We start from the raw sequence: 43,196 nt of genomic DNA, 5'->3' as shown, positions 1-43,196 counted from the left end.
TATTATACCCCCATAACAATAATGCACAATACGGAGTAATAGATCGTATATAATGCAATACATAATTTAGTCTATGTATTGAGATAGTGATTATTATGGATGTTAAAGTTTGTTCTGATACAAAGTTAGATTTATCTGAGTCTTGTTTACTCAATGAGATTCCAAATTTATCATTGAACAAAACCGTAACAGTGAATGGTGTTGGAGTATTTGATGATGATGGCAAGATCCTTCCTCTTGTTTCTGAGTATTTGTCGTATCGAACCAAACATCAAATAATCTCTTATAAATCAGCAGTTACTTATGGTAGAAACCTAAGCTACTTCTTAAGTTATATTCGTAGTCGTACAGATTACAATGACAGTGAATCTGATGAAGTATTTATTACAGTTCCAAAATACGTAATTCAAGAATACCTGACATTTTTAATCCGTGAAGACCATAAGAACTCATCTACTGTTAGAAGTCGAGATGAGACAATACATGCCTTCATCGAATACCTTTGTAGCCCTACAGAAGACCGTGATAAGCTTAGACAAGATAACCCATATAGCGATGGCTTGCTATCAAAACCACCAAAGCGCACACCGATTAGCTCTTGCACACTTGATGACCTTTTCATATTGATTGAATTTACTGATTCAGAACGAGAAAGAGCTTTACTCCAGTTTTTATACGACTCTGGCTTACGTCGTTCAGAACTACCTAGAGTTACTCTTCAAGACTTTAAAGATATTACTAGCCTTAATTCTGAAAAATATATTTCCCGCGATACTGACCTGCCTATTCATCCCGACTATGTATCTTTGAAAGTTAAAGGAAGTAAGGGCCGTGGTAATCAAATTAAGCCACGCTGGACTCTGCTTAGCTTAGTAACTATCAAACGTGTGGAAAAATACCATGCATCTCCCTTGTATAAAAAATACGCTCGTAAATATTTAAAGCCGTCTGAAACACCAGCATTCCTTAATGCTGAAGGCACTCCTTACACCCCAAATTCAATCAGTAAGCTATTTGAACGTATAAGTAAACGCGCAATCAAACACGGTCGACTCAATCGACTGATTTCTCCCCACAAGCTACGGCATGGCAGCGCTTATTCAATACTACAGTCAAAGGATTTAGGGCCTAACTATGTAGATCGGCTTGCTATTGTGCAGAAATGCTTAGGCCACAACCATCTTAGTACTACACAGATATACACTAATATCCCTCAAGATATCTACAAGAGCATGTGTGACGAGAATGGTGATACATTAACCAAAGCTGAGAAAATGAAGCGCTTATCTGAACAGACACAGTTAAGAATTGGCATTAAGGACATCAAATGAAAAACATTGGAATAACCATTGATGAGATTCATGAGGATTTTCCTGAGCCAGGAACTTTAGGTACAGACTTTAAGAACGTTGAAGAAAAACAACCGATTAAAGACGCCGAAGCAGCTGTTATAGAATGGGTATCGAAAACAGCTGGAGATAAAGAATCACTATGGGAAATACCAATTAGTAAAGCGGATAATACTTTAGGCTTCAGTGTAGCTGTTAAGCATATTCAGAGTGCTGTAGGTGTCTCATACTCTGTTGCACAAAAATATAGGGGTCTTACTACTCCTTTAATTGAAAGGATGATCGAAGAAGGTATTCTAGTAATACCAAGTGAAAGCTACGAAGCGGCTGGCATCGAAAACACTAGAAAACTTTTGAATTGGTACAGAAAGCTAACTGTAGAAAAAAAGCACACTTTACCTATTTTCGGCAACAAAATTTCGATAGGAAAAATGTCTCCAGAACAACTACCTATAAAAAAAGGATCCTTAGAATTTAATGTTGTTAAAGATGCTTGGGAATTTATTCACAAAGACTTAGAAAAAATTGGAATTATTGATGCGAATTATAAAAGCGTTGCTGAAAGAACAAGCGAAGCGAATGTCAATAGAAGAAATCATAGTGAAAGTCAGATAGAGCGTTTTCATAGACTCGCAGCAAGAGAGTTAAATGCAGCTGATGACTTCTTCCTTCCTTCAAAATTAGAACCGTTTATTCAGGTTGAGCAACTGTTTGCTTGTAGTAGTAAAACTGTCTCTTCAGAATCAGGCAAGAGTAATTATAGAATTGCGAGTAGTTTATTTATAGAGTTCTTATCCAAACTGTATGGAAATAAACCCTTTAGAATCGTAACAACTTTTGATGAACACCTATTATCTAGATATCGGAAATATTTAGAGGGCAAGGTAATAAATAAAGAAATATCAAGTCATCATGCAAATACAGTTTTGAGTTCAGTCCGTATAACATTGAATCGGCTGACTCAAGTACGCGATATAGAATATAGCTTTTTCAATATAAATGGATTTGCTACAACTAGAGAAACAGATGTTAAAAAGCCATTTACAATGAACGAGCGGCTTCGAATATTAGAGGCTATTGAAAAAGGATTGAGCGAATCTAGAAAAGCCCTCAAACCTTATAAGAAAACGGGTTTAGGCAGCAATCCTTTGGACGAAAAGGGTTCAGTCATTAGAGGCCTTTCGACACTAGAGAATGCGCGATGGCTCTTTGAAAACCGCTTAATGTGTAAGCCAGTTCATTACAATACAGCTAAATCACCTATTGAGAAGTCTTTCTTAAGAATTATTAATGATTCAGATAAGGGTTTGATAGAGGTATACAACGACTGGGGCATTACCCCAATGATAAATATGGATACACTAACGCCTTACGTTTTAAGGCTTGCTCAAATTACTGGTTTAAATGCAAATCCTTTACTTTCTCTTGATATAAACGATTATGTAGATTCCCATCCGGCAACATCGCGGCCTTGTCTTAGATATTGGAAAGAAAGGTCTGATGGTCATAAAGAATACCACCTCGATCTTTTTAATGCAGAACTGACATGGCTTACGTCATCTCAAGCTAAGTCTATAAAAATTATTTTTGAAGAATTAGTCCAATTGACGAGTAGTTTTCGACAAGATATTGAAGATGATGCCTTTAAAGATAGGTTGTTCATCTATCAGTCGAATAGTACAAAAAAGCACGGCAGAGTATCTCCACTATTAGGAAACAAAGAAAAAAATGCAAAAGCATTGGGAGCTAGTTTATCTAGATTCGTTAAGAAATATAATTTAAAAAATGATGCAGGAGATCCCCTAACTCTTACAATAAGTCGGTTTAGACCAACATTTGTTAGTGAGATGCTTAGAAATGGCGTAACTGTACGTGAAATTCAACTCATGTTGGGTCACTCCTCACTCCAAACAACTCTCGGTTATATAGATTCTCTAGATTTTAACTCCATGAGTAGAATGAAGATAAATGATGAATTAGAAGAGATACATCAATCGACTCTGGATAAAAAAGTTGAGAAAGTGCCAGAAGATATAGATTCCAAAAAAAATGATGAGTTGGTAACAACCTTTCATACTCCTCTAGCTGAATGCAGAAATATTTTTGACCCACCAGACTTTGTAAAAAATCTTTCATCCTACATACCTGGTACTCCATGCTCACAATATAACAAATGTTTGGGTTGTGACAATGTCATTATTACAGCTAAGAATCTGCCTGAAATTTTTGCAATGAAGCGTGACTATACGCTTTTGAAAGAGCACTCCCGTGTCATGGATACACCCTATGGGCATGTTATTTCAGAGAATTTAGAACTGATAAAAGGTATTACAGAACCTGAACTATCTAATTTTTCCTTAGAAGAATTAGAAAATGGACGGCGTTTAGCAGAATACATTGAAACGACCACACTAGTTGATGGAGTAATCTAATGGACTATGAAAAAAAGCTGAATGTATTAACAGGTTTTGCAGAACATCGTTTATATGTTTTAGATGCTCTAGACCATGCTACAGTTCAAAAGAAGAAGCACCTTCAAAATAATTACACAGATGACATAGAGTATGTGATGTACCTTATGGACAAACCTGTATCGAGATTATCAAAGTTTTCTGACATGTGTTGGAATTTTAATAACGACTATCCTAATGCTGCACAAAATGTCCAGGGAGCAAAGCTCCGCATTGATTTTTCAAAGTATACAGAGATCCCAATATTCGTTTTAACAGAAATTAAAGTTATATTGGAGTTGGCTCTGCTAAACAATTCGATTTTCAAGCCTCAGGAAAAAAAGGGGAAAAGCCGAATAAAAAAAGTCTTAAAAGCAAACTCTTTAATTACAATTTTTGAAAATGGATTAACGTTTATTAATGAAATATTTAAACAGGCATCTCATGAGCTAGGCTATGAGTTTGTTCAGGAAAAAATCAGAACACTCTCCGATATAACACCCGAACTGTATTCCAAAGCTGCTGAAAACTATGATCGCGTAAAAGGTGTAGAGCTAGATAAATTTTTCAAATATCTACGCAGCCCGGCTTCTGTCAAGTATGTATTTGAAAAGCCTGTTGCTTATGTAGAGTTAAATAGCCTGAAATGGAAGAGACTTGCTAATACTAATACTTCGAAAAAAGAACAAGTACTGCCAGATCTGGTATTTGAATCTCTATCGAAAATAGCTTCCTTTATCATAGTTGACTTTTTAAGTGCTATAGGAGCTAAAGAAAAAATATCTGATGTCCACTCTTTAGAGCGCTTCAATACAAGCGACTATTTGTCATGGGCTAAGCAAGAACAAGTCACTCATGAAATTCTAAATGGGTATATTGCTATGAGACTAGGAACTAAAGGCTATCCCTCAAGTTTCATTACAAATATAATTGAACCCCATGATTGGATGCTAAAAAAAGACTCTAGTGTCATGGGTGGACTAACTTTACGTAAAGCATTGAAAAAACGTGGTTATAAGTTAGATAATCTTAGAGAATACTTTAACCTCGTAGCGTATGCATGCACATATTTAGTAGGCCAGTATACAGGTATGAGACCATCTGAACTATCAGAAATAAGAGTTCAAGATTGTTCGTGCTTAGTTCAAGATGACGGCGTTTGGCTTATTGAAAGTACTGTCAAGAAACATAAAGATGAAATTAGTACAGGCTTGTTTGACGATAGATGGGTAGCTATACCGATTGTTAAAGATGCAATATTAGCAGCATCGTATATTTCAAAAATTAAAGTTTCACCTTACTTAATTTCTAATGTAGATACTGTTAAACCAGGTAGCTCCCCTCAGTCGATGGCTAGTAAGGGTATTACACATCAAATGAATAGTTTTATAGGCCAACTGTTAGGCAAAAACATTGCTGATGAACTGAAGTTTAATCCTTACATGCTAAGACACACATTAACATATCAATTGTTTAAGGCTGAAGTTGGATTGCCTCTTATATCGTTTCAATTGAAACATTTTGTAGAGAGCATCTCTAAGTACACATCTACTGGCGCTACCTCGTCAGTTACGTTAGGCTACGGTGATATAGGTGAGATGCTGTCAAAAGACGGTAACCGAAAAGGTGATACGAAATCACTGCGCCGAGCAGCTGAATTAGATGCTATTAAAACTGCCCATAATCCAAATGGTACATATTATGGTGGTAAAGCGAGTGAGCATAAAAAAGGTCTGATCAAGACGTTTAATGGATATATGGCTGAAGGATACACAGAGGATGAGATTTATGAGGCTATGGTAGATCAAGGGGTTGCCATGGTCTATATGGGACAAGGGCTTTGCTATGGTGGTAGAGCAGAAGAGTATGACTCAAGCCTACCATGTATTGGTTCGCTACGTTGTAACCCTGCTCGATGCAAACAAGCCGTTGTAACTACCAAGCATGCTCCTAAATGGCGTGAAGTTTACATGTTAAATAAGAACAACCTCAATAAACCAGAATATTTGGAGTCTCGTGAGCAAATTCTAGCAGCAATGAACGAGGCCAAAATGGTATTGGAAAATCTTGGTGAGGCAATCGAACTATGAGTAATGAAGCTTATGATCAAAAAAATAATGATGACTATGAAGCAATAACTTCTGCTCTAAATATTGCCCTAATAGATCTTCAAAATAATAAAAAACTAAAACCCACTATAGCGCAACTTTCGAAGATGACTGGTATTCATCGAAATACTATTACAAACCGTGGTTGGCCTGTCCAAAAGCTAAATCAGCTCAAAGATATCAGAAAAGCTGAAGAGAAATCGCGTAAAGAAAAAAAAGCTATAGATAACGCTGATGTTAAGAATGTGCTTGAAGCAAAGATGATTCAAGCACAAAATGAGGTTATCTACTGGTTTAATGAATATCAAGATATAAAAAGAGTCGCTCAACACTCAGATAAACGGTTACAAAAAATGAAAGAGTCACGAGATTATTATAAAAAACAATCTGATACAGATAAAAGGTCGTTATTAGAAGCTAGACAGGAGATTAAAAAACTGAGACAAATGTTAGCTTTAAAAGATGCAACACCGAACCAGCTGATGCACTAATCTATCGAGACCACCTTTGTTATAAAAGTATAAACTTAATTTCCTTGTACTTAAGAGCTAGCAAGAGCTTAGCCAACAAATATATACCTTATAGCATAAATCACATATATTAATACTTTTGCCTAGAGCCTTTCCTAAAAACTGTGTAACTGCCAGCCATTTGCTCGGCCAGTTTCTTGATGTCAGTTTGCTTAGTCATTGCTTATTCTCCTGTTATTGGATTATAAGCAGTTACACAAAGTTTGGGAAACTCTCTATGCCTAACAGGAATTTATCATCTTTCTAAAATTTTAATCTATATTTGTATCAAACTGAGAATGGATACGCGATAGACTCATGATACTGGTACCCTTCCACTTCAAAATCGTCCAATGTTACCCATGTCTCAATATCTTCGAGAGACTTAATTTCAGGATTAATGTGAAGTTTAGGGGCTGGATACGGTTCGCGTTTTAATTGCACATCACGCATTAACTCTAATTGGTCTTCATATATATGTGCATTTACAATCTTGTGATAAGCTTTTCCAGCCTCATGCCCCGTAATTTGAGCCATTAAAGCCAATAAAGTAAAAACCTGGACTTGATTGAAATTTTGACCTAATGGCACATCACAGGAACGTTGGGATGAAGTTAGATATAGCTTTCCTCCTAACAATGAAAACGTATGGGTATGCATACAAGGACGCAAACATCCCATATGAAACTCACCTGGATTATAGAAAGTTAGGATTTCACCTCGATCATCAATACCATTCCGTAAGTTATCATAAATCTTACGAAGCTGGTCAAACTCCTCTCCTACTGAATTACGCCACCTGCGGCCCTGTACACCATATACTCGGCCCATATCATCCTCACCTTTACGATAAGGATTAGCTAACCAAGCTTCATTTTCATTGGCATTGGCACTCCATGTATTGCATCCAATAGCTCGAAACTGAGCTGCGCTATCATAACCACGTAGATACCCCAATAACTCTGCTATAGCCGTTTTCCAATAGCTTTTTCGAGTAGTCACTAAAGGAAACTCATTAGCGCCTACGTTGTATTCTAAATCAGCATTAATAACGGTTAAGCAACGCTTTCCAGTCCGTTCATTTTCGACCCACACGCCTTCATCAACTATACGTTGACATAAATCTAGATATTGTTTCATTCAATAACCTTAATTGGACTGTATACTTTTCTCGTGAGGTAATTTCTTATTGCCCGTGATCACAACACGTTTTACCTCATGATTTAATTAAGCATTATAAAGTTTAAAGGCTTGAATGTACAAACCTGTTCGTACAGACTCACTGACTCAATAACCTATCAATAGACTATACCTAAAAAATAAAACCTCTAAACGATACTCTATCTATCATTAGACTTATTTCTATTATTAAATGATATTAATATCATGATATTATCAATGGACATTAATTTATAAGTCTAAATAATATAGGTGGCGTTATGACCGTTCGTATTTATGTGAGAGCCAGCACTAAGGATCAAGACGCTAAGAGAGCCTTGTCTGACTTGATTAGCTTTAGCCAAAGCTATAACGATAACCTTGTTGAGTACGTTGAGCATTTCAGTGGTACAAAGCTCGATAGGCCAGTATTAGCTAAGCTATTAAAGGACGCTGATCAAGGCGATATTCTGCTGGTTGAAAGCGTGGACAGATTAAGCAGGCTATCTCAAGATGATTTTGCAATTCTAAAGCAGCGCATCAAAGACAAGGGCTTGCGATTGGTGGTGGCTGATCTACCAACTACGCATACGGTAAGTAAAGGCATGACAGGTGAGATCCTAACAGTGATTAACCATATGCTGATCGACTTATTAGCAACGATGGCAAAGCTTGATAACGATAAGCGTAGAGAGCGTATTAAGCAGGGGTTGGCGAACAGTGGTTATAAGCCCACTGGTAAGAAGCCTAATACAACGAAACACAATCGTATTAAAGAATTAGCCAGTCAAAACAATATGACGAAAGAGGAGATTGCTAAGGCGGTTGGTGTTGGGGTGGCTACGGTCTATCGGGTGTTAAAGCAGGGCTAACAGCTGAATAGTTGAGGTATTTTAAATAACAGTTTGTCTTTTTTATAGACACGATACTATTAGATACATAAGAACCAACTTGGAAGTTTTTAATCATGCAACCGACTTATTATAGTGTCTAACAAGTAATCTACAGTTTCGTCAAGCATGAACCGATGTAAACGTTAAATAACATTTTAGTCTGATTCATAACTTTTATTATTTCTTATTATTTATGGCACATCAGCTTGATTAGGTTTTAAAAGCTATTATCCTACCCAGTTTTTTGTCTAAGCCTCATAGATTCGAGAGTAGCTAGCCATATCAAAGGTAGGATAATCAGCGCAGAACCTATTAACAAAGTCATATTTGGTACTTCGTTAAACCATATGATTCCAACCACCACCGCCCCTAGTAAACCTGAGTATTCCGCACTAGAGACTTTGTATGCTTCAATGTGTCGGTACACCTGTACGCATATACCCGCATAAATCAAAATAAATACATTTGAACTGGCGGCCGTAATCAATGAGCGCCAATCAAATGGCTGTCCTTCCCAAATAGCCAAACCAAGCGCAAATGGGATTCCTAATAAATTGGTCAAAAGTAGAGTTTGATAGACAGTATGATGTTGTGGAAGTTTACGAACTAACAGATTGTTTAGCGCCATGGTTACCGCCACTATAAGGGCAAACACCGCCCCTAAATTGATCTGTTTCGGTTGTACGATAACGAGGATACCAGCAAAACCTAATATAGAGGCTGCGATAGTCGGAAAGTTTAATCTGTCTTTATAAAATAAAAAACCCAGTGGTAATACAAATAAAGGGGCGGCATAAAAAATAGCATTCGCAGTCGCAAGAGGCAGTGCTTGAAGAGACAGTACCATGAATATCACACCCAATAACCACACGTGACTACGAACAAAGTGCCATTTTATATTACTGAATAACTTGTTCTTTTTATTAATTAAGCAAAACGGCAACAGCATTAAAACCGCTGTGCATTGACGAAACAGGATAAATTGATATACCGCCGTCTCAGAGGGCAAGGCCTTTATCAAGGCGTCTGAGAAGACCGCAATGATATTTCCTAGTACCAATAGCGTCATGGCAAATGCAACACTCATCTTTGGCATTCTTAGCCTCCTCGCCCTACTCTAAATTCAGAAACTGTTAAAACCCCAATGGGTTCATGCTGATTTAACGATCTGTCAGGCAGTATATGCAAGTAACGCTATGATGTATAATGATATAAACCATACTTAGTATTAGCTGAGGTAATAATGGATTTGCCCCCATTGCGTGCCATACAATGCTTCGAATCCGTTGCACGACTTAACAGCTTTTCAAAAGCAGCAGAAAGCCTCAATGTGACACAAAGTGCCGTGAGTCACCAAATACGCATCCTTGAAGAGTATCTTGGGGAAGCAATGTTTTACAGGCAAGGCCGGACCTTTTCGTTGACAGAGGTTGGTGAGCGTTATTTCACAGATGTGTGTGGCGCATTGGGTCTACTTTCAGATAGTAGTCAGATTATTAAACATGGAAAACCTGGGCATATACGCTTAGCTCTGTACAGTTCAGTCGCAGTGAATTGGTTGATTCCTCGACTAGAAGACTTCTATAGACAGTATCCAGAAATAGAACTTACTTTAGATATGGTTAATCATCCCTCTGATTATAATGAGCAAAGGGCCGATTGTTATATCACCGTCGATCCTCCTCCACATGCTTTCATCAGTAAGTTTTTATTTACTGAAACTTTATATCCTGTTTGTGGTCAAAAGCTTTGGGAGAAAATAAGAGATAAACCCCTTCCTGACGCATTGTGGCGGCATCCAATATTGTCTGTGAGATATGCAGATACAAGCGTGAATACAGCAGAGGATTGGCTGCGGTGGTGTAAGGCAGGCGGATTTGAATTGCCAAGCGATATAAAGATAAATCATTTTAGTCATGTGCTACTAGCGATAGAAGCCGCAAGGTACAACCTGGGCATTACTCTTACCAATAATTATATGATGCAGGATGACGCCTATAAACAAAATATCGTTAAAATCCCAATGCATGAACTACTAACAGGGGATAAATTTTACTTCGTTTACAAGGAATTAAAGAAAAATAAGGATGATATTATTAAACTATGTAAATGGTTAGAATCTCAGTGTGAGTAAAGAAATCCTCTATCTTATTTGTTGTTACAAGAAAAATAATGATTTGTTAAGGGGTTTAAAATGATGATTTAGAAAATCCCGATTCAATAACTCATAAACACTCGTATCCTCAAAAAATAGTCATTCATTTTATCTGATATTCAAATAATATAAGTTAATAGGTTGAAGTTTAAAAGAAATAAAGCTCATTACATTTAGTTAAAGTCGAATTAACTTTAGAATAAAAACGGAAATTTATACGTTTTTTTATTGTTTATCTGTTAGTGATAATGGCTGTTATCATATCTATTCTTAATATAGATTAGGGTCTCTATATATATTTGCTTAAACTTGCCCGAATAACATTACGCCATGTATTAATGAAGGACCTAAGAATACCATAAACAATCCCGCTAAAATCATTGTTAAACTTGCTATAACGCCCTCATCCTCATTGCGCTGACTTGCCCGGGCTGTACCAAAACCGTGTGATGCATTACCAAATGCGATTCCATTTGCAAGATGGGAGCGAATACGAAAAAAAGTCAAGATCATATCCCCTAAAATCATTCCCACCATCCCTGTAATCAAAGTAAACAATGAGACTAAAGAGGAAAATCCGTGAATTTTTTCAGATAAGTCTAACGCAAATGGTGTCGATATTGAACGGGCCATCAAGCTATAGGTCAAGGTCTTATCAAAATGAAACAAACCAGCGAATATATATATGCTTAAGACCCCCACCACCATCCCGACAGTTATGGAAGCGGTCAAAGCCAAAGCATGTTGACGTATTAAACGACGATACTCATAAATAGGTATAGCAAACGCAACCGTTGCGGGGGCAAGTAGCTGCACAATCCAAGCTGTATCCTTCCAATAAGTATCATAAGAGATATTAAAAATAATCATTAATGAAAGCGTTACTACTGGAACCGTGATAGCAGGGTTTAGCCAAGATTTTCGATAGCGCACATAGACTACTCTAGCCATATAATAGGCAGCTAATGTCCAAATGAGACAAAGGATTGACCAAGTATTCATCGCAAATCCTCACGCATTATTATCATTTTTTAGGTTTAATTGGGCTTTATGAATCTGATGACGATACAATCTACGTTGCAAACGGCGCCCCATGATAAAGGTTAATGCTGAGCTTAACATCACCATCGCGGTACTCAAGATAATTGTCAGCATTAATTGCCATCCTTTACTGACAAACAGCGCCTTATATTGAAGTATTGACATCATAAGCGGGATAAACATTAATACTAATTCACCCAAAACAAATTTTGCACCCAGTCTGACCCAGTTAACCTTAATAGCACCACTCATTAATAATATCAGCATTAAAAACATTCCTAAGACGCCTGAGGATACGGGTAAATGCAATAATTCAACCAATATCTCAGCACAATACCAGACAGCTGCGATAATAGCGCATTGCATAAGGACATGAAGCCATGATTGGCGATAGAACTTTTGAAGTGTAAGTTTTTTTTCATCTACAAAAGATAGGGATAAGCGAATATTAGGATTACGCATAATAATTGTTGTTTGTTGATTAGAGACTACTTATTATAAAAATATCATAGTCATAAATTATGAATTATATTTTTATTTTTATTCCCAATTTCTATAATAAATTTCATTATCCTTCCTAACCATGGTTTATTATTCATGATAACTTTGAAACAATTACGCTGCTTTGTGACAGTTGTAAAAACAGGTGGGTTTCTTCAAGCCAGTATTCAACTCAATTTAACCCAACCCACCGTTACCAAATCTATCAGTAATCTTGAAGAATATTTAGGCGTAGCTCTGTTTGATAAGCCTTTGACTCATAGAAAAAAGCGGCTAGTTAATTTAACGGAAATTGGCGAACACCTCTATATTCAAGCAGTTGATATCTTACAAAAGGCAGATAATCTTGAACAAACAGTAGTAGATTATCAGCAATTAATAGGTGGTAAATTGCGTTTGGGTATTTCACCGTTAGGCAGTGAAATACTAAGCAAAGCTATTTTTAACTTTTACCAAATGCATCCTAGTATAGAAACTTCACTTATCGAAGATGGTGCTGAGTCACTTAAGCAGGCCCTTCTAGAGGGGCAACTTGATGTGGCAACATTGATGAAGCCGATTGACGATGATTTTGACTACTTGTCGATATGTTGCTATCCAGTGGTGGTCGTAGCAAATAAAAACCGTATGGGTAAGCAAAAAACCAAGGTAACACTTAAGTCACTATCAAATGCCCCCCTAATTTTATTTACCTCCAATTCATCATTTACTCCGATGATTATAGAAAACTGTCAATCACTAGGTTTTGAACCTAATATTATTTGCCAAACCAATCAGTGGCACTTGCTTCTTGACATGGTAAAACAGGATATGGGCGTGACTCTTTTGCCTCAATATTATACTCAAAAGTTGGATTTAACAGGATTAGTCTGCTTGCCACTAACCCAACCTCAGTTAAAATGGGAGCTTGTCATGGCTTGGCGCCGTCATCGCTTGCTTACACCAAGTATGCAAGCTTGGCTTGATAACATAAGAAAAAATATATAACTAGGCCTTGATAATGCTTTGGCTGTAACAGGGCATAGGTTATACAAAACAGAGGTGATTGAATATTTGAAAGCAGATTTGCAAGGTTTAGCGAATGTACAACTTGCGACATTGAATTGGGTAGATCGGTTCAATAAAAAGCGTATACACAGTGCATTGGGCTATGTATCGCCTTTTGAGTTTGAGAGCCTTTCCTAAAAAGTGTGTAACTGCTTATAATCCACTAACAGGAGAATAAGCAATGACTACTCAATCTGACATCAAGAAACTGGCCCAGCAGATGGCTGGTAGCATGAACAGCTTCGATGACATCAAAGACTTCCAAAAGCAGCTCATGCAGTCGTTTATCGATACTGCACTAGAAGCTGAGATGGAAGATCATCTCGGCTATCCCAAGCATGAGAAAGCAGACAAGCCAAACAAGCGCAATGGGCACACTAAAAAGACAGTCCGCAGTGATACAGGCGATCTTGAGATCTCCACCCCAAGAGACCGAGACGGCGCTTTTGAACCTACACTCGTGCGCAAGCATCAAACCCGTATTAGCGGCCTTGATGACAAGATCATATTTCACTACAGGCATAGCCTTACGTCTTGCGCTTCGGGCAAGTGTCTCCCAGACACTTGCTGATCCTCGCTCATACGCCAAGGGTCAAACCACCACCGAGATTGTAGAGAGCATTAAAGAGCTCTACGATGTCGACATCTCAAGCTCTCTTGTCTCAAGAGTCACTGACAACATCTTAGAGGACATCACCGCTTGGCAGAACCGGCCGTTAAGCAGTGTTTATCCTATTGTCTATCTAGACTGCATTGTCGTCAAAGTACGTCAAGATAAGCAGATTATCAACAAAGCCATTTACTTAGCGCTAGGTGTTGCTCTTGATGGTAAAAAAGAGCTGCTTGGTATGTGGTTATCAGAGAATGAAGGCGCTAAGTTCTGGCTAGGCGTTCTCACTGAATTACAAAACCGCGGGGTTCAAGATATTCTTATTGCCTGTGTAGACGGCCTAAAAGGCTTCCCTGATGCCATCAATACCGTTTATCCCAAAGCCAAGGTTCAGCTGTGTATCGTGCATATGGTGCGCTATTCGATGAAGTTTGTACCTTGGACAGATAAGAAGGCAATAGCGGCTGATTTAAAAGCCATCTACGGCGCTGATACGCTTGAGATAGCAGAGGCCAATCTTGAACACTTTAATGAGACTTGGGGCACAGAGTACCCGCATGTCATCAAGTCTTGGCGCAATAACTGGGAGGGCCTCACGGTGTTCTTCGAGTATCCTAAAGACATCAGAAAAGTGATTTATACCACCAATGCCATCGAGTCATTGAACAGCGTGATTCGGACAGCGGTGAATAAACGTAAGGTGTTCCCGTCTGATCAGGCAGCATTCAAGGTAGTCTACCTAGCAACTCAGCAGGCATCGTCAAGGTGGTCGATGCCCATCCGTAACTGGACGTCTGCTCTGAATCGTTTTATGATTATGTTTGATGATCGTATCAGTAAGCATTTAATCTAAATGGCAGTTACACAGAATTCGGGATGGTCTCGATATATTTTAGAAAATACTACCCTTCGTGACCACTAATCCTTATTTAAAATGGACCCTTAGATATTTAGGCTAGTAGCACCAATGGTTTGAGTGGATAAGGTAGTTTTAATGTACTTAGCGAACATTCAACTTTCTAGTTAGGACTCGAATATTTGGCTGTAAGCTAAAGATGTTAATTGTTTAATTTTATGAAACTTGGATTCAACATTGAAGTGCAACGCACCCGAAGCTAGATTTTACCTCAAGAGGCGTTCTAAACCCTAGCACCTTTCTAGGTCGATTATTTAAACTGTCTTCAATCGACTGAACTAAGTGCATGCATAGGTTATCCAGACGCATTGACTTCGGTAGAAACTGACGAATTAACCCATTGGTATTCTCATTCGTTCCACGCTCCCAAGAATGATAAGGCTGAGCAAAGTAAATATCAGCCTTCAACGCTGTTGCCATCGTTTCATGGTCAGCAAACTCTTTACCGTTATCAAAGGTGATACTTAACGCCTGTTCACCTTTTAGCATGCCAATACAAGCTTGTGTGACGGCTACTGCCTTGCGATTGGGTAGCGCTTTGATCTTAGTCTCTCGAGTTGTTCTATCCACTAGAGTGACAAGCACACCTTGATGTCCACGACCAACCACCGTATCCCCTTCATAATCGCCCATACGACTGCGCGCTTCAATGATACTGGGACGGTCATTGATATCACAGCGGTTCGCTATCTTTCCGCGCCTATCATAACCTTGCAGACGGCGTTTCCTATAGCGCTTTTGACATCTAAGGGCGCTATGTAAGTTACCCCCTGCCTTTTTGTCAGTATAGATGTGTTGATATATCGATTCATGGCTTGGGACCTCTTGCCAACCCAGCATTCTCAGTCGCCCTGTGATTTGCTCAGGTGAGTAGTGCTTGCTGAGTAGATGATCAATATAGCACCAGCCAAAGCGGCTGATCTGTGAGCTATTCACAACTTTGCGCGCGTTTGCCAATCGATGGGCTTGTTTGGGGCGATAACCCCTTTGTCCCATGTTTCGCCTTATCTCTCGACTCACCGTTGATTTATGACAGCCAATAATTCTAGCTATTTCACTCATGCCTTTTTTAGCTTGCAATAGCGCTGATATTTGATATCTTTGCTCTTGGGTAAGATGTGTATAGTGTTTCATAACGTTCTGATATGTAGGAGTTGAAGTTTGAAATGCAACACGGCACATCTTACTCTTCAACTCATTCTTTTAAAACGTTGCACTTCTTATTTGAATCTAGGAAATATTACGCAGTGTGCTTTGTAATGTACTTACTATGCATTTTCTATTCGTGTTTATAGGCATCGATACTCGTACTCAGTATTGTTCTCTTGATTAATTTTGATAACCGCATTAGATTAGGAATTGCTATCCTCAATAATTTTTATTACCTAGGATAGCTTCATCTATTTTCTCGTTATTCTTTAAACTGCCAATAGTAAATATCAACAGTATTTATTGATACATCATCAATATGCATCTTTAAAAATTAATACGATATCTTCTTTTGTTCCCTTGCGTGGATTACTAAAGGCATTACCATCTTTTAATGCATTATCTGCCATGAGTTCAAAGTCTTGCTCTTTGACTCCTAATTCGCTGAGATGGCCAGGGATGGCGACATCGGCAGAAAGTCTAAACAAGGCATTAATGGCTTTTTCAGCCGCTTCTATCGCTGAACAACCTACTGTATTTTCTCCGAGAAATTCTGCGATATCAGCAAATTTTTGTACATTGGCGATTAAATTATAACGGCATACATGCGGTAGTAATATCGCATTGGCAACACCATGTGGCATGTCATATAAACCACCGAGTTGATGTGCCATAGCGTGCACATAACCTAAGTTACCATTATTAAAGGCCATACCCGCCAATAGCGAAGCATAAGCCATATTTTCGCGGGCTTTAAGATCACTACCATTGGCGACTGCAGTGCGTAGGTTGTTAGCAATCAGTTTGATAGCTTGAATGGCAGCTGCATCGGTAACTGGATTGGCATCTACTGAAACATAGGCTTCAATAGCATGAGTTAGGGCATCCATACCAGTTGCAGCCGTTAAGGCGCGTGGTTTGCCAATCATCAACAATGGATCGTTGATTGAGACCATAGGCAGGTTACGCCAACTGACGATGACATACTTTAAATGAGTTTCGGTGTCGGTAATCACGCAGTGGCGTGTGACCTCACTGGCAGTACCCGCCGTGGTGTTTACTGAAACGATCGGTGGAAGTGGATGGCTCAGTGTATCAATGCCCGCATAGTCGCCAATCTTGCCTGGATGTGTTGCCATGATACCGATTGCCTTACCACAATCATGTGGTGAACCCCCACCTACGGTAACGATCATGTCGCATTGATTATCTTGGTAGCATGCTAGTCCGGATGTTACATCGGAATCTTTAGGGTTTGCCTGAACGCCAGAAAACACGCTGCTACTGATACCGACTGCATCGAGGTAGGCAATAGTCTTTTCAACAGCACCATCTTTGAGCGTGGCTAAAAACTGGTCGGTGACGATTAAAGCGTGTTTTCCACCTAATATTTGGCAACGTTGTCCTACGACTTCTAAACAGCCTGGACCAAAGAAATTGACGTTAGGTACTAAATAATCATAATAACGCATAAGTAAATATCCTTTTTAAATATGGATCAGATTGGGGTGGTGACTATATGGAGACCTTAGAAGAATCCCATTGAATTGTCGTCATAACTGACTAAGAGATTTTTGGTTTGTTGATAATGGTCCAGCATCATCTTGTGGGTTTCACGACCGATACCTGAATTTTTGTAGCCACCAAAGGCCGCATGCGCAGGATGTAGACCATAGCAGTTTGTCCAGACTCTACCAGCCTTTATAGCGCGACCCATGCGATAGGCCAAACTGATATCTCGGGTCCATACCCCTGCCGCAAGACCATATTCAGTATCATTAGCGATAGCAATGGCTTCATCTTCATCTTTAAAGGTAGTGACTGCGACAACAGGGCCGAAGATTTCTTCTTGGAAGATGCGCATTTTGTTATGACCCTTGAGCAGGGTGGGTTGTAAATAGTAGCCTTCTTTTAGTGTGTCTGATGGCACTTGGCTTTCACCACCGATTAAGACTTCTGCACCTTCATTTTTACCAATTTCGATGTAGTCCAATACTTTCTTAAACTGTTGTGCTGAGGCCTGCGCACCCAGCATGGTTTCTGTATCCAGAGGATTACCTTGACGGATATTGCGGACTTTTTCTAAGACCTTGGCCATAAAAGGCTCGTAAATAGATTCATGTATCAATGCACGCGAGGGGCAAGTACAGACTTCACCTTGGTTAAAGAAGCCCATCACCAAACCTTCGACAGCTTTGTCGATGAATTTTGGATTGGCCTGCATAATATCGGCAAAGAAAATATTGGGCGATTTACCGCCAAGCTCCATAGTACTTGGAATCAAATTGGCTGCAGCATGTTTCATGATATGCATGCCAGTTGGGGTTGAGCCGGTAAAGGCGACTTTAGCAATGCGACGACTTGAAGCAAGTGCTTCACCAGCTTCGTTACCGAAACCATGTACCACGTTGAGTACACCCGCTGGTAGGAGGTCGCCAATCAACTCCAACAGTACGGTCATCGACAGTGGAGTTTGCTCGGCAGGTTTAAGTACGATGGCATTACCAGCTGCAAGTGCAGGTGCCAATTTCCATGCGGCCATCAAGAGTGGAAAGTTCCATGGAATAATCTGTGCTACCACGCCGAGTGGTTCATGAAAGTGGTAAGCTGCCATAGTTTCGTTGATTTCAGATGCACCACCTTCTTGAGCGCGAATACAGCCAGCAAAATAGCGGAAGTGGTCTGCTGAAAGTGGTACGTCAACGTCGAGAGTTTCACGAATCGGTTTACCATTGTCCCAAGTTTCAGTTACAGCTAGATATTCAAGATTGGCTTCGATTCGATCAGCTATTTTTAATAAGACCAATGAACGGTCTTGGACGGAGGTTTTACCCCATGCTTCTGCTGCGGCATGGGCCGCATCAAGGGCCAAGTCCACATCAGCTTGTTGAGAACGTGGAAATTCACCACAGGGTTCATTGTTTATTGGAGTATTGTTAATGAAATATTCGCCTCCTATAGGTTCGACGAATTTGCCACCGATGTAGTTGCCGTAGCGTGGCTTAATACTAAGTAAGCTATTTGCGTGTCCTGGTGCTGCATAAATCATGCTCGTTCCCTCTTGTTTTTGTCCCAGTATCCATACTGTTTACAGCAATATTTTCTACATTGCTTATTAAAGGACGTAGATAAAAAAGTATACATAACGATAAGATGATTATCGTTATGTATACTTTTAACGTAGTAATTTTGATTTGTCAATTCTTATTAGTGTAATGGCACCATAAGCAAATTATTAAATGAGAATTCTTCAGATATGTTTATGCAGGTATGTTTTTAAGAGTATATTTAAAAGAATACTAGTAATAAGCAATCAAGCCTGATATCAGATTAGCAGTGGGTACTGTAACAGCACAATCTGTAAAGATTTTAGTCTTGCATATTTTTCAACTTGAAAACCACCGTCTCAATTAAAGAGCGGTGGTTGATTAGAATATTATCTAGAGGCTTAAGCGCTTGTACTTTATATTTCGCCCATGTAAGAGGTCCTGTTTCTATTTAAACTTGTATTAGTGGACTTTCGAACTGAGATTAATATAGACGAGCTTTATGTTGGCATAGAAAACTGCTTCTCTTCTCGTATTGCTGCACTAGGCCAACGCTGAGTAACAGTTTTTCGGCGAGTAAAAAATCTTACACCGTCTGGACCATACATAAATAGATCTCCGAACAATGAGCGCTTCCAACCTCCAAAGCTTTGTGATGCTACTGGCACTGGTAATGGGATATTTACCCCAACCATGCCGACTTGGATATTATCAACGAAATAGCGAGCCGCTTCTCCATCTCTGGTATAAATACACGTTCCATTACCATACTCATGTTCATTTATAAGCTCTATAGCTTCTTCCATTGTCTGAACACGCATAATTTGAAGTACTGGACCAAAAATTTCTGCATCATAACTGTCCATCTCTTTTGTCACATTGTCTATCAGAGTAGGACCAACGAAAAACCCTTTCTCATGACCTGCTGGTGCCGCATTAGAACCATCAATGATTACTTTTGCTCCTTGGTTTGCAGCACTTTTGATATGCTCCAAAATTTTAGTTTTATGAGCCTGAGTAATGACAGGGCCAAAATCATTTTCTTTGTCCGAATAAGCACCTAGTTTTAGTTGCTGTATTGCCGGCTGCAATGCTTCAACCATTTTATCAGCAATATCATCACCTACTGCTACCGCAACAGATAAAGCCATACAACGTTCGCCTGACGAGCCAAATGCAGCCCCTAATAGAGAAGTGACCACATTATCTAGGTCCGCATCAGGCATGACGATTGCATGATTTTTTGCCCCGCCTAGAGCTTGACATCTTTTACCTTGGGCTGTTGCTGTAGTGTAGATATACTCAGCAATTGGAGTAGATCCTACAAAACTTATAGCTTCAATATCTGAATGATGTAATAGAGCATCAACCGCCTCTTTACCTCCGTTAACGACGTTAAGAACACCATCAGGTAAACCCGCCTCTTTTAAAAGTTTTGCGATAAACAGCGATGCACTTGGATCACGTTCAGATGGCTTTAGAATAAAGGTGTTTCCACAGACGATAGCCATAGGAAACATCCAAAGAGGAACCATAACAGGAAAATTAAATGGGGTGATGCCAGCCACTACTCCTAGTGGATGAAACTCACTCCAAGAATCAATATCTGGACCCGCATTACGACTATGTTCGCCTTTTAATAACTCTGGTGCACCACAAGCATATTCAACGTTTTCGATACCGCGTTGTAATTCACCGGCGGCATCATGCGAAATTTTTCCATGCTCTTCGCCAATTAGCCTGCAAATTTCATCAGCATTTTTTTCTAATAGCTCTTTGAATTTGAACATGACTCTAGCGCGTTTCATCGGTGGCGTTTTACGCCATGCTGGAAAGGCCGCTTTTGCAGCGATAACCGCTTCATCAATAGTTTTAGAACTACCTAAAGCAACCTGTTTACTTACTTCACCAGTAGAAGGGTTATAAATAGGTTGTGTTTGGCTCGCTTCATTAATTTCCTGACCATTAATAAAATGTCCGATAGTTTGCATAATATATATTCCTTTTATAGCATTTAGTTTATACGTAGATTAAAAGTAAGCTTTAGTTTTATTAGCTTGTCGAAACATCATCTGAGCTACTTTCTGCCCATAACAATGTATAAAGTTGAACCATTTCTTCCAAACTCGGTATTCGGGGGTTGTTGTTAGGTGAACCAGAGGAAAATGCTTGTTCACACATGGTATTTATTAGCGCATCAAAATCAATTTTTTGAATCCCAAATTGTTCCAATGTAGGCACTTTGAGCTCGATATTGAGATTTTTCAGATACGTAATCAAATTTATATTCGCTTGATTATCAGTATCATCAAAGCTCGCCACTCCTAATGCTCGTGCACAATCTGCATATCGTTCTGGAGTGCCTGATATGCCAAATTCAGTAATAGTTGGCAATAGCATCGCATTTGATAAACCATGCGGTACGTGAAAAAAAGCGCCAATCGGTCTGCTCATTCCATGCACCAAAGCCACCGATGAATTACAGAATGCAATACCAGCTAACGTAGAACCTAACATCATGGCTTCACGAGCATCCTCATCTTCGCCATTATGATAGGCCTTTTGTAGATTGGGCCCAATCAAACGTAATGCAGCTAAAGCCTGTTGATCACTATAAGCGTTACGTTTTTGACTGACATAAGCCTCTATAGCGTGAGTCATTGCATCAATGCCAGTATCAGCAGTGGTTCGAGGAGGCACACTCATAGTAAGGCTATAATCAATAATGGCGGCTATAGGCATAAATCCCATACCAACGCATAACAACTTTTCGTTATTTGTTTCATCAGTAATAATAGTAAATCGAGTAACCTCTGACCCTGTTCCGGCTGTAGTAGGTATCGCAATAATAGGTAAACCTGCTTCATTTACTTGACGAGGAAATTTATAGTCATTAATGACGCCACCAAATTTCCCTAAAATTGAAATTGCTTTTGCGCTATCTATAGGACTCCCGCCACCTAAGGCAATCAAACCATCATATTCTTGGTGCCGTACCTGCTGCACCCCTGACTCAATAGAGCTTTCAGTAGGCTCAGGCATAGTATCTGAGAATACATCAGCTGTAATCTGAACCTCTTTTAAAATGGTTTGTAGTTTATCCACATAACCCAGTTTAACCATCATCTCATCCGTAATGATGAGAGGCTTTTTGATACCTAAGCTATCTAATATCGTCGGCAGCTTTTGACATGCATCGCGGCCTACCTCCATGATTCTTGGTAGAAGAATACTATGTGACATATTTACCTATCCTTGTGTTGATCACTATGTGTTTAATACTGTGCTAAAACGAGCCTATTAATGTACCTAAGGTAATGACTGCTATGAGTGCAAGCACAGGTACCGCAACAGCTACCACAAAGATATCTTTATAAGACTCTCTATGAGTGAGCTGACAAATTACGAGTAGAGTTATAACTGCACCATTGTGCGGAAGAGCATCTAAACCACCTGATGCTATAGAAGCTACACGATGCATTAACTCAGGATTAATACCAAATTGAGAAGCTAACTGAAGATAGTTGTCCCCCATGGTATTGAGAGCAATACTTAGTCCACCAGACGCTGAGCCAGTAATACCCGCCATAACGTTTACGAAAACAGCCTCTGAAATTAGAGGGTTCTCCGGAGACAAACCTAATAAGAATTCTTTTACGATGATAAACCCGGTTAAAGTAGCGATAACCGATCCATATCCAACTTCAGATGCCGTGTTAAAAATTGGTAGCAATGACCCTAGCGCACCCTCACTGAGCGATTCTTTTAGGTCCTTCCAACGCTTCCAATTGAGCAGAATCATCGCTCCGCAAGACACTACCAAAGCTATAACAATAGCCCAAATACCAAGAACTTTAGATAGAGGAACAGCGCCAAACTCTTCAGTTGCTAGATAGCTGTTATCCATACTAGGTAATAGCCATTTTGTGCAAATGAAATTAATCAATATGACTAAGATGATTGGTAATAACGCTACAAGTAATGAAGGCTTGGCGCTATGATCGACTACCGCTAACTTATCATGATGATGTTGACCATAACCCTCTCCTGCATTTAGAGCTGTTTTAGTACGATAATTAAGCCAAATCATTCCGCCTACTAACATGATCAAGCCACCAATAGCACCAAGACCAGGGGCAGCAAAAGAATCTGTTTTGAAAAATGGCATAGGAATGGCATTTTGAATTGCCGGTGTCCCTGGTAAAGCGGTCATCGTGAAGGTCAAAGCACCCAAGGCGATAGCACCAGGAATAAGTCTTTTAGGGATGTTCAATTCGCGAAATAAAGCAGCAGCGATTGGGTATACAGCAAAGCCCACTACAAACAATGACACACCGCCGTACGTTAAAATCGCACAGGCCATGACGATAGATAAAACAGCTTGCTTCTTACCGAGTTTAGTGACGAGTGACTCTGAGATGCTAAGTGCGGAACCTGAATCATCCATCAACTTACCAAATATAGCGCCTAGTAGAAAAAGCGGGAAGAAGCTGATGATGTATCCACCCAGACCTTTCATAAATACTTGCGTATAGACGCCTAGCATCGTATTAGCCTCACCACTTAAAAGCACAGCAAGCATTGCTAGCAAAGGCGCTAACAAAATCACGCTATGACCACGGTAGGCCAAATACATTAATAACCCTAACGACATCAAAATGGGCAATAAACTTATCATATGCACTCCCTGTGCTATATATACATAAAATCCATTTTATTATTTTCATATAACGATAAAATTTATATCGTTATGTGAAAATAACAGAATATTTTTATAATGACAAGTCTTAAATCATTAAATATTATCGTTATAATGATTAGAAACATTAGAAGTCATATGGTTAGGGAGTGACAAAGATATGAGTAATACTAAAAAGAAGGGCTCAAGTGTTGAGCGGGTTTTGCAGATTGTGGAAATTCTGGCGAGATCGCAAAGACCAATGAGCGTTAGCGACTTAGCAGATACATTGGATGTACCTATACCTAGTATGTACAGGTTATTAGATCAGCTACAAAATATCGGGTTTGTACAATTGGACTTGCCTGGGAAGGTGACCTCTGGGAAAAGAACCTATAAGTTAGCTATGGACCTATTACAGAATAATCATTTTAAAATTGAAAGACTTGCAATATTACAGCAGCTTTCAGCACAAATAGGAGAAACCGTAGGCATTGCAATTATGAAAGACCTAGATGTAGTTTATGTAGATCGCGTTTTATCTGATTGGCCACTTCAAATATATCTGCCAGTAGGAACTCATGTACCGATTTGGGCAAGTGCAAGTGGGAAGTTATTCTTATCACAACTATCCAATGCAAAATGCGAACGTATCATTAATAAAATATCGATACATGCATTAACTACCAATACGCAAACAGATAAAAAGCAATTGATGCAGACTATTTCTAAGACACGGGATACTAGAGTAGGGATAGACAACGAAGAGTTTATTCCAGGCATGGTTGCTTGTGCTGTACTCATTCCTAATGATGAAAATAAAACGTTTGCTACAGTATTCACCCATGGTCCAACTGTAAGAAAAACTTTGGATGAGCTATTAGAATATGTACCTATTATGCGAGAAGCTGCTCTCGAGCTATCCGTTACTTTTAATCAGGACTATGAATAAATTATTAGCAATGTTTATTATTTATGATACCCGTCAACTCACCTTGACCTAAGCGAATAATTTTATAGAAACTAATTTGGGATATATTAATCAGACAGTACGAGGAATTACTATTCGTGGCAACAAACGTCAGTAATTGAAAATGGTATATTTTAGGTATACACCACTTAAGCCAGTCAAATAGACCGCTTAAAATAGACTGGATACAGTCGAACATGAAATGGTAAATTAACTATCCATTATTTATAGTAATAAGTGAACTTGCCAATTTAAGAATAGGTGGCCATTTGTTTAGGAATATTTAATTCTTTATTTTTATTTGTAAACAGCTGATATATAAGGCTTTACACGCGAGGCAAGCAGACTTTGTTTACAGAATAGGCACTCTGTTACTACGTAGCTGTGTTAAAAGAGGGGTATTTACCACCTTCAATTTCGATCAATTATGCCCACTTAAAACGCCCCTCGATCTTTATCTAAAGACATCACAGCGTCATATAAAAATCGATTTAATGCATTGAGGCTTCATTATAATCATTATATTGCATTCATAATCGCTTTTCTGCAAAATGGCTTATCTATAATCGCTTGAGCCACTCATGATGAACACCCCTACCTCAGACCCTATTGGCGCAGCATGGCTTATCCGTCATGCAAGCATCGAGCTGGTTGCCCCTTTATATGTCAGCAGTAGTATCGGTGGGCGCAGACAAACCTATAAAGACGGTGACGTCATTCATAACGCTTATCAGGAAACCGCGCGTCCACTGGACACAATCATTGCGCACTTACAATTTCACATGCGTCATGAAGTACTGAGTTTAGAGTTACTGACTCGTCTGTTTGAGCAGATAGGGGCTAATGACGTACAAGCATGGGTAAACGCTGAGCCCACAGGCAGCTATGCCCGTAGAATGGCTTTTTTGTATGAATGGCTCATGGGTCAGCAGTTAGCAGTACCGAGTAATTTAGGCGGTAACTATGTGGACGCTTTAGATGCTAAGAAGCAGGTTACTTCAAGCCCTGCGCATGTCATAAAGAATGCTCGTTGGCGTATCAATGACAATCTTGCAGGAACCCGTCATTTCTGTCCTCAACTGGTGAAAACAGAGGCATTTACGCAAGCCGCTGCACTCGATATTGCCACAATGGTTGACAAGCTGAACGATGAATTTGGGCAAGACTTACTGATGCGTGCCTCCGTATGGATGACATTACGAGAGAGTAAAGCCAGTTTTACTATAGAAGGTGAAGGGAAAGAGTTAAAACGTATTGAACGTTTCGCCGATGTAATGGCACGGCGTACCGGCAAGGGCGATATTCCGCTTGATCCTGAGTCGCTAGCAGAGTTGCAACAAGACATATTGGGTAGTAAAACTATTATTCAGCAGTACGGCATCCGTCAATCACCAGTTTTTGTGTCGCACACTCAGGTGAATGGCTTTAAAGAAATTGTGCATTATATTGCTCCACCAGCTGATGACATTGCTAACAAGCTAGCAGGGTTACAGGTATTTATGGAAAAGACTGAGGGACAATCAGCACTGATGCGTAGTGCTGTTGTCTCCTTTGCCTTTGTGTATATTCATCCATTAGCGGATGGCAATGGCCGCGTACATCGCTTTTTAATTAATGATGTCCTCAGACGAGACCACGTCATTTATGAGCCGATTATCTTACCTATATCGCAAGCCATCGCTGAGCATCCCTCAGACCGTCATGCCTATGATAAAATTTTAGACCGTGTATCCGTGCCACTTATGGAGCAAATCCGTGATCATTACAGCTTTGATAAACAAGCGATTACTTACCCTGATGGTATTCGCTCAAACTTAAATTTTGAAGACAGTCACCTTATTCAACCGGCATGGCGCTTTATGGACCTGACGCCTCATGTTCAGTACTTATCAGGACTGATTGCGCATGTTATTGAAAAAGAGATGCATAACGAGTCACAGTACCTAAGACAACATGACCATGCACGACTGGCGATAAAAGAGATTATTGAGATGCCCAACAGCTATGCCGATAGAATCATTCGCAGCATGCTACAAAATAAAGGTGCTAAAAGTAATAAGCTACTTAAGGATTATCCGTTTTTGGCAAATGAGGCAGTTTGGGATGACATTTTTGCTGTCGTTGTAGAAACCTTTAAAGATGAGACAGATGATTTGAATAGGTAGGGGAAACCCTGCTATACGCAGGGAAGCCTACTTTGATAATCAATCTGGTATAAATATCATCGTTGCGATGATGATTCGGCTATAAGAGATTCGGCTGAAATACCATAGCCTAAAACGTAATCAATATTTTTCTTGACCCTATTTACGCTAATAAACTACTTAAAACAGACTGTATAAAAGGAACTGCTGATAACAGACCATTGTAATTTGACAAGCCTTGATACAGATAGTCAAAATGATTTTGAGTATTTGAGTATTTGAGTATTACTTCGCTTCTTTAGTTATGATAACCCCAGTTCGGGATAAGCGCTCAAAAAAAAGATAAAAAAAGAAGTCCAAAGTTGCTAAAGTAAGTTTACCAAGACAAACTTCACAACAAGGACTTCTTACATGGACAACCTAACCGAACTATACTGCCATATTGACGACTTTTATTAGCAATTCAAACCTGAGTTTGACGCTCATTTAATCGCAACGGGCCGTCAACGGCTAAGAGCATGCTAGATAAGTGTAGCAGAGATTATGACTATCTTGGTACTGTTTCATCAACTGCGTTATCGACAGTTTAAGGCGTTTTACTACCATCACATGCTTGGCATGATGAAACGGGAGTTTCCAAATCTGCCGAGCTACTCGCGATTTATAGAGCTAGTGCCGCGCAGTATCATGCCACTGTGCAGCTACTTGCAAAGTATGATGGGCGACTGTACGGGTATCAGCTATATTGATTCAACCAAGATAGCAGTTTGTCATAACAAGCGTATCTACCGTCACAAAGTCTTTGAAGGACTTGCAACCCGAGGCAAAAGCAGCATGGGCTGGTTCTATGGCTTTAAGCTGCATGCCATTATCAATCATAAGGGCGAGCTTGTATCTGTTAAAGTCACTGCGGGTAATACCGATGACAGAGTGCCTGTTAAGGATATGGCAACGTCTGTGTTTGGCAAGGTGTTTGGTGATAGAGGATACATCAGTAAAGCACTAAACGCGTGGCTCACAAAACACAGTGATACCACGTTGATAACCAAACTTCGGCGTAATATGAAACCCCAATTACTTGAGCCGATGGATGAGGCGCTACTCAATCATCGCTCTTTGGTTGAAACGGTGTTTGGAGAGCTTAAAAACTTGTGCCAAATCGAACACTCACGCCATCGTAGTGTCACGGGGTTTATCACAAACTTGCTGTCAGGTTTAATTGCTTATTGCTGGTTTCCCTATAAACCCACCATCAAAAACATGCCTCAGCAGAGACAGGCAGCCACATTGTAAATAGTATCAATGAGTTACAATGTGGCTTATCCCGAACTGGGGTTAGGTAAGAAGAATATTGAATTAGTTAACCGGACTTATAACAGCCTAATGCCATCTAAATAAGACCTAGACGATCACACCTGAAAGACAGGCGCGAATCCACCGCCTGGCGTACGGAAGTTAGTCACCTGACCTTGATACACACGCGCAGCAGGTAGTAACAGTTTTCCGCCATACGTATAAAGACGTATATCTACCTTTCTTGTTGTTACGATGTCATCAATTTTGAGTGATCTCTCTCCTGCAGGGACAAAGGTCTGTGCGATATAATCTTCATCCAGAATGTTTTCGAAGACGCGTCGAGTCAGTTTGCTACCGCGATAAACGCCTTTGCTTCCATGACCAGCAACTGGCTTAAAAAACAGTTGCCGCCGAGTAAGCCACAACTCTGCTGCATCGTCTCTTGATACAATCTTAGTCCTCGGTACAGACCTTTCGAGGCACTCCACTGCAGCCTCATCCAGACCCCAAGAGCGCAATATTTGGGAGTCTGATAGCAATGTCAGGTTTTGCTTATTGGCCAACATAGCATGTACGCGGGGATTGGGTGTCACTACCACAGCACCCTCTAAATAAGCCTGCTTAAGCAATACATGGTCAGGGTCCTCAAATGCAAAGTCGACAAGCCGATTGTAAATCATATCGATTTTCTGGCCATGGGCTGTTAACGTACCGTCGATATACTCGAGTTCAGAGGGATCAAGTATCACAGTATCAATACCTCTAGCTTGGAGCAGTTGACAGGCTAACTCAAACTCTAAGAACATGAACTGACTCTCGGGGTCATTGTCCACAATGGCTATCCGATTGGGCATAGCAACAGCGGACTGTCGCTGCCATTCCTGTTTGAACATGTCAAACACTGCTTCCTCGAACCTATCTAGCATTTGATTGGTTGCAGCGCTTTGCTCTGAGGGGTTGCAACAGCGTTTTTGTGCGCGAGCGAGCAACACATTCAGAAATGCGCCACCGGCATTAGTATTGACCTCGATGAGCTGAGGTCCATCGCTACCCAAGTGAAAGTCATAACCCATGAGGGCCCCTATTGGGCCTGGGTCGAAAGCAGCTATTTCTGGTGCCCACGACAGCACTTGCTCTTGATACAATGGCAGTTCGGCAGCTGACTCGATAGCCCTGACGATTCGCTCCATCGCCTCTATCTCTGTTTTGGGAACGAACACGGGTGTTGCTGAAAAAAGCTTATTAAGCTCGTTCGCTCTTATTGGATTGTTTCTAGTTTCTACCAATTGATCTTGAAGGCTTGTATTAAGCGCTTTACGATCAAGGGTAATGCAGTAGCACTCTTGGTTAAGTCGATTTGCAAGACCGTCATTTTTTTCGTTGTTATTAGTTGGGTGTTCCATTTAGAGTCCGTCGCTAAGTAGAGTACTCACGCTGACATACTCTAGTAAAAAGTAAAAAGTAAAAAGTAAAAAAGGTTCTTGGCGTATTTAAGTAGTGCTAGCTACTTTCTAATGTTTCATTCCCTGAGACTAAATCATTATTTCGTTCATTTTTAATTAATATCTTTGCTAAGAGTAAACCCAGCTCAAATAATAGCCACATAGGAATCGCCAACAACAGCATTGATACACCATCAGGCGGTGTCACTACCGCGGCGATCCCAAAACAGCCGACTATGATATAACGACGCTTATCTTCTAAAATTTGAGTAGAAACGATTCCGGCCATTATCAGCAATAAGGTAACCACTGGAATCTCAAAAGTCAGTCCAAACACCATAAATAGCTTGAGGGCAAAGCTCAGATAACTGTCAATATCGGTCATTGGTATAACGTTCTGCGGAGCGAACATAATAAAAAATTTCAATACCCCTTTGAGTACGACAAAGTAGGAAAAAGCAACACCAGCATAAAATAGAAATATCGAAGATAGCAGTACAGGAATGGCAATTTTCTTCTCTTTTTTATATAAGCCGGAAGCTACAAATGACCAAATTTGATACAGGATATAAGGCATTGCTAAAAATGCGGCGACGAATATCGTTAAGCGAATGGGTGCCATAAAGTTTGACGTTATATCAGTGGCAATCATGGTCGAATTGATGGGTAACTGCGCCACTAATGGGTCTGATAAAAGATTATAAAGCTCGCGTGAAAATCCCACCAATACTAAGAATATAATTAAGACGACCACGCATATTCTTATTAAGTGCGTACGCAGCTCGATTAAATGTCCGGTAATAGGCATATCGCCAAGCGTACCTAATGTATCTCCAGACTCACTATTCTGTGTTGTATCTGTTGGCGCCTCAAACTCTATATCTGTTATTTTTTCTTGTCGACTTTTTTGCCGTTTAAATAGGCTCACTGATCCGCCTCCTGTTTAATGAACGAGGAGGTAGTATTCTGTTGATGGTCTTTAGCATAAGGGGTGATTGACTGATGTGAAGCGTCTAGGCTTTGGTTCTGTGACTGCTCAAACTTTTGCATACTGCCACGCATTTCTGCTAATTCGCGCTTCATATCCGACTCGGTCTGACGGATTTTCGCAAGTTCATTTTGCATTTGTTGACGTGTTTCAGCTAGATCAAGCTCAGCTTCTATTTCAGATTGTAGAGTGGATACTGTACGGCGCAGTTTGGCATACCATTGCCCAGCGGTACGTGCGGCTTGCGGCAGTTTTTCTGGGCCCAATACGATTAAAGCAATGACGCCAAACAAGAGTAATTCGGAAAACCCAATATCAAACATAACAGTCACATATATTAATAGACTACTTAGTGCCGCTATTTATAAGCGGCGCGCTTCATACTTTAGGCTGGTCATCAGTGGAAATAGGGCTGATTTCCATATCATCAGCCTGATTACCTACACGCGTATTTAAATCATTACTTGCAGCTGGCGTACTATTTTCATGGCTAAGCACATGATTTTTGCGAGCATTCTCGGGTTCTTCATCTTTGACCGCTTCTTTAAAACCCTTCACCGCACCGCCTAAATCTTTACCTGCATTTTTAAGCTTGGCAGTACCAAATACGACCACCACTACGACCAATAAAATCAGCCAATGTGTAATAGAAAAGCTGCCCATAACGGTATCCTTATATTTTGTGATCTTGTTTAGACCAGTATGTGTCAGTGTGCTTTAGAACACTTTTTACCGTACCAGAATTATAGTTTCAAACGGCGCAATCGCAGCGCGTTAGCAATCACCGAGAATGACGACAAGCTCATCGCTGCCGCTGCTATCATCGGACTGAGCAGAAGCCCAAATATGGGATAGAGCACACCTGCGGCAATAGGAACACCAAGTGCATTGTAGATAAAGGCAAAAAACAGATTCTGTCTGATATTGCGCATGGTGGCGTGGCTAAGCTTATAAGCTTTGGCAATGCCCATTAAATCACCTTTTAGCAGGGTAATGCCCGCACTCTCCATCGCCACATCGGTACCGGTTCCCATAGCGATACCAACATTAGCTTGCGCTAGCGCTGGTGCGTCGTTGATACCATCACCCGCCATAGCGACCAATTTACCGCTGTCTTGCATTTCTTTGACGATACGGTTTTTATCCTCTGGTGAGACATCCGCATGAACTTCATCAATACCTAGTTTATTGGCGACTGCCTGCGCGGTTTTTTCGTTGTCACCGGTTAGCATCACAACTTTTAAACCTGCGTCATGAAGCAGTGAAATAGCCTCTTTAGTGCTTGGTTTAATAGGGTCAGCAACTGAAATAATACCAGCAGCTTTACCGTCTATAGCCACAAACATTACCGTTTCACCGTCTTTTCTACGGACATCAGCTTTAGTGGACAGCTCATTATCAAAACTATTTAGGCTTTCCATAAGCTTAGAGTTACCAATAGCGACTTTCTTACCATCGACCACGGCTTGTACGCCTTCGCCAGTAGTCGAATTAAAGTCAGTAGCTTTAGGAATAATGAGTGATCTTTCTTGAGCTGCTCTAACGATAGCTTCTGCTAAAGGATGCTCGCTAGCGCTTTCTACTGAGGCTACCAATGCGAGGAACTCGTCTTCATCTTGACCTACCTGCGCATCAATTGCGGTAAGCTCGGGCTTACCAGCGGTCAGTGTTCCGGTCTTGTCGACGACAATGGTATCGACTTTTTCCATACTCTCTAACGCTTCAGCATTTTTGATGAGGACGCCGTTTTGCGCGCCTTTACCAGTACCGACCATAATAGACATAGGTGTCGCCAGACCAAGGGCACAAGGACAGGCAATAATCAGTACCGCGATAGCGTTAACCAAAGCATAGGCCATAGCCGGCTCAGGGCCAAAGATTGCCCAGACAATAAAGGTTATGATAGAGCTGACAATAACAATAGGTACGAACCAACCCGCCACTTGATCTACCAAGCGCTGGATAGGCGCGCGGCTACGCTGAGCTTCGGCAACCATTTGTACAATTTTGGATAATACCGAATCTGCTCCAACATTGACCGCTTCGACCAATAGCGTTCCGGTGCCATTTACCGTACCACCAGTCACTGTATCTCCTGCTACTTTTGATACAGGGATTGGCTCACCCGTCACCATTGATTCATCAACATTACTATTACCATCGATCACTGTACCATCTACGGGTAGTTTCTCACCTGGTTTAACCCGTAGCTTATCGCCAGTGACGACCTCATCAAGCGAGACTTCGACTTCTTCACCGTTTTCATCGACACGTCTTGCGGTTGGTGGTGCGAGCTCAAGCAAAGCTCTAATCGCACCTGAAGTTTGACTTCTAGCTTTGAGCTCTAATACTTGACCCAGTAGCACCAAGGTCACAATGACCGCTGCCGCTTCATAGTAGACTCCGACTTGACCAGAGGCATCTCTGAAACTGTCTGGGAAAATATCGGGAAAAAAGGTCGCGACAATACTAAAAATATAAGCAGCGCCTACGCCTATCGCAATCAAGGTAAACATATTTAGATTGCGGCTTTTTATAGACTGCCAGCCACGGACGAAAAACGGGGCGGCGCCCCAAAGCACTACAGGGGTCGCGAGCACTAACTCAGCCCATTGTAAGATCTTTGAGGAGATACCATACTGACTAAAATTAACTACGTTTAAGTCAAACATACCGCTCATCACATATATTAATAGCGGTACAGTCAACACGGTACATATCCAAAAACGACGAGTCATGTCGTCAAGCTCTGAGGTGTCCTCTTCACCGATAGTAAGCGTTTCGGGCTCAAGCGCCATACCACATATCGGACAACCGCTATTTCTAACGTCTCTCACTTCAGGATGCATAGGACAGGTATATACCGTGCCATCGTAATCAGCAGGTACTTTATCGTATTTACCGCCTTTAACAGATTTTACTCCGCTACTATCAGTATCCTTTCCATGACAGCTAGCGTGACTATCATCTTTAGCAACTTCGTCTTCAGGTTTAAGAAACATGCCACATATTGGGCAGTCACTTTTTTCAACATCTCTTACTTCTGGATGCATAGGACAAATATAGACCGTACCGCTATAATTTTCCGGTATCTTGTCGTACTTATCGTCTTCGACAGAATTTACCTCATTACTATTATTAGCATCCGCTCCATGACAATGCGCATGACTATCTTCATGGTTGTTGGATTCAGCAACCTCGTCTTCAGGTTTAAGAAACATGCCGCATATCGGACAATCGCTCTTTTCAGTATCTCTAACCTCAGGATGCATAGGACAAATATAGACCGTACCGCTATAATTTTCTGGTACTTTATCGTACTGACCACCTTTGATAGATTTTTCATCGGCAATATGTTTCATAAAACCACTCCTTGAAGACAATAAATATTTATAATAAGTACAACTCTTAAAGCACTATCATCAATCCTCGATTGCTATTCATCTAATCATTAATCTAAAAACCTCTAAAAAATAATTTCTATACTTTTCAATTGGAATTTAGTTTTTATCACGCAAATACTTGAGCAGTGCCATGATTGTTAGTACTAGTACTGCGAAAAATAGTAGCGCAAACAACAAGCAGAGAGCCATCCAACCCCAACCCATGCCTTCCATCATAGTATTTCTCCAAGACTCATAGCACTCATATTGACAGTGGTGGGCGAGCGTATACTTTTAGATGCTTACTATCACTCAAGAATAGCAATCGACAGATATTGAACATTTCGATATAGGAATAAGAGGTTTTGAAATAAGAACAGTAAAACAAAGAGCAGTTACTGCAGTTGAAGGGGTAGGTAAAAAATCACATTAATTATCTGTGCAATCTGTCCTTTTAAGGTAAAGGTACCAGCGAAGACTATAGCGCTGATACCAGGTATCACCATTTTTTCATAATCAATTTCTTAGCTTGCCATACCTCTATATATAGCCGTCTATTCGAGCTCTTCAATAAGCGCTTGCATCTCAGCGATTTCACGCTTTTGCGCTTTAATAATATCGTCAGCGAGCTGTTGTACTCTAGGGTCTTCAATATCTGCTCTTGAGCTCGTCAAAATGGCAATCGAGTGATGAGGTATCATGGCTTGCATCCAATCGACTTGATCAACCGTTGCTTGGGAACGCACACCCCAAATACCTACAGCAAACATTACTACACTTATTCCATAAACCAGTAGATTTACCTTGGTCTTCTTATACATATTACCCATAAAGGCCAGCATAATGACGGCCATACCGGCACCCATGTAGAGCGCCATATAAGCTCGGGTCTCACTAAAATAAACATGATCCAATTGATAGGTATTAAAATACATCATGATAAACATTACAATCGTAGACGTCAGAATCATCAAAGTGAACTTCACATAAGGATTCATGCCCTGTTGATGGCTTTGATGATTCATGCTGTTTTGATCAGAAGTATTCATAATATATCTCCTATAATTTTGACAATGTTAGAACCAGAATTTAACACCGGCAGTCAAACTACTGCTATCAACCGATTCATTTTCTTGACGCCGCTGGTCACGCGCACTGCCAAGAGCCGTCTCATAGCTCACACCGACGTAAGGTGCCAGTTGACGACCTAAGGTTTCATAAGTCAGTCTAACTTCAGTCTCTAATTCATTGAATCCCTTGGTGATATGATTGTCAATATCGTCTTTACTAAAAGCTGACAGACCAACTTCCGGTATCACAACCCAGTGCTGACTCAAACGCCATTCATATTCTGCACCAAGATCAAGCCTAACTTGACCATCGGTGTAGAGATATGCTCTAGCATCTGTTTCAATAAAGTAAGGCATTGTGCCGACAATACCGGCCATAATGGCAGGCTTATCATTCTTGGTATCATAGGCGACCCCTGCTTCGCCATTCCAAAAAATACTTAGCGGCTTCCAGTAAGACAATGAGGTCAGACTATCAATGTCTTTCTCATCTTTGGTCTGAACACTACCTTCACTACGTAAAGATAGACGGCGCTCATCTAGGCCATACCAAGCACTAACCTCATAATTAATCTGATCGTCATCAAACTGATAGCCTAAATCGTCTACAGAAACGCCCCATAATGGCATATCACCCATCATCATAGGCTGACCATAGCGTCCATAGGGAACACCGTTTGAATAGTCAGGACTGCGAGCATCAGCTGGAGCTTTACCACCTTGCATACCTGACATATCCATACTGCCATGGTCCATACCTGACATATCCATACTGCCATGGTCCATACCTGACATATCCATACTGCCATGGTCCATGCCTGACATATCCATACTGCCATGGTCCATGCCTGACATATCCATACTGCCATGGTCCATGCCTGACATATCCATGCCACTGTGATCCATATCCGACATGTCCATACCAGACATATCCATTTTGCTATGATCCATATCCGACATGCCCATACCAGACATATCCATTTTGCTGTGATCCATATCCGACATGTCCATACCAGACATATCCATTTTGCTATGATCCATATCCGACATGTCCATACTACTATGGTCCATATCTGACATAGTCATGTCTTTTTTAGCAGTGGCAGGGTCAGCAGCATTAGCAAATGATGATGCTAGTAATACCAATGATGATACCCCAGCGAACCGTAAACCCACTTTATGTATTTTCATCTCATCTCTCACCTATCAACCAAAGATTTGCTTAAACGACCGCCACTTCTCTGAACATACCGGCTTCCATATGATAGAGCAGATGACAATGCCATGCCCATCGACCAGCTTCTCCTGTGACATCAAAGCTAATTTTTTGAGCTGGTTGCACCATCATAGTATGCTTACGCACCTGAAACTCACCGTTAGGCATGCGCAAATCGCTCCACATCCCATGTAAATGCATCGGATGATTCATCATCGTGTCATTGACTAAGGTAATACGCACGCGCTCACCCGGCTTGATATTGACCGGCGTGGCCTCACTGAACTTAACCCCATCAAACGCCCAAATATAGCGCTCCATGTTACCGGTTAAATGTAGCTCGATCTCTCGGGTAGGCTTGCGCTGCTCCGCAAATATTGCCTCATCGACAGAGCGTAGCTGACTATAATTCAATACCTCTCTATTAATATTGCGCAGGTTGATACCTGGATCGTCAAGGTTCATACGTGGACTGTCCACACGCATATCAGACTTAAAGTCATATTCTGTTTTAGCGTGCTTAGCTTTATAACCATTAGCACCCATAGCACCCATCATATCTGCCATGGTGAGCCATTCAATTTTGTCCATAGCAGGCGTTGCCGCACGAGCACCTTCTTTGGTGGCAAGCGTTGCTGCGACATAGCCCGAACGGTCTATGTTTTGGGCAAATATGGTATGCGCATCTTTGGTCGGGGTGACAATGACATCATAGGTCTCAGCCACGCCAATACGAAAATCATCAATAGCGACTGGTGCGACATCATTACCATCCGTTGAGACGACTGTCATTTTAAGACCGGGTATGCGTACATCAAAGATGGTTTGCGCTGAGGCATTGATAAAGCGTAATTTAACGCGCTGTCCTGCTTTGACGATTTGCGCCCAATTAGCTGCGGTCGTTTTGCCATTGATAAGGTAGGTAAATGTGTTTTCACCCGACAAGTCCGTAAAATCAGTGGGCATCATGCGCATCTGATTCCACATTTTGCGCTTATCAAACGCGGTTTTCATATCCGTTTCGGCAATATCAGCAAGCAGTTTTTTGAAGTCTGGTAGATGGTAGTTGTCAAAGTCGGCGCGCTGTTTGAGCAGCTTCAAGAGATTATGCGGGTTGCGGCTGGTCCAATCACTAAGCACGATCACATGGTCTTCGTCGATAGGATGACGCTCACGCCCTTTAGGTTCAATCACAATGGCACCCAGCATACCGGTTTGTTCTTGGAACCCACTGTGTGAGTGATACCAATAAGTGCCTGATTGTTTTAATTTGAATTTATAAGTAAAGGTGCTGTTCGCAGGAATGCCATCAAAGCTAATGCCCGGCACCCCATCCATCTCAAACGGTACTAGTAGTCCATGCCAATGGATAGAGGTTGATTCATCCATCTGATTATGAACACGTATCACCACCGTATCGCCTTCACGCATTTTTAGCGTCGGTGCTGGTAGTGAATCATTGATGAGCGTCGCCATGCTCTTTTTGCCGTTCACAATAGCGGACTGTTTACTGACGTATAAATCAAACTCTTTCCCTGTCAATACAGGTACTTTATGAACGTTTTGATCACTATTAATAGTAGCGCCCTGACTGCCTGAGCGACTCGATTGTCCCAATGCGCTACTAGCAATAGTCGGCATCAAGGAGGCACCAAGGACAGCAGAGGATCCGGTTAAAAAACGTCGGCGGTTCAGTATGTTCTTTTTATTCATAATGATAACCTGATTTAATTTGAGAGATGGTGGTTAAGCTTATAGTTATAATATTTTCGATATTTAACAGAATCTATTCACATCTAAGCCAACACTACAGCTGCTGCTGAGGAGACTCAATAGCAGCATAGACTTCTGTGGTGCCGTCTTTATTAAGCTGCATTACCTTATAAGGCATGAATTTACCTTCATACTCCATACCGGGGCTACCAACCGGCATACTCGGTACGGCAAGTCCAATAGCTTGTGCAGGAGGATTTGCTAAGAATTCAGCCATGTGTTTAGCAGGGACATGCCCTTCAAAGACAAAACCGTCGGTGGTAACGGTGGTATGACAAGAGCGCATTTGCTGTGGTACGCCATAACGCTCCTTAAATAAGGATAGATCTTCCACATCGTGCGTGGTTGCACTTAATCCATTGTTTTTTGCATAGCCTACCCATTCTTTACAGCAGCCGCAGTTGGCATCTTTATAAACCGTGGCTGAGACGTTTTTGAGTAATGATGACGAGCTGTTAACGGGAGCATTTGTAGGAGCAGAACTTTCATTTTGTACTTGTGCATTCTGGGTAGCGGACTGTTCAACCTTTACTGGTTGAGAATCAGAGCCACTGGTATTAGATTGGCTGCAAGCGGCTAGCGTTAACGAGAGTGACGATGTCACCACCAATAAAAGGACACGACCGGATAACCAGCTATGTCCATTAGAAAGCACATGTGTGTAATGTCTCATTAAATTACTCCTAAACGTCTATTGTTATGCTCGATATTCTAAAAACTTACACCCTATATTTGAATTCTTATGTACTTAACTAAAAACATTAAATGCAGCACTGTTCAGTACTGCATTATTAATAGCGACAACCGTGAGTTAGGAGGCTTTCATATCTAGAAAGTATTAATGCTGCATTCCAGATCCATCATCCGACATATTCATACCCATATCACCACCATCTGACATATTCATATCACCGTCAAATGACATGTCCATCATATCGCCATCTATCCTAGTGGTTAGCATCGTGTATTGGCTTTCATCTAATTCAGGTAACGATCTAATGAAGGCTACCATTGCCCACATTCTACCGTCATCATGGGACGCGCCCCACGCAGGCATTCCAGATGCCATAATACCGTGCTTGATTGCCCAAAAGCTTTGCTTTGCACCGTCTTCTGTTTGATAACGTTTGACAATATCAGCCTTGGTAAAGTTGGGCGGCTTTGGATATAAGCTCTCACTAAAGTCAGTTTGTGCCACTCCCGGAGACAAGTGACAGCCTGCACACATATCCTTATAGTCCGCGCCACCAGAACTGATTAGCTCAACCTTCTCTAAATCTGGTACCACAATATCTTTACTGGCATTTTCTATGGAACGATTGCGAGCAGTTTCTAAAAAGCTAAACATCATTGGGCTATGCTCTTGGTCAGCTCCCACATTGACAACGCCACTAGTAACAACCGCAAACACGCTAACGATTGCCACAAATACGGTAAAGAGCGCACCCAATAAAAATTTCATATGTTTTCCTAAAAATTTATTTCCGTTAAGTGTTGACTGCTATTTAACAGAGCTAAAATTTTTAAGATTTACTGTCGTTAGTAACGCAGTGTTTTTGGTACATTTGCTTCATTTTACCCATGTTAGCCATCATCGCTTTCATGGCAGGATCGCTCATGTCCATCTTGCTATGATCCATTTTTCCCATCATATCCATATGCTTTTGCATTTTTTCACAGTTCATTTGATCTTTTTCAGCATGCATTTTAGGGTCATGCGCCATAGCTGAGGTCGATACGACAAGAGCGATGGCCGTCATTGCGATTGATTTAGACAGTAATTTAAATTGTGACATGATTAATTCCTATTGTTTGGATTAAAGGCTATTGAGTTCAATAGCTGTTAAACCAGCCTAAATGATACATCATTCATTCTGACTGGCAGATGACGTTAAGATTACAATGCTGTCATTCTCACTGCTTTAGATTTTAATGCGCGATATATTCATTTAATATGGCTTCAGCATTTCTATCACGATCGCTACCATATTTTTTTACAAAATACTTTTCAGACTGCAAATGTTGATCTTGATGTTGAACCTGACAAGCCACTCTGGCGTCGACATAACTTTTCTTTTGCTCTTTGGACATTTGTGCATCATTATGATCTGCGTTTCTTGCAAAACTAGTGAGCGCATCACAATTACCGAGAACAGAAGCATCTAAGTTTGTGGTATGCGCATTGGCCGCTGACATGCCCACTAACATCGATACTGAAAGCAAAGCTGCTTTTTTTAATGAACTATAATTTTTCATATAAGACCCTTTAAAGATAAATAACAAACTGTTTAAGTAGGATAATTGCTTTACTCGTAGAGGCAGTCTGTATCAGAGACAAGCCAATATGCGGCGTTGATTTAGAATACTAAATGGTGGCTGACAGCTAGATGACACGGATATTACATGTTCGTTAGGAACAGCATAATATTGTCATCTTCTTGTCATTAAAACCAAATACCAGCATCTGTCTCTATCCAAAGAACACTGTTATAACAAGGGTTCCTGATAAATATATGGCTGATAAGCTAACAATGTTAGTGATACGCTGTTGACAACTATAATGATATAAAGGTAAGCAACGATGAAAGTACTGTTAGTAGAAGATGAGAAAAACCTTGGAGAATATATTAAGAAAGGCTTAACTGAGGCCGGTTTCATCGTGGATCATCACATGACAGGTTTAGATGGCTATCATGCGTTAATGACTGAAGATTTTAGTGTGGTTTTGATGGATGTCATGCTACCTGACGTCAGTGGCTTTGAGTTGGTACAGCGCTACCGAGCTGCTGGAAAGCATACGCCAGTTTTATTTTTAACGGCTAAAGATGATTTAAGCGATCGGATCAAAGGTATTGAAATTGGTGGCGATGATTATCTGACCAAGCCTTTTGCTTTTGCTGAACTGATTGTTAGAATAAAAAGCCTATTGCGCCGTGCCAATCAATCTGATTATAAAAGCTCGGTCATACACATAGCTGATCTGAAAATGGATATTGCCAAACGCACCGTTCATAGAGGCAACACTAATATAAAATTGACTGCTAAAGAGTTTGCTTTATTACAACTTTTCTTAGAACGTCAAGGTGAGGTACTGCCGCGCACTGTGATCGCCTCGCAAGTATGGGATATAAACTTTGAGAGTGATACGAATGTCATTGACGTGGCTATAAGGCGCTTGCGGATAAAAATTGATGATGGATTTGATATAAAGCTGATTCATACGGTACGCGGAATGGGCTACAAGTTAGAGCCACTGGCTGTCGACGTGGATAGTGGCATGGGCGACGATAGTATTAATAAAGACAGTCTGACATCAAATGAGACATAAATCTAAGAATCGGCGTTGGTCACTGTTATGGCGAACTATTTTTTTACTGACATTGTTCGTTATTATCTCTCAGGTTATTATCTACGCATGGGTTCAGCGCTCTGTGAGTGGACACTTTGAGCAAATGGACTCAGAAATCCTTACTCATGCAGCTTTTAACCTGCGCAAACGTATGGTTAGTTTGGAAGATCACATAGAACTATTCACAGTATCAAAGTCGCAAGCGCTAATTGATGCCAATCATCTACATTCTTCTTGGCTGGATTATGATTTAAAAACCTTAGTATCAGATAAAAATGGCAAATTATTATCCAGCGATCCCAGTAATTTCATCAATGATCTACCGGCAGATTTTAGCTTGTTACAACTATTGCAGGACTATCGCGATCAGCAGTTTATGATCAAGATAAATAATAGGCATTACCGAGCCATTATCATTACACATCAAGAGGTTTTGGCATTTATTGCTCTACCTATCGATGTGCATAATCAATATCTTATCCAGTTTAATCGCCAGCTGAGCTTGATACTTATCGCCATTACCTTATTATTGGTTTCAGTAGCAGCACTAAGTGTACACTGGGGTTTTGCTCCCCTAGCTACTATCGTACAAAAGATGAAAGGCATTAATCTTCAAAGGTTAGATGAAAGAATTGTGGTTGGCGATATGCCGTTAGAATTACGTCCACTAACGGAGTCTTATAATTCTATGATGGTCAAGCTTGAAAGTAACTTTGAATCATTATCACGGTTTTCAGACAATATCGCCCATGAGCTACGTACGCCAATAGCGACGCTGAGTACGCAAACGCAAGTCATGTTAACTAAGCCAAGAGAAAGCGACGAATACATTGAGCAATTGCATCATCAGCATGATACGTTAAAGCAGTTATCCGCCATGATTAACGATATGTTATTACTGGCAAAAACTCAAAAAGAGCTGAGTGATTCGCAAATCAGTCATGTCGATATAGAGAGCTTGATCACAAAGCTTATAGATTATTATGAGATGATTGCTGAGGATCGTGAGATAATCTTTGAAAAATCGGGTGATTTTAAAACAGTACTAGGTGATAAAGGCTTATTGCAACGGCTGTTTGCCAACCTGATGTCAAATGCGATTTATTATGCGGCTAGTAATAGCACTATTATGATATCCGCTACTGTCCTCACTTCAAGCACCTCGCTTAATGCGCCAAAAGACGATATTCAATCCCCAGAGCAGCTCTGGTTAAGAATAACTATGACCAACCGTCTAGACAAACCATTAAATCAGATTGAAGCCGATAAACTGTTTGAGCGATTCTATCGTCATGATAAAACGAATACGATGCATTCAGGAACAGGCTTAGGCTTATCTATTGTGCAAGCTATCGCCAATGCTCATAATGGCAAAGTTAGTATTACTATCAAAGATGAGTGTCTTTTTGAGGTTGCTGTAAAGTTGTTGATTGCCAGGTAGTAAATACCTTCATACTGTCTATGAACGAGCCTTTCCTAAATTTCGTGTAAGTACTTCTACAATCTAAATGATAGTTACACACTTTTTAGGAAAGGCTCGACAATGCAAGAGCTAATCTTAGCATGGGAAATACATCAAAATTTTTAATTCCTATACCTCCTCTAGCTGAACAACACCGTATCGTTGCTAAAGTCGATGAACTAATGGCTATTTGCGATCAGTTAAAAGTTAAGCTACAGCAGTCTCAAGAGACACAGGTTCAGCTTACCGATGCGTTGATTGATAGGGCTTTAGGGTGAGTTTTAATGTTGGAGCAATCACGTTTTATATGCCTTAGTACAACTAAAAGAAATAAACAAGACCTTCTATTAGCAGTGATATTTTAAAATCAGGTATAATAACCTTGTATGTATAACCCATATTGTGCAGAATTAAAAGTGCACAATGCTATTATAGCTGTTAAGGCTATGTTATTAGGCGTCTTGTGCATAAATTAGGGGTTATAATATTCCT

General features: G+C 40.5%; 33 protein-coding genes and 4 pseudogenes. 15 read left to right on the top strand and 22 right to left on the bottom strand.

The features are described from left to right. Positions 1-95 precede the first annotated feature (95 nt). Genes JMX95_RS12705 through JMX95_RS12690 form a run of 4 tightly spaced genes read left to right on the top strand, consistent with a single transcriptional unit; the run spans position 96 to position 6,398 of the window. Positions 96-1,331 (top strand): tyrosine-type recombinase/integrase, encoded by a 1,236-nt coding sequence (locus tag JMX95_RS12705; protein WP_201561000.1) that lies wholly within the window; start codon positions 96-98, stop codon positions 1,329-1,331. Then, positions 1,328-3,781, top strand: coding sequence for a tyrosine-type recombinase/integrase (locus JMX95_RS12700; RefSeq protein ID WP_201560999.1), 2,454 nt, complete (start codon positions 1,328-1,330; stop codon positions 3,779-3,781). The genes JMX95_RS12705 and JMX95_RS12700 overlap by 4 nt, the downstream gene beginning before the upstream one ends. Further along, the gene (locus JMX95_RS12695) at positions 3,781-5,889 is read left to right on the top strand and encodes a site-specific integrase (protein ID WP_201560998.1); all 2,109 of its coding nucleotides are present in this window, start codon (positions 3,781-3,783) and stop codon (positions 5,887-5,889) included. The genes JMX95_RS12700 and JMX95_RS12695 overlap by 1 nt, the downstream gene beginning before the upstream one ends. Further along, positions 5,886-6,398 (top strand): hypothetical protein, encoded by a 513-nt coding sequence (locus JMX95_RS12690; RefSeq protein ID WP_102077602.1) that lies wholly within the window; start codon positions 5,886-5,888, stop codon positions 6,396-6,398. The genes JMX95_RS12695 and JMX95_RS12690 overlap by 4 nt, the downstream gene beginning before the upstream one ends. 306 nt (positions 6,399-6,704) lie before the next feature. Here the strand turns inward: JMX95_RS12690 and JMX95_RS12685 are convergent, their stop codons facing one another. Beyond that, positions 6,705-7,556 (bottom strand): thymidylate synthase, encoded by an 852-nt coding sequence (locus tag JMX95_RS12685; RefSeq protein ID WP_102077603.1) that lies wholly within the window; start codon positions 7,554-7,556, stop codon positions 6,705-6,707. 299 nt (positions 7,557-7,855) lie between these two features. Between JMX95_RS12685 and JMX95_RS12680 the strand changes: the two genes are divergently transcribed. Further along, the gene (locus tag JMX95_RS12680) at positions 7,856-8,446 is read left to right on the top strand and encodes a recombinase family protein (RefSeq protein ID WP_068406590.1); all 591 of its coding nucleotides are present in this window, start codon (positions 7,856-7,858) and stop codon (positions 8,444-8,446) included. A gap of 253 nt (positions 8,447-8,699) precedes the next feature. Here JMX95_RS12680 and JMX95_RS12675 read toward each other — a convergent pair whose 3' ends face one another. Continuing rightward, complete coding sequence (locus JMX95_RS12675; protein ID WP_095568368.1) at positions 8,700-9,563, bottom strand: DMT family transporter; 864 nt, start codon at positions 9,561-9,563, stop codon at positions 8,700-8,702. 147 nt (positions 9,564-9,710) lie between these two features. On the opposite strand from JMX95_RS12675, the gene JMX95_RS12670 reads away from it, so the two are divergent. Continuing rightward, positions 9,711-10,601 (top strand): LysR substrate-binding domain-containing protein, encoded by an 891-nt coding sequence (locus tag JMX95_RS12670; RefSeq protein ID WP_201560997.1) that lies wholly within the window; start codon positions 9,711-9,713, stop codon positions 10,599-10,601. A 324-nt stretch (positions 10,602-10,925) separates the two neighbouring features. Here JMX95_RS12670 and JMX95_RS12665 read toward each other — a convergent pair whose 3' ends face one another. Next, positions 10,926-11,624 (bottom strand): LrgB family protein, encoded by a 699-nt coding sequence (locus JMX95_RS12665; RefSeq protein WP_201560996.1) that lies wholly within the window; start codon positions 11,622-11,624, stop codon positions 10,926-10,928. Between the two features lie 9 nt (positions 11,625-11,633). Continuing rightward, positions 11,634-12,125, bottom strand: coding sequence for a CidA/LrgA family protein (locus JMX95_RS12660; RefSeq protein WP_095570631.1), 492 nt, complete (start codon positions 12,123-12,125; stop codon positions 11,634-11,636). Positions 12,126-12,260: 135 nt separating this feature from the next. On the opposite strand from JMX95_RS12660, the gene JMX95_RS12655 reads away from it, so the two are divergent. From JMX95_RS12655 to JMX95_RS12645, 3 genes and pseudogenes are all read left to right on the top strand, one after another. Then, positions 12,261-13,151: a LysR family transcriptional regulator gene (locus JMX95_RS12655; RefSeq protein WP_068406606.1), complete on the top strand. Its 891-nt coding sequence runs from the start codon at positions 12,261-12,263 to the stop codon at positions 13,149-13,151. A gap of 9 nt (positions 13,152-13,160) precedes the next feature. Further along, positions 13,161-13,349 (top strand): annotated as a pseudogene (locus JMX95_RS12650) (integrase core domain-containing protein); the annotation flags it as partial. Positions 13,350-13,392: 43 nt separating this feature from the next. After that, positions 13,393-14,674, top strand: a pseudogene (locus tag JMX95_RS12645) (IS256 family transposase). A gap of 234 nt (positions 14,675-14,908) precedes the next feature. Here the strand turns inward: JMX95_RS12645 and JMX95_RS12640 are convergent. The 6 genes from JMX95_RS12640 to JMX95_RS12615 form a co-directional block, all read right to left on the bottom strand. Continuing rightward, the gene (locus JMX95_RS12640) at positions 14,909-15,871 is read right to left on the bottom strand and encodes an IS30 family transposase (RefSeq protein ID WP_201560995.1); all 963 of its coding nucleotides are present in this window, start codon (positions 15,869-15,871) and stop codon (positions 14,909-14,911) included. Between the two features lie 329 nt (positions 15,872-16,200). After that, positions 16,201-17,358, bottom strand: coding sequence for an iron-containing alcohol dehydrogenase (locus JMX95_RS12635; RefSeq protein WP_201560994.1), 1,158 nt, complete (start codon positions 17,356-17,358; stop codon positions 16,201-16,203). 56 nt (positions 17,359-17,414) lie between these two features. Next, a complete protein-coding gene (locus tag JMX95_RS12630; protein WP_201560993.1) occupies positions 17,415-18,935 on the bottom strand; it encodes an aldehyde dehydrogenase family protein in 1,521 nt (506 codons plus the stop codon). A 498-nt stretch (positions 18,936-19,433) separates the two neighbouring features. Next, a complete protein-coding gene (locus tag JMX95_RS12625; RefSeq protein ID WP_201560992.1) occupies positions 19,434-20,924 on the bottom strand; it encodes a CoA-acylating methylmalonate-semialdehyde dehydrogenase in 1,491 nt (496 codons plus the stop codon). A gap of 61 nt (positions 20,925-20,985) precedes the next feature. After that, entirely contained in the window at positions 20,986-22,176 is a 1,191-nt protein-coding gene (locus JMX95_RS12620; RefSeq protein ID WP_201560991.1) for an iron-containing alcohol dehydrogenase, read from the bottom strand. A 43-nt stretch (positions 22,177-22,219) separates the two neighbouring features. Beyond that, positions 22,220-23,611 (bottom strand): GntP family permease, encoded by a 1,392-nt coding sequence (locus tag JMX95_RS12615; protein WP_201560990.1) that lies wholly within the window; start codon positions 23,609-23,611, stop codon positions 22,220-22,222. A 181-nt stretch (positions 23,612-23,792) separates the two neighbouring features. On the opposite strand from JMX95_RS12615, the gene JMX95_RS12610 reads away from it, so the two are divergent. The 3 genes and pseudogenes from JMX95_RS12610 to JMX95_RS12600 all read left to right on the top strand — a co-directional run bounded on the left by JMX95_RS12610 (position 23,793) and on the right by JMX95_RS12600 (position 28,018). Beyond that, positions 23,793-24,563, top strand: coding sequence for an IclR family transcriptional regulator (locus JMX95_RS12610; RefSeq protein WP_174660670.1), 771 nt, complete (start codon positions 23,793-23,795; stop codon positions 24,561-24,563). Between the two features lie 599 nt (positions 24,564-25,162). Next, positions 25,163-26,746, top strand: coding sequence for a Fic family protein (locus JMX95_RS12605; protein WP_201560989.1), 1,584 nt, complete (start codon positions 25,163-25,165; stop codon positions 26,744-26,746). A 390-nt stretch (positions 26,747-27,136) separates the two neighbouring features. Then, positions 27,137-28,018 (top strand): annotated as a pseudogene (locus tag JMX95_RS12600) (IS982 family transposase). Between the two features lie 116 nt (positions 28,019-28,134). On the opposite strand, the gene JMX95_RS12595 reads toward JMX95_RS12600, so the two are convergent. From JMX95_RS12595 to JMX95_RS12540, 12 genes are all read right to left on the bottom strand, one after another. Beyond that, positions 28,135-29,424, bottom strand: coding sequence for a hypothetical protein (locus JMX95_RS12595; RefSeq protein ID WP_201560988.1), 1,290 nt, complete (start codon positions 29,422-29,424; stop codon positions 28,135-28,137). Positions 29,425-29,521: 97 nt separating this feature from the next. After that, positions 29,522-30,391 (bottom strand): twin-arginine translocase subunit TatC, encoded by an 870-nt coding sequence (tatC, locus tag JMX95_RS12590; RefSeq protein WP_011959994.1) that lies wholly within the window; start codon positions 30,389-30,391, stop codon positions 29,522-29,524. After that, positions 30,388-30,774: a Sec-independent protein translocase protein TatB gene (gene tatB, locus JMX95_RS12585; RefSeq protein ID WP_011959993.1), complete on the bottom strand. Its 387-nt coding sequence runs from the start codon at positions 30,772-30,774 to the stop codon at positions 30,388-30,390. The genes tatC and tatB overlap by 4 nt, the downstream gene beginning before the upstream one ends. Before the next feature lie 55 nt (positions 30,775-30,829). Continuing rightward, a complete protein-coding gene (tatA, locus tag JMX95_RS12580) occupies positions 30,830-31,114 on the bottom strand; it encodes a Sec-independent protein translocase subunit TatA (protein ID WP_011959992.1) in 285 nt (94 codons plus the stop codon). An 80-nt stretch (positions 31,115-31,194) separates the two neighbouring features. Then, positions 31,195-33,813: a copper-transporting P-type ATPase gene (locus JMX95_RS12575; protein WP_109592633.1), complete on the bottom strand. Its 2,619-nt coding sequence runs from the start codon at positions 33,811-33,813 to the stop codon at positions 31,195-31,197. Between the two features lie 575 nt (positions 33,814-34,388). Next, positions 34,389-34,883, bottom strand: a complete 495-nt coding sequence (locus tag JMX95_RS12570; RefSeq protein WP_060492335.1) for a DUF305 domain-containing protein — start codon at positions 34,881-34,883, stop codon at positions 34,389-34,391. A gap of 27 nt (positions 34,884-34,910) precedes the next feature. After that, the gene (locus JMX95_RS12565) at positions 34,911-36,095 is read right to left on the bottom strand and encodes a copper resistance protein B (RefSeq protein WP_201560987.1); all 1,185 of its coding nucleotides are present in this window, start codon (positions 36,093-36,095) and stop codon (positions 34,911-34,913) included. Positions 36,096-36,126: 31 nt separating this feature from the next. After that, the gene (locus JMX95_RS12560) at positions 36,127-37,833 is read right to left on the bottom strand and encodes a copper resistance system multicopper oxidase (protein WP_045448091.1); all 1,707 of its coding nucleotides are present in this window, start codon (positions 37,831-37,833) and stop codon (positions 36,127-36,129) included. Between the two features lie 94 nt (positions 37,834-37,927). Beyond that, positions 37,928-38,566, bottom strand: a complete 639-nt coding sequence (locus JMX95_RS12555) for a DUF411 domain-containing protein (protein ID WP_011959987.1) — start codon at positions 38,564-38,566, stop codon at positions 37,928-37,930. Between the two features lie 165 nt (positions 38,567-38,731). After that, positions 38,732-39,355, bottom strand: coding sequence for a c-type cytochrome (locus tag JMX95_RS12550; protein WP_045448094.1), 624 nt, complete (start codon positions 39,353-39,355; stop codon positions 38,732-38,734). Positions 39,356-39,416: 61 nt separating this feature from the next. After that, positions 39,417-39,689: a hypothetical protein gene (locus tag JMX95_RS12545; RefSeq protein WP_011959985.1), complete on the bottom strand. Its 273-nt coding sequence runs from the start codon at positions 39,687-39,689 to the stop codon at positions 39,417-39,419. 133 nt (positions 39,690-39,822) lie between these two features. Continuing rightward, the gene (locus JMX95_RS12540) at positions 39,823-40,149 is read right to left on the bottom strand and encodes a hypothetical protein (protein ID WP_011959984.1); all 327 of its coding nucleotides are present in this window, start codon (positions 40,147-40,149) and stop codon (positions 39,823-39,825) included. A 325-nt stretch (positions 40,150-40,474) separates the two neighbouring features. On the opposite strand from JMX95_RS12540, the gene JMX95_RS12535 reads away from it, so the two are divergent. The 3 genes and pseudogenes from JMX95_RS12535 to JMX95_RS12525 form a co-directional block, all read left to right on the top strand. Further along, on the top strand, positions 40,475-41,221 hold the full coding sequence (locus JMX95_RS12535; RefSeq protein ID WP_045448100.1) for a heavy metal response regulator transcription factor: 747 nt from the start codon (positions 40,475-40,477) through the stop codon (positions 41,219-41,221). Beyond that, positions 41,211-42,683 (top strand): ATP-binding protein, encoded by a 1,473-nt coding sequence (locus JMX95_RS12530; RefSeq protein ID WP_201560986.1) that lies wholly within the window; start codon positions 41,211-41,213, stop codon positions 42,681-42,683. The genes JMX95_RS12535 and JMX95_RS12530 overlap by 11 nt, the downstream gene beginning before the upstream one ends. 119 nt (positions 42,684-42,802) lie before the next feature. Beyond that, positions 42,803-42,982: pseudogene (locus JMX95_RS12525) on the top strand (hypothetical protein); the annotation flags it as partial. Positions 42,983-43,196: the final 214 nt, after the last annotated feature.

Source organism: Psychrobacter sp. NC44 (assembly GCF_904846655.1).
Lineage (GTDB): Bacteria > Pseudomonadota > Gammaproteobacteria > Pseudomonadales > Moraxellaceae > Psychrobacter.
Note: the sequence above shows the minus strand (reverse complement) of the source record. Positions and strands in the feature narration are given on the sequence as shown.

Coding starts and splice junctions, on each gene's coding strand:
- JMX95_RS12705 (WP_201561000.1), top strand. CDS start 96: ATGGATGTTAAAGTTTGTTCTGATACAAAGTTAGATTTATCTGAGTCT.
- JMX95_RS12700 (WP_201560999.1), top strand. CDS start 1,328: ATGAAAAACATTGGAATAACCATTGATGAGATTCATGAGGATTTTCCT.
- JMX95_RS12695 (WP_201560998.1), top strand. CDS start 3,781: ATGGACTATGAAAAAAAGCTGAATGTATTAACAGGTTTTGCAGAACAT.
- JMX95_RS12690 (WP_102077602.1), top strand. CDS start 5,886: ATGAGTAATGAAGCTTATGATCAAAAAAATAATGATGACTATGAAGCA.
- JMX95_RS12685 (WP_102077603.1), bottom strand. CDS start 7,556: ATGAAACAATATCTAGATTTATGTCAACGTATAGTTGATGAAGGCGTG.
- JMX95_RS12680 (WP_068406590.1), top strand. CDS start 7,856: ATGACCGTTCGTATTTATGTGAGAGCCAGCACTAAGGATCAAGACGCT.
- JMX95_RS12675 (WP_095568368.1), bottom strand. CDS start 9,563: ATGCCAAAGATGAGTGTTGCATTTGCCATGACGCTATTGGTACTAGGA.
- JMX95_RS12670 (WP_201560997.1), top strand. CDS start 9,711: ATGGATTTGCCCCCATTGCGTGCCATACAATGCTTCGAATCCGTTGCA.
- JMX95_RS12665 (WP_201560996.1), bottom strand. CDS start 11,624: ATGAATACTTGGTCAATCCTTTGTCTCATTTGGACATTAGCTGCCTAT.
- JMX95_RS12660 (WP_095570631.1), bottom strand. CDS start 12,125: ATGCGTAATCCTAATATTCGCTTATCCCTATCTTTTGTAGATGAAAAA.
- JMX95_RS12655 (WP_068406606.1), top strand. CDS start 12,261: ATGATAACTTTGAAACAATTACGCTGCTTTGTGACAGTTGTAAAAACA.
- JMX95_RS12640 (WP_201560995.1), bottom strand. CDS start 15,871: ATGAAACACTATACACATCTTACCCAAGAGCAAAGATATCAAATATCA.
- JMX95_RS12635 (WP_201560994.1), bottom strand. CDS start 17,358: ATGCGTTATTATGATTATTTAGTACCTAACGTCAATTTCTTTGGTCCA.
- JMX95_RS12630 (WP_201560993.1), bottom strand. CDS start 18,935: ATGATTTATGCAGCACCAGGACACGCAAATAGCTTACTTAGTATTAAG.
- JMX95_RS12625 (WP_201560992.1), bottom strand. CDS start 20,924: ATGCAAACTATCGGACATTTTATTAATGGTCAGGAAATTAATGAAGCG.
- JMX95_RS12620 (WP_201560991.1), bottom strand. CDS start 22,176: ATGTCACATAGTATTCTTCTACCAAGAATCATGGAGGTAGGCCGCGAT.
- JMX95_RS12615 (WP_201560990.1), bottom strand. CDS start 23,611: ATGATAAGTTTATTGCCCATTTTGATGTCGTTAGGGTTATTAATGTAT.
- JMX95_RS12610 (WP_174660670.1), top strand. CDS start 23,793: ATGAGTAATACTAAAAAGAAGGGCTCAAGTGTTGAGCGGGTTTTGCAG.
- JMX95_RS12605 (WP_201560989.1), top strand. CDS start 25,163: ATGATGAACACCCCTACCTCAGACCCTATTGGCGCAGCATGGCTTATC.
- JMX95_RS12595 (WP_201560988.1), bottom strand. CDS start 29,424: ATGGAACACCCAACTAATAACAACGAAAAAAATGACGGTCTTGCAAAT.
- tatB (WP_011959993.1), bottom strand. CDS start 30,774: ATGTTTGATATTGGGTTTTCCGAATTACTCTTGTTTGGCGTCATTGCT.
- tatA (WP_011959992.1), bottom strand. CDS start 31,114: ATGGGCAGCTTTTCTATTACACATTGGCTGATTTTATTGGTCGTAGTG.
- JMX95_RS12575 (WP_109592633.1), bottom strand. CDS start 33,813: ATGAAACATATTGCCGATGAAAAATCTATCAAAGGTGGTCAGTACGAT.
- JMX95_RS12570 (WP_060492335.1), bottom strand. CDS start 34,883: ATGAATACTTCTGATCAAAACAGCATGAATCATCAAAGCCATCAACAG.
- JMX95_RS12565 (WP_201560987.1), bottom strand. CDS start 36,095: ATGAAAATACATAAAGTGGGTTTACGGTTCGCTGGGGTATCATCATTG.
- JMX95_RS12560 (WP_045448091.1), bottom strand. CDS start 37,833: ATGAATAAAAAGAACATACTGAACCGCCGACGTTTTTTAACCGGATCC.
- JMX95_RS12555 (WP_011959987.1), bottom strand. CDS start 38,566: ATGAGACATTACACACATGTGCTTTCTAATGGACATAGCTGGTTATCC.
- JMX95_RS12550 (WP_045448094.1), bottom strand. CDS start 39,355: ATGAAATTTTTATTGGGTGCGCTCTTTACCGTATTTGTGGCAATCGTT.
- JMX95_RS12545 (WP_011959985.1), bottom strand. CDS start 39,689: ATGTCACAATTTAAATTACTGTCTAAATCAATCGCAATGACGGCCATC.
- JMX95_RS12540 (WP_011959984.1), bottom strand. CDS start 40,149: ATGAAAAATTATAGTTCATTAAAAAAAGCAGCTTTGCTTTCAGTATCG.
- JMX95_RS12535 (WP_045448100.1), top strand. CDS start 40,475: ATGAAAGTACTGTTAGTAGAAGATGAGAAAAACCTTGGAGAATATATT.
- JMX95_RS12530 (WP_201560986.1), top strand. CDS start 41,211: ATGAGACATAAATCTAAGAATCGGCGTTGGTCACTGTTATGGCGAACT.